Source organism: uncultured Tateyamaria sp., assembly GCF_947496075.1.
Lineage (GTDB): Bacteria > Pseudomonadota > Alphaproteobacteria > Rhodobacterales > Rhodobacteraceae > Tateyamaria.
This window is the reverse complement of sequence record NZ_CANMBJ010000003.1, coordinates 170,770-228,440: the sequence shown is the minus strand read 5'-3', so window position 1 is coordinate 228,440 and position 57,671 is coordinate 170,770. Positions and strand designations below refer to the sequence as shown.

The 57,671-nt window shown below is 57.2% G+C and carries 50 protein-coding genes and 1 pseudogene (2 of these 51 only partly in view); 23 read left to right on the top strand and 28 right to left on the bottom strand.

Annotation, left to right across the window (positions count from 1 at the left end):
* From Q1A51_RS11995 to Q1A51_RS11980, 4 genes are all read right to left on the bottom strand, one after another.
* Positions 1–1,520 carry the 5' portion of a TonB-dependent hemoglobin/transferrin/lactoferrin family receptor gene (locus Q1A51_RS11995; protein WP_299605449.1) on the bottom strand. Its footprint begins 532 nt before the window's first position, so only the first 1,520 of its 2,052 coding nucleotides appear in the window; it begins with the start codon at positions 1,518–1,520; its stop codon lies off the left edge, out of view.
* A gap of 335 nt (positions 1,521–1,855) precedes the next feature.
* Positions 1,856–3,622 (bottom strand): IucA/IucC family protein, encoded by a 1,767-nt coding sequence (locus tag Q1A51_RS11990; protein ID WP_299605451.1) that lies wholly within the window; start codon positions 3,620–3,622, stop codon positions 1,856–1,858.
* Entirely contained in the window at positions 3,619–4,509 is an 891-nt protein-coding gene (locus tag Q1A51_RS11985; RefSeq protein ID WP_299605454.1) for a GNAT family N-acetyltransferase, read from the bottom strand. Before Q1A51_RS11985 ends, Q1A51_RS11990 begins: the two co-directional genes overlap by 4 nt.
* Positions 4,506–6,152: an IucA/IucC family protein gene (locus tag Q1A51_RS11980; RefSeq protein ID WP_299605455.1), complete on the bottom strand. Its 1,647-nt coding sequence runs from the start codon at positions 6,150–6,152 to the stop codon at positions 4,506–4,508. The genes Q1A51_RS11985 and Q1A51_RS11980 overlap by 4 nt, the downstream gene beginning before the upstream one ends.
* 93 nt (positions 6,153–6,245) lie before the next feature.
* Between Q1A51_RS11980 and Q1A51_RS11975 the strand changes: the two genes are divergently transcribed.
* Positions 6,246–7,346, top strand: a complete 1,101-nt coding sequence (locus Q1A51_RS11975; protein WP_299605457.1) for a hypothetical protein — start codon at positions 6,246–6,248, stop codon at positions 7,344–7,346.
* 1 nt (position 7,347) lies between these two features.
* Entirely contained in the window at positions 7,348–8,655 is a 1,308-nt protein-coding gene (locus Q1A51_RS11970) for a SidA/IucD/PvdA family monooxygenase (protein WP_299605459.1), read from the top strand.
* A gap of 51 nt (positions 8,656–8,706) precedes the next feature.
* On the opposite strand, the gene Q1A51_RS11965 is transcribed toward Q1A51_RS11970, so the two are convergent.
* The gene (locus Q1A51_RS11965) at positions 8,707–10,872 is read right to left on the bottom strand and encodes a TonB-dependent receptor (RefSeq protein ID WP_299605461.1); all 2,166 of its coding nucleotides are present in this window, start codon (positions 10,870–10,872) and stop codon (positions 8,707–8,709) included.
* Entirely contained in the window at positions 10,872–12,098 is a 1,227-nt protein-coding gene (locus Q1A51_RS11960; protein WP_299605463.1) for an MFS transporter, read from the bottom strand. The genes Q1A51_RS11965 and Q1A51_RS11960 overlap by 1 nt, the downstream gene beginning before the upstream one ends.
* A 353-nt stretch (positions 12,099–12,451) precedes the next feature.
* Between Q1A51_RS11960 and Q1A51_RS11955 the strand changes: the two genes are divergently transcribed.
* A complete protein-coding gene (locus tag Q1A51_RS11955; protein WP_299605465.1) occupies positions 12,452–14,080 on the top strand; it encodes a glucan biosynthesis protein in 1,629 nt (542 codons plus the stop codon).
* Positions 14,081–14,116: 36 nt separating this feature from the next.
* Here the strand turns inward: Q1A51_RS11955 and Q1A51_RS11950 are convergent, their stop codons facing one another.
* The 5 genes from Q1A51_RS11950 to Q1A51_RS11930 are packed head-to-tail and all read right to left on the bottom strand — an operon-like array spanning position 14,117 to position 19,756.
* Complete coding sequence (locus Q1A51_RS11950; RefSeq protein WP_299671344.1) at positions 14,117–15,694, bottom strand: hypothetical protein; 1,578 nt, start codon at positions 15,692–15,694, stop codon at positions 14,117–14,119.
* Positions 15,695–15,704: 10 nt separating this feature from the next.
* A complete protein-coding gene (locus Q1A51_RS11945; RefSeq protein ID WP_299604902.1) occupies positions 15,705–16,466 on the bottom strand; it encodes an SDR family oxidoreductase in 762 nt (253 codons plus the stop codon).
* Positions 16,463–17,752, bottom strand: coding sequence for an FAD-binding oxidoreductase (locus Q1A51_RS11940; RefSeq protein ID WP_299604904.1), 1,290 nt, complete (start codon positions 17,750–17,752; stop codon positions 16,463–16,465). The genes Q1A51_RS11945 and Q1A51_RS11940 overlap by 4 nt, the downstream gene beginning before the upstream one ends.
* Before the next feature lie 32 nt (positions 17,753–17,784).
* Positions 17,785–18,204, bottom strand: a complete 420-nt coding sequence (locus tag Q1A51_RS11935) for a GtrA family protein (protein WP_299206218.1) — start codon at positions 18,202–18,204, stop codon at positions 17,785–17,787.
* A 10-nt stretch (positions 18,205–18,214) separates the two neighbouring features.
* Positions 18,215–19,756, bottom strand: coding sequence for a UbiA family prenyltransferase (locus tag Q1A51_RS11930; protein WP_299604907.1), 1,542 nt, complete (start codon positions 19,754–19,756; stop codon positions 18,215–18,217).
* A 550-nt stretch (positions 19,757–20,306) separates the two neighbouring features.
* Here Q1A51_RS11930 and Q1A51_RS11925 point away from each other — a divergent pair.
* From Q1A51_RS11925 to Q1A51_RS11900, 6 genes are all read left to right on the top strand, one after another.
* Positions 20,307–22,082, top strand: a complete 1,776-nt coding sequence (locus Q1A51_RS11925) for an AsmA family protein (RefSeq protein ID WP_299604909.1) — start codon at positions 20,307–20,309, stop codon at positions 22,080–22,082.
* A 75-nt stretch (positions 22,083–22,157) separates the two neighbouring features.
* Complete coding sequence (locus tag Q1A51_RS11920) at positions 22,158–23,696, top strand: DUF2723 domain-containing protein (protein WP_299604911.1); 1,539 nt, start codon at positions 22,158–22,160, stop codon at positions 23,694–23,696.
* Positions 23,697–24,010: 314 nt separating this feature from the next.
* Positions 24,011–25,087, top strand: coding sequence for a DUF4185 domain-containing protein (locus Q1A51_RS11915; RefSeq protein WP_299604913.1), 1,077 nt, complete (start codon positions 24,011–24,013; stop codon positions 25,085–25,087).
* 274 nt (positions 25,088–25,361) lie between these two features.
* Positions 25,362–25,616, top strand: a complete 255-nt coding sequence (locus Q1A51_RS11910; RefSeq protein ID WP_299604915.1) for a hypothetical protein — start codon at positions 25,362–25,364, stop codon at positions 25,614–25,616.
* Positions 25,613–27,103 carry a sulfotransferase gene (locus tag Q1A51_RS11905; RefSeq protein WP_299604917.1) on the top strand — a complete coding sequence of 497 codons (1,491 nt, stop codon included), beginning with the start codon at positions 25,613–25,615 and terminating at the stop codon, positions 27,101–27,103. Before Q1A51_RS11910 ends, Q1A51_RS11905 begins: the two co-directional genes overlap by 4 nt.
* Positions 27,100–28,392, top strand: coding sequence for an arylsulfotransferase family protein (locus Q1A51_RS11900; protein ID WP_299604918.1), 1,293 nt, complete (start codon positions 27,100–27,102; stop codon positions 28,390–28,392). The genes Q1A51_RS11905 and Q1A51_RS11900 overlap by 4 nt, the downstream gene beginning before the upstream one ends.
* A gap of 115 nt (positions 28,393–28,507) precedes the next feature.
* Here the strand turns inward: Q1A51_RS11900 and Q1A51_RS11895 are convergent, their stop codons facing one another.
* From Q1A51_RS11895 to Q1A51_RS11870, 6 genes and pseudogenes are all read right to left on the bottom strand, one after another.
* A complete protein-coding gene (locus Q1A51_RS11895; protein ID WP_299604921.1) occupies positions 28,508–29,398 on the bottom strand; it encodes a PfkB family carbohydrate kinase in 891 nt (296 codons plus the stop codon).
* Complete coding sequence (ugpC, locus tag Q1A51_RS11890) at positions 29,395–30,453, bottom strand: sn-glycerol-3-phosphate ABC transporter ATP-binding protein UgpC (protein ID WP_299604923.1); 1,059 nt, start codon at positions 30,451–30,453, stop codon at positions 29,395–29,397. Before ugpC ends, Q1A51_RS11895 begins: the two co-directional genes overlap by 4 nt.
* A gap of 3 nt (positions 30,454–30,456) precedes the next feature.
* Positions 30,457–31,971 (bottom strand): annotated as a pseudogene (gene argH, locus Q1A51_RS11885) (argininosuccinate lyase); the annotation flags it as partial.
* A gap of 4 nt (positions 31,972–31,975) precedes the next feature.
* Complete coding sequence (locus tag Q1A51_RS11880) at positions 31,976–32,848, bottom strand: carbohydrate ABC transporter permease (RefSeq protein WP_299604925.1); 873 nt, start codon at positions 32,846–32,848, stop codon at positions 31,976–31,978.
* A gap of 2 nt (positions 32,849–32,850) precedes the next feature.
* Entirely contained in the window at positions 32,851–33,744 is an 894-nt protein-coding gene (locus Q1A51_RS11875) for a sugar ABC transporter permease (protein WP_299604927.1), read from the bottom strand.
* 72 nt (positions 33,745–33,816) lie between these two features.
* Positions 33,817–35,070, bottom strand: a complete 1,254-nt coding sequence (locus tag Q1A51_RS11870) for an extracellular solute-binding protein (protein WP_299604929.1) — start codon at positions 35,068–35,070, stop codon at positions 33,817–33,819.
* A gap of 121 nt (positions 35,071–35,191) precedes the next feature.
* Between Q1A51_RS11870 and Q1A51_RS11865 the strand changes: the two genes are divergently transcribed.
* From Q1A51_RS11865 to Q1A51_RS11855, 3 genes are read left to right on the top strand one after another with little or no spacing between them, the layout of a single operon-like run.
* Positions 35,192–36,364, top strand: a complete 1,173-nt coding sequence (locus Q1A51_RS11865; protein ID WP_299604931.1) for an ROK family transcriptional regulator — start codon at positions 35,192–35,194, stop codon at positions 36,362–36,364.
* Positions 36,365–36,366: 2 nt separating this feature from the next.
* The gene (locus Q1A51_RS11860) at positions 36,367–38,676 is read left to right on the top strand and encodes a PIG-L family deacetylase (RefSeq protein ID WP_299604933.1); all 2,310 of its coding nucleotides are present in this window, start codon (positions 36,367–36,369) and stop codon (positions 38,674–38,676) included.
* Positions 38,663–39,520: a DMT family transporter gene (locus tag Q1A51_RS11855; protein WP_299604935.1), complete on the top strand. Its 858-nt coding sequence runs from the start codon at positions 38,663–38,665 to the stop codon at positions 39,518–39,520. Before Q1A51_RS11860 ends, Q1A51_RS11855 begins: the two co-directional genes overlap by 14 nt.
* A 19-nt stretch (positions 39,521–39,539) precedes the next feature.
* Here the strand turns inward: Q1A51_RS11855 and Q1A51_RS11850 are convergent, their stop codons facing one another.
* On the bottom strand, positions 39,540–39,959 hold the full coding sequence (locus Q1A51_RS11850) for a hypothetical protein (RefSeq protein ID WP_299604937.1): 420 nt from the start codon (positions 39,957–39,959) through the stop codon (positions 39,540–39,542).
* Between the two features lie 7 nt (positions 39,960–39,966).
* Entirely contained in the window at positions 39,967–40,317 is a 351-nt protein-coding gene (locus Q1A51_RS11845) for a VOC family protein (protein WP_299604939.1), read from the bottom strand.
* A gap of 87 nt (positions 40,318–40,404) precedes the next feature.
* Between Q1A51_RS11845 and Q1A51_RS11840 the strand changes: the two genes are divergently transcribed.
* On the top strand, positions 40,405–40,842 hold the full coding sequence (locus tag Q1A51_RS11840; RefSeq protein WP_299604941.1) for a helix-turn-helix domain-containing protein: 438 nt from the start codon (positions 40,405–40,407) through the stop codon (positions 40,840–40,842).
* Here Q1A51_RS11840 and Q1A51_RS11835 read toward each other — a convergent pair.
* Positions 40,828–41,181, bottom strand: a complete 354-nt coding sequence (locus Q1A51_RS11835; protein WP_299604943.1) for a helix-turn-helix domain-containing protein — start codon at positions 41,179–41,181, stop codon at positions 40,828–40,830. The two genes, Q1A51_RS11840 and Q1A51_RS11835, sit on opposite strands and share 15 nt — an antisense overlap.
* A gap of 116 nt (positions 41,182–41,297) precedes the next feature.
* Between Q1A51_RS11835 and Q1A51_RS11830 the strand changes: the two genes are divergently transcribed.
* Both Q1A51_RS11830 and Q1A51_RS11825 read left to right on the top strand, forming a co-directional pair.
* On the top strand, positions 41,298–41,966 hold the full coding sequence (locus Q1A51_RS11830) for a glutathione S-transferase family protein (protein ID WP_299604945.1): 669 nt from the start codon (positions 41,298–41,300) through the stop codon (positions 41,964–41,966).
* A gap of 17 nt (positions 41,967–41,983) precedes the next feature.
* A complete protein-coding gene (locus Q1A51_RS11825) occupies positions 41,984–42,436 on the top strand; it encodes an SRPBCC domain-containing protein (RefSeq protein ID WP_299604946.1) in 453 nt (150 codons plus the stop codon).
* Between the two features lie 100 nt (positions 42,437–42,536).
* Here Q1A51_RS11825 and nagA read toward each other — a convergent pair whose 3' ends face one another.
* From nagA to Q1A51_RS11805, 4 genes are read right to left on the bottom strand one after another with little or no spacing between them, the layout of a single operon-like run.
* Positions 42,537–43,676: an N-acetylglucosamine-6-phosphate deacetylase gene (gene nagA / locus Q1A51_RS11820; protein ID WP_299604947.1), complete on the bottom strand. Its 1,140-nt coding sequence runs from the start codon at positions 43,674–43,676 to the stop codon at positions 42,537–42,539.
* The gene (locus Q1A51_RS11815) at positions 43,673–44,701 is read right to left on the bottom strand and encodes an SIS domain-containing protein (RefSeq protein ID WP_299604948.1); all 1,029 of its coding nucleotides are present in this window, start codon (positions 44,699–44,701) and stop codon (positions 43,673–43,675) included. Before Q1A51_RS11815 ends, nagA begins: the two co-directional genes overlap by 4 nt.
* Before the next feature lie 20 nt (positions 44,702–44,721).
* Positions 44,722–45,471 carry a GntR family transcriptional regulator gene (locus Q1A51_RS11810; protein ID WP_299604949.1) on the bottom strand — a complete coding sequence of 250 codons (750 nt, stop codon included), beginning with the start codon at positions 45,469–45,471 and terminating at the stop codon, positions 44,722–44,724.
* Positions 45,458–46,345, bottom strand: coding sequence for a BadF/BadG/BcrA/BcrD ATPase family protein (locus Q1A51_RS11805; RefSeq protein WP_299604950.1), 888 nt, complete (start codon positions 46,343–46,345; stop codon positions 45,458–45,460). Before Q1A51_RS11805 ends, Q1A51_RS11810 begins: the two co-directional genes overlap by 14 nt.
* A gap of 156 nt (positions 46,346–46,501) precedes the next feature.
* Between Q1A51_RS11805 and Q1A51_RS11800 the strand changes: the two genes are divergently transcribed.
* The 6 genes from Q1A51_RS11800 to Q1A51_RS11775 all read left to right on the top strand — a co-directional run bounded on the left by Q1A51_RS11800 (position 46,502) and on the right by Q1A51_RS11775 (position 52,518).
* Positions 46,502–47,389 (top strand): N-acetylmuramic acid 6-phosphate etherase, encoded by an 888-nt coding sequence (locus Q1A51_RS11800; protein WP_299604951.1) that lies wholly within the window; start codon positions 46,502–46,504, stop codon positions 47,387–47,389.
* A 26-nt stretch (positions 47,390–47,415) separates the two neighbouring features.
* Positions 47,416–48,669, top strand: coding sequence for an ABC transporter substrate-binding protein (locus Q1A51_RS11795; RefSeq protein ID WP_299604952.1), 1,254 nt, complete (start codon positions 47,416–47,418; stop codon positions 48,667–48,669).
* A gap of 64 nt (positions 48,670–48,733) precedes the next feature.
* Positions 48,734–49,648 (top strand): sugar ABC transporter permease, encoded by a 915-nt coding sequence (locus Q1A51_RS11790; protein ID WP_299604953.1) that lies wholly within the window; start codon positions 48,734–48,736, stop codon positions 49,646–49,648.
* Between the two features lie 10 nt (positions 49,649–49,658).
* Positions 49,659–50,498, top strand: coding sequence for a carbohydrate ABC transporter permease (locus tag Q1A51_RS11785; protein WP_299604954.1), 840 nt, complete (start codon positions 49,659–49,661; stop codon positions 50,496–50,498).
* A complete protein-coding gene (locus tag Q1A51_RS11780; RefSeq protein ID WP_299604955.1) occupies positions 50,495–51,526 on the top strand; it encodes a Gfo/Idh/MocA family oxidoreductase in 1,032 nt (343 codons plus the stop codon). The genes Q1A51_RS11785 and Q1A51_RS11780 overlap by 4 nt, the downstream gene beginning before the upstream one ends.
* Complete coding sequence (locus Q1A51_RS11775) at positions 51,523–52,518, top strand: ABC transporter ATP-binding protein (RefSeq protein ID WP_299604956.1); 996 nt, start codon at positions 51,523–51,525, stop codon at positions 52,516–52,518. Before Q1A51_RS11780 ends, Q1A51_RS11775 begins: the two co-directional genes overlap by 4 nt.
* Positions 52,519–52,540: 22 nt before the next feature.
* Here the strand turns inward: Q1A51_RS11775 and Q1A51_RS11770 are convergent, their stop codons facing one another.
* Positions 52,541–55,333, bottom strand: a complete 2,793-nt coding sequence (locus Q1A51_RS11770) for a bifunctional aconitate hydratase 2/2-methylisocitrate dehydratase (protein ID WP_299604957.1) — start codon at positions 55,331–55,333, stop codon at positions 52,541–52,543.
* A gap of 409 nt (positions 55,334–55,742) precedes the next feature.
* Here Q1A51_RS11770 and Q1A51_RS11765 point away from each other — a divergent pair, with 409 nt between their 5' ends.
* Positions 55,743–55,934 (top strand): hypothetical protein, encoded by a 192-nt coding sequence (locus tag Q1A51_RS11765; RefSeq protein ID WP_299604958.1) that lies wholly within the window; start codon positions 55,743–55,745, stop codon positions 55,932–55,934.
* On the opposite strand, the gene nqrM is transcribed toward Q1A51_RS11765, so the two are convergent.
* The 3 genes from nqrM to Q1A51_RS11750 all read right to left on the bottom strand — a co-directional run bounded on the left by nqrM (position 55,931) and on the right by Q1A51_RS11750 (position 57,366).
* On the bottom strand, positions 55,931–56,173 hold the full coding sequence (gene nqrM / locus Q1A51_RS11760) for a (Na+)-NQR maturation NqrM (protein ID WP_299206298.1): 243 nt from the start codon (positions 56,171–56,173) through the stop codon (positions 55,931–55,933). The genes Q1A51_RS11765 and nqrM overlap by 4 nt on opposite strands.
* Before the next feature lie 24 nt (positions 56,174–56,197).
* Positions 56,198–57,121: an FAD:protein FMN transferase gene (locus Q1A51_RS11755; RefSeq protein WP_299604960.1), complete on the bottom strand. Its 924-nt coding sequence runs from the start codon at positions 57,119–57,121 to the stop codon at positions 56,198–56,200.
* Between the two features lie 101 nt (positions 57,122–57,222).
* Positions 57,223–57,366 (bottom strand): hypothetical protein, encoded by a 144-nt coding sequence (locus tag Q1A51_RS11750; protein WP_299206302.1) that lies wholly within the window; start codon positions 57,364–57,366, stop codon positions 57,223–57,225.
* Positions 57,367–57,384: 18 nt separating this feature from the next.
* On the opposite strand from Q1A51_RS11750, the gene Q1A51_RS11745 reads away from it, so the two are divergent.
* A protein-coding gene (locus Q1A51_RS11745; RefSeq protein ID WP_299604962.1) for a Na(+)-translocating NADH-quinone reductase subunit A crosses the window boundary here: on the top strand, positions 57,385–57,671 show its beginning. Its footprint extends 1,054 nt past the window's final position; 287 of the gene's 1,341 nt are visible here — the first part of the coding sequence; the start codon lies at positions 57,385–57,387; the stop codon falls past the right edge of the window.

The window sequence follows — 57,671 nt, the reverse complement described above, 5'->3', positions numbered from 1 at the left end:
TCAGCATAATACGCATTGGCTGAGAACCGCAGCGAGTCCCCTGGGCGGAACATATTCGTCTTCTCAAACCGCCCCCCCAATTCAATCTGTGTTGACTCTTCAGGGCGTAGATCGGGTGTAGGAACAAAGTTGTTGGTAAATACCGGGCCAAGTGGGAAATGCACCCCGTCATTGTACAGTTCACTTAACGTTGGTGCTCTGAATGCACGCGCGACATTTCCGAAAATTTGCCAATTGTCATTGGGTCGGTAGCTGAACCCGATCCGCGGTGCAAAGAAACTATCATCCGCGTCCTCGAGCGTTGGATCATCCACGTCTCGATCATATTGATCAAATCGCACACCAGCGATGATGTCTAAACGATCGCTAACGCCAAATGTCGCCTCCGCAAAAACACCATATGTCGTCGCTTCGGCATCCGGGAATTGCGTCCGGGGCGCACCATTACGCGTGCCTGTTTGTTCGTCTCTGAACGCTTCGACACCATAGACCAAATCCACCGGAACACCGATGTCGAACCGTGATCGGTTCACAATTTCAAACCCTACAGTGTCGTATTCGGTAAAGTCTGCCCGCCCGTCCCGCACGCGGTCATCCTGGATTTCCAGCGTATTGCCGTAGACCAGCACGGACAGGTCAATCCAATCGGACCCCTCGGGGTTCCAGTCCCATGACAGCCGGTACGTGAAAACTTCTGACGACCGCTCGGAATCGTTGCCCGTGATTGGGTCGAAGGTTGCAATTGAATCCGCGGCTGCGGGCACAAAGCCATCATCCTCATAGTAAGATAGATTCAGTTCAAAACGCTGTTCATCATTTGGTTCAAACCCAAACTTCAAAAGTCCATTGGCAGAGTCGATCTCCGACCGGGCGATAGGGTTTCCATCGCCATCGTCCTGGTTCGCTCCGGCTTCGCGTCCACCAAGAAATGCCAGTACGTCGAACGCGCCGTAATCCCCATAAAGTGTGGTCGACGGGCCATAGATTTCACCATTGTCCGTATAGCCAAACCGCAAGCGTGCGCCTGTTGTTTGGCCGGGGCGCAACAAGTCAGCGGCATCCTTGGTTTCCACCGCGATCACGCCACCAATGGCGCCCGATCCAAACAGGGTCGATCCCCCTCCCCTGACAATTTCGACACGTTGCACAATGTCTGGATCAAAAAAGAAACGACCACTATGACCCCGGTTGAAGTTCAAACGTCCCCCATCCAGCCGCAGGACAACTTGTTCGTCCTGAAATCCACGGATGTTCGGCTCTTGCGCGACACCACGCGGCCCGCCTTCGATCAGAACGCCCGGTACGTCTCCAACCAGTTCGTCGAAAGTGTCAGCCTGTCCGCGGTCAAGCTCTTCACCTTCGATGACAGTGGCTGCGACTGGCGTATCCAGAAGGTTTCGATCGTCCCGCAAAGCGGTGCCGAGAATGAGCGGCGGCAATTCAACCGGTGCTTCCTGTGCTTGAACAGAACTTGCAAAAACGGCTGCAATAGCCGCACCCCCAAATATGCAACGCTGCATAAAACCCCCATAATTGTCCTCTTTGCAGCACGGGACCTGCCGATGGAGGTGGGGCGCGCGATCATTTTAGGTAGTACATATCCTGACAAAAGAAGTAAAGATTATTGGGATACGGTAGCGCTTGTTCATTCGCGGCGGTTCTTGCACGCTTTCGCACGGCCAACTGAAAAGCCAATGTTTCAACATCCAACGCTGGCATCTGGTTCGTGCAGCGCGGACTTGAGTATGAAGCTTCCTTTCACCCATCCCGTGCGAAAGCGTGTCAAACCGCCTTCGTCTCAACGCATTACGCGTTCTTCGATAGTGGAGGACCCTGCCTCAGTTTCCGCGGCGACTTAACGGCTTGCAGACAGCAACTCTCCATCGATGGCACCTTGTAAATGTCCGTTGTTCGCAAGCGGATTCACAAGATCGGTACCGCGCGCTGGCAAAGGACGTTCGCCACTGTCACCGTAGCCAATCGCAAGACGCACTTTGTTGATGCAAACCTTCGGCATCGTTTGCTCAAACAAATCAAACATGTTGTGGCGCTCTGCAAGTTCGAGATGCGAAATTTTATAGTCCAAGAGGACGTCCCGCAAAATATCGTAGAAACGGCTTTCTTCAATTTGCCCAGTGCGCGCCAAGGTCATTGATAAAAAGCGCAGCACGGTCACAAAATGGGCGGTCTGAATATCGTGGATGATGTAAGCAGGTGGCTTACGCGGCAACAGCGCGCGTATCTCTGGGTCCAAACCTTCCATCTCCGGAAAATCTTGGTCGACAAGATCCAGATCGCCCTGAAAATCCTTGAGAGCCATGCCAACCGGAATGTGATTTTCCAGAATGACCGTAATGTTCTGGCCGTGAGCGATGAAGCCTACGCCATAACGGCAAAGCATGTGCCAGAGCGGAACCACGGTGACTTTGAAAAGCGCTTCCAGCCAGACCGCGATGCTGAGCCCAGCCGCATTGGCATAGGCTTGGGCCAATGGTGTGCCGCACGCGCCTTGGTGAAACAGAGCGGCTGCCAATACAGCCTTTTGGTTGGGGCTGGTCTTTGCATCCGCGTTCTCGCGCCAGATGGCACCAAGCATTTCATGATGGCGATAAGGGGCATCGGGGCAATCAGACAGGGTCGGGTGAGCAGCCCAATGGCCCAAGGCTTCGCGCAGAACGATGACACGGCCTGCCAGGAGTGGATCGGCCCGAACGATGTCAGTCAGCCAGTCTGACAGCGCTCCGCCATGTTCGATGTATTTCCCAGGCATGCCTCTCCATGCGGACGTATTGAGAATACCCAGCGACAGCTTGACCTCATATGGGCCTCCGTTGACAGGTGTCAGTGTGCGCAGGCTGGGTGTCGCCACGAATTCCGGACCATGCTGACCCAGCGGTATCAACCTTTGTTGCGCGATCTCGACCACAAAGGACTGTTCAAGGTGATTGTGCCATTGCCACGGATGAACCGGCAGTAAAACATGCGTATCCGTTGCCCCCGCTTGCTGTGCTTCTTGCCTGAGAGGATCTCTCTGATCGGTTCCGAAGATGTCACCAAGCAGATCATTTTCGCTAATGTTTCTGGACTTGCCGCTGCGCAACAGTGTTTGGTCAGCCGCAAGCCAGAAAAGCTGCATTGGCTCCTTGTATTCTGGCGCGTAGGCGGCCAGGTCCGCCGTGTCCCAACCAAGTCGCCCTTTGTTCGCGACTGCCTTCGGATGCCCCTCAAGGGCAGCATGTAAAGTGCGCGGCGGCAAAGCGATCAAGGCTTGTGCATCCAAACCGCCAAAAAGCCGCTTCAACTCGATATCTTGTCGCAGAGTATTCGACAGCTCACGCAAAAACATTGCTTCGGTGTCAGGGGTCATGCCCAACTCTTCACGCGCATCAACGACAAACCGCAGCGGGCAAGGAGTTTCACCAGTATCAACGGACAAACTCTCCGGTTCGATATCCAGATTGTCCCAAATGCGCCGCGTCGCCTGAAAACGATAGACCCGGTTCGACGCCAGTATAAGCTGGAACGCATTGCCTTCTTCCGGGTGCAGAACCTCTTCCCAACTCAACTCACTGATCATCTTGGCCAGCAGCCGTCGGCGCGCTGTATCCAGGCTCTTGGTCATAGCGCCACCCGGCTGAAAAAGTCGTCCCGGGCGCAATGCATCAGGGCAGATCGTTTATGTGGAAAATCAAATTCCTTGATCTTTCGATACGCCAGTGCGTCCGCATAGCGAAGCAGCTTTGCATTATCGACACGTGGTTCGCCCACGACCAGATCTGTCATTGGGCAATCAAGAAAGATGTAATGGGTCAGCGCACGAATCCAGGCAGATGTTTTGGCGCGTCCAAGTGCACTGACTTCACCGATCAGACCGTGCCAGCCGCGATCCCAGAGACCCGCATCGTAGTATGCGCCCAATCTGTCTTCGCGCGCCCAGTAAATCTCGAAATACCCCACGGGCACGCCGTTATATTCCCCGATCACCGAGAAATTGTGCGGGTCAGACAATCGGTCTTCAAGAAAGCCGCGCAATTCTTCACGTGATCGATCTTCTTCCCAGAAATAAGCAACGCGCGGGTCATTCTGCCAACGGTGAAAGGTATCAAGATCGTGGTCGATACCTACCGAGCGAAAAGTGACGGTTATGCCCGCATCAACAAAGAACCGCTCGTAAACGACGCCCTGCGGATTTGCAGGACGTAGGGGGTGATTCCGACCATCGGGGCCTTCAATCAATCCTGCGCTTTGGAAACGTGTCTGTGGATGCTTGAGCCAAGGTTCGGGTGATTGCAGAAAACCGGAACGATGAATGCGCCGTGCTCCGCCCCTAGTGTCAACATATCCGGGCAGTCGGGCGTCAAGGCCAAGGTGTGTTAGCTCGGGTGGCAGGTCGATATGCGCCGCTTTGCCGTCTTGAGCAAAGCGGTCTTCGACCCACCGCGCGAACGGTTCAAGATCGTTGGGGGATGGAAAGGCCGCTTCAGTCAGCGTTGCAGCATCGAGGGTCATGCGTGGACGGGCTCCAATAAAGGGTTGGGAAGGTCAAGGAAACTGGCGACCTGTCCGCGCGCGTCGCCATCGGCTTCGTTCACGCCGCTGAGGCTGGTTGCGAAATTTCCTTTGCAGGTGAGGGTCGGTTGTTCGAGAAGCTTGGTGTAAAGCGTGGGATCTCCGGGGGTTTGTGCCCGGGCGCGTCGCAGGAAATCGCGCAACAGGTCGGTCAGTTGATCCTCGTCTGCCAACCTATCCAGAACGAGGGTGGAAAGCGTGTTCAGAACGCTGTTGATCACGACGTAATACGTGACCAGACCATCGCCGAGCCCGGCATTCACGACATTCTCGGCACCTTCGCCGATACCGGGGCAATGTTGCGTCAACATCTCGTGGAAGCTGTCCAGATGACCGGTACCTTGGCAATCCCGGATCCAAACGGCCTTGGGCCACCCCCCATCGAGGGCCAGCATCAGGTTCTGCTGATGAGCGCCAAACAGAAGCCCGTATTGCGCGCGCAGCTCAAGGAGTGGTATGATGGCGACCTCCAAAAAGCGGGCAAACCACCGGGGTGCAGCATCCGGGCCAAGGCTAAGTATCAGTCTTCCAAGAGGTGACCGCCCATTGGGCGCTGCTTCGCACAAAGCGGCTAGCATCACTGGACCCGGCTGTGAAGCATCGCGAAAAGGGTTGTCACGCAGGACGACGATTGTGTCGTCGCGTACTGCGCCCGCCCCGTCACACAATGCGGCATAGCCCGGTTCCCCGAGAATGTTCAGCGTTGGAAAGTCCCGATTGATCCGTGCGCCAAGATCCGATTTGAGCAGGTCAGAGATGTGAACACCCCGCACCACTTCGCGCAGGGACAAGTGTCGGACCGAGTTGGTTAAACGCAGTGACAAAGACGTTTTTACCATGAAAGGCGCGTGCCAAGCATGCAGGCAGCGCATCGATGACGTTGCGCCCCATGCACCTTTGCCACGACCGAGATCGACGAGCGCCCCGCTGTCGATCAGGTCCTGTATGGCCTTCTGGTTGGCAAGCCGCTCAGCCTGCCAAGGATGCCAAGGGAGAAGAACCTTGCCACGATCTGTCGCGCCAAGATCGGCATCTGCCAACAGCCGTAAGTACTCCGCTGCACCGGTGTTCGATGCGACCAGAGCGGGGTCAGCCGCAAACCAGTGCAATTGAAATGTCTGCTCGTGCTCCGGTGCATAGCGTTTGGCATCATCCGCAGTCATCTCGTCACGGCTGCGCGGATTGGGGTGGAACGGATGACCTGCTTTGAGCGCCTGTTCGGCCGCAAGGAAATTCCAGGCAGCAGCGTCTCCGTTCATCAACGGCGCGCGACGAAGACCTGCCAAGCTATCCATGACGCGGGTTCGGAAAGTGTCGCCTCCTGATTTTGCCAAGGAGGTCAAGAGCTGCGCTACGCTGAGGTCCTCCCAGCCTTGTGTGCGATGACGCCTGATCCCAGGCCCAAAGAGTGTACGTAGGTTTGATTTTTGCCTGACCTCGACTGTGATGCTCCGCCCCACGTGATCCTTAAAACGCAGGCTGGCCTCACCAAGCTGTGCCTCGGCCAATTGACCTTCGCGCAGAGCCGAATTGAGAAAGGCATCAAGCGCCGCAAGATCGCCAGCCATTTGGGAGTGAGTCATAATGTGCGCCCTTTCGCCGAACGGGAATATTCGCGTTTACTGTCTGTCTCGCAGGTATTACCGACTGTTTTTGTCAGGATTCGCAAGGTTGCCATGTCACCTCTCTCGATTTTCTGGCCGGTTCTTGCCGGTCACGCATTCCAGCAGACGGCGTTGATCGGCATGGTGCCGGTTCTCGCGCTGGCCTTGGGCTTGCATGAAAGTGAGATTGGGCTGGCGGTGGCCATGGGTTTGGTCACAGCGGGCGTTGCGTTACCTTTTGTCAGTTTGCTGGGTGGACGGGTAGTCATGCTTGGCGGTCTCGGCGGACTTCTGCTCGCCAATCTTGCGCTGCTCTACATGGTTGGGACCGATATGCATGGCTGGAGCACAACCTTTACCTTTACCCTGTTGGTCCTGATTAGATCAGTACAGGGCGTTTCGGCGGCAGGCTTGATGATGGCCGCGCAAACTCAAGGTGCTGCCCAGAAAGACGGTCGCACTGGATTGGGCATCGTGCAGTCCATGGGCAGTGTCGGGCGCATTTTTTCAGCGGCTCTCATCGGGCCTCTTCTTTTGATCTCACCGTTGGTACCGCTTTTGCCCGCTGCTATTGGAGTGGCAATCAGCCTAGTGATGAGCTGCGGTACAGTCGCACCTCGCCTACGCACCAGTGTTCGCCTGCCAAAGCTGACAGCGTTTCGGGTGACGGTTCTGACGCAATCTGCAGTTGGTGCGGCTCAGATCGGACTGGCCCCTCTTATCCTTGATCAACTGGATGCCAATCCCGTGCGGGCAGCCAGCTATGCCGGGCTTTGCCTAGCCGCAGCAAACCTTGGTCTGTTTCTGTCGCTACGCCTGCTTGCGCGGCACGTAGGCCAGCGCGGTGCCCGCTTTGCGGGTCTGCTTCTGGTGCTGGCTGCAGCGTTTGTGCCGTTAGCAGATCGGCTGACCATTTTCCTTCTACTCAGTTTTGTCATCGGCGGCTCAACCGGGCTGCTCTTTATTCTCAACCTATCTGAAATCATGACCCGCAAGGACTATGCCCAGCTTCAGGTCACCGGTTGGAATGGCGCGATCCAGATCGCGGCACTGGCCGGCGGGGTGGCATTGGGATCAGCGCTGATGGCGCTTTCCCCGGCAGCGCCCTTTGCCATTGTCGCACTCTCCGGTGCCGCACTGGCCTTTGCTCCTCCCTCAACACAAAGGACCTGAAATGACATCTGATACCTTATCCATGGACCTTGCCGGCATCGGTATCGGCCCCTTTAATCTCAGTCTCGCGGCACTTGCACACGACGTGCCCGGTCTAAAGACACGATTTCTGGACCAGAAGCCGACGTTCTCCTGGCATGCGGGCCTCGCCTTTGACGATAGTGCCATGCAGACGTCTTATCTCAAGGATATGGTCACACCGGTTCTGCCGACCAGTGCATTGAGCTTTCTGAACTACCTTGTCCAGCAAGGCCGTTTTTACGACTTCATGGCTGCCCGGTTTGAAACCGTATCGCGGCAGGAGTTTACAGACTATATGGCGTGGGTCGCGCGCAATCTTGAGACCTGCCAGTTTGGCGCAACCGTGCAAGAAGTAGAGCATGACGGTCATCGTTTTGTTCTGCGCACAGCCTCCGGAAACACGTTAAAGGCCCGAGGATTGTCGATCGGCACTGGTCCGGTTCCCCATGTGCCACCGCAGGCACCTCTTGGGCCAAACTGTTTCCATGGGGTCGAATACCTGGAGCGCAGCCTGGACATCTCTGGCAAACGTGTCGCCGTAATTGGCGGAGGTCAGACAGGTGCCGAAATTGTGCTTGATCTGCTTCGCGCCGCCCCCATGCCAGCCGAGTTGACATGGCTGAGTCGGCGCAGCGCGTTCTGGCACCTGCAAGAAGGTGGTCTTGTCGATCAGATCTACACGCCTGCTTACCATGATGTGTTTCTTGGCCTGACAGACGCTGCGAAAGAAGCCGCCGTATCCGCGCAGAAGTACAGCAGCGACGGGCTGACGCCGTCCACGGCGGACGAGATTTATCGCCAACTGTATCGCCACAGATATGTGGATGGTTGCGATGTTGTTTCCCTTCGCCCGGGGCGAACTGTAACGCGGATCAAGCAGCGTTTCGGCGGTTTTTGTTTGAACGCGGAAACGCCATTGAAAGCCGTTGAAGAATTGAACGCAGATATCGTGATACTTGCCACAGGCTTTCGACCTGCCGTACCACACTGTCTTGACCCCATTCGTGACCGGTTGGACACCGAGCTGGGTGGCGCGTTAACACTGGATGGCCGTTACCGTGTGCAATGGGATGGCCCAGAAGAAACTCCAATCTACGGGCTGAACCACGGGCGGCAATCACATGGCATTGTTGATCCGCAACTGAGCCTGACAGCTTGGCGAAGTGCAGCGATCTTGGAAGACTTTACTGGCAGGCCGCTTTTTGATGCGCTGCGGCGTTCACCGGCCGGTTTGGTCGATTGGGCCGGTGGTGAGGTAGCGGAGGATGCGGTGCGCATTCCAGCATGATCCAGTATACCCTACCGCGCTCTACAAGTCAGAGTGCGGTAGGGCAGCGTATTAGAATGACACCGAGTAGCCGACCGATATCCGACGCCCTTCATCCGCGACGCGTACGGCATCGTTGGTCAGTTCGTTGTAGCGCACGCTGCTAGCCGCACTGTTTTCTTGTTGGCGGTCGAACAGATTGGTCACCCCGAATGTCACACGACCGGCGCCAACCGGATAAGAGCCACCGACGTTGACGCTGAACATGTCCTCAAGCTGCGGATGTCCGGGGCGATCGCGCTCGGCAGAAAAGACAACTTCGCCAGACAGGTTCAGCCCGTTCGCAAAGGACCGATCGGTGTATAACGTGGCGGTAAATGGGGAGGGAATGCGGTTGTTCGGTAGCCAGGCATCGACGTCGCCATCATCGTCACTGTCGAACCTTCCTTCGACAAAGGCAAGTTGCGCGCCGACGCTCCAATCGTCGCGCATGTCATAGTCGAGACTAAATTCCGCGCCCCATATCTCCTCTTTCTGCTGGCTGATCTCACTTGTCGAGGCATCGAAGGTCACACCGTCGTCTGAGGTCGAATAGTAAACAGAGCTATCGATAGATAATCGGTCTGTATCGTACCGCACCCCCAACTCCCAAGTGTCCACGATCTGTGCTTCCGGTTGGATATCGGCAAAGGAAACGGTTGATGACCCGCCTGACGTACCGGCCCGTCGTGTAAATGCACCAACATCCGGCAGGGAAAAGCCTTGGCTGAACCCTCCGTAAATCGAGGTTGTTGGTGACAGCTCGTACACTAGCCCAAGATTGCCGACCACGGCGTCATAATCGAAATCGCCGCCGATCACATCGACCGGCGCAAGTACAACCGGGACAAAGGATCCTTCGGCTACTTCGAACAAAAACACACCGGTGGGTCGGTTGAAGTCAGAGATATCGAGCGAGAAACGCTCGGCCCGGAGCCCGGTGCTCAGATTCAGTCGTGGTCCGATCGGAATGTCGGCCTGTGCAAAGATCGCGATACTATCTTGCTTCATTGGTGCAAGCAGGTCCCGACCATCAAGCGTCTTCTGCTCGACTTCATCCCGGCCAAGGTCGATACCCCATGTGAGTGTTGCATCCGGCGCAAGCCACTCCATCGGCGTGCGCAGCGTGGCAGAGATGCCGTAGGTTGTTGTGAAGAGTTCGCCCTGGGATAGCGGGTCCTGCGTCAGATCGGTGGTGCTGACAGAATAATAGAGCTGATTTGCCGGCCCCGGCTCGGATAGCGCTGAGCGGCGTTCGATGTCGGTAGCATATGCGTTGATTTCAAGATCACCCCAGGCTGTGTTGTCATACCGATAGGTGACATTCGCACTTACGCCCCGATCCTCAACCGGTTCCCCAGTGTAACGACGGTCTGAGACGCGCGCGGGGTTGTTGTCGTAGTCGGCGAAGTAATCAATCTCTTGTTCCAGCTGGTAGGTGTCAAGCCGAACGTCCAGCTCGTGCGGTCCCCGTGCCCAGTTTGCAGCCACACCAAAAGAATAGCGCTCGACGTTACTGCCACCGCCCTGCCCGATCAGCGGGTCCGAAGGTATGCGGTTGCCGTCGCCATCGAAAGATGCGCCTGTGTCGCTGCGCGAAAGCTCGAACCTTAGACCTAAGTCACCCGCGCGCGTATCGTGCGACAGGAAAAGTTCGTTGCCCAGGCTGCCGCCTTCGCTCTGCCCGGACAGGCGGGTTTCAACAGTTGTCCGTCGTTCCTCCGCAGGTTTTTTGGTCACGATGTTGATGATACCGCCGGTGGCTCCATTGCCAAAACGCGCGGTTGAACCTTTGATGATTTCTATTCGTTCGATGGAGTTCGGATCCAGAACGGAAAGCTCCCGATCAAAACCGCGCAATTCCGACGTCCGCGCCACGCCGTCGATCAGGATTTGTGTCGTCCTACCCCGCAAGGTTTGGCTCGCCCCGCCAATGGTACCATTGGCAGGTGCGAGACCCGGCACCAGGTCTGATAGGGCACCCGAGAGCGTTTGCCCACGGCGAACCCGCTCAATGATTTGTTCGCCATCGACAACTTGCACAGTGCCGGGAATTGAACTTTCGGTTGCGCCGGTCCGTACTGCCTGAATCACGATTTCGCCCAATTCGACGGGTTCTCCCTGTTCCTGTGCTAACAGGGGAGTACCGATGAAGAGCGCAATGGCGCTGGTACCGGCGAAAAGGCGGGTCAAGATCATCAAGAAGTCTCCGTAGCGGTAGTAAGGGGGATGGTGCGGACGCGGGCAGGCAGCAGAAGCAGCGCAATCCAGCCCGCGATCCCAGACAACAGCGCAGCAGAGAGGAAGACGGGTCCGTATCCCACCGTCTCAGCCAACTGGCCGGCGACGATGCCACCGATCATGTACATCAGCAGGGTCGCACTCGTGAGCAATGTGAAGTCTGTGGCGGCTTGCCTGAGCGAGGCAAAACGCATGAACGCGGTGAACAATCCCACGATCTCAATGTAACGCAAGACAGTATCACAGACCGACAAGAGGATGAGCATCCACTGCGTGATGCCCATTGTGGCCGCAACGTAGAAAGCGCCAAATGCCAAGGTGCGGCCGCAGATCAAGAGGATAAGAAAAGGCAGCAAACCCCCAAGCCGGATCAACCACGCAGCGACAAATGCGCCAAACAGGCCGACGGCGGCGGCCGAGCCACCTGATATCGCGCCAACCTCTGCCAAGGTGAAACCCTGATCGACAAGGAACGGCTGTTCCAATGCTTTCACCAGCCCTTCAGGCAGGCGGATGATCAGCGCAAAGGCAAGCATTGCCCATGCACCTTCAACGCTCAGGAAGCGCAACAGCCCTGGCCGGCCCCGATCAGCGGGAAGGGTCCGTTGGCCTGTCCCTTCGGGCAGCCTCAGGAACGGCAGAACCAAGAAACAGGTCAGCGCGGCCATGACCCACAACGTCTGCGACCAACCCAACAGATCGTACAATATGAGTGTGCCCGATCCTCCGACCACCACACCAAGGGCAACAGCCCCGCCTTGTAGCGCGTTGCCGCCAGGCTGGTCATCCGGCGGAAGGTGCTCCACCGCCCAGCCATCTGACGCGATATCCTGCGTGGCCGACGACAGCGACATTGCCATCAGGATTGGAAAGAAAATCGCCGCATCCTTGACGGGATCAAACATGGACAGCGCCAGGATGCCGCCAAGCGTCACGAGCAGACATCCCACAACGATCGCTTTTCGCCCGACCTTCGGGTCATGGCAGTACCGATCAACCCAAGGGGCCCAGAGCACCTTTAGAACCCACGGAGCCAGCAAAATTCCCAAACCGCCGATCACATCCAACCCCACGCCATTGGCGCGCAGGATTGGCGGCAACGCGGCTGCCACGAGGTAAAGGGGCACAGCCTGCGCCAAATATAGCCCCAGCAGGGCAACGGAAATCTTTGAACTGGGAAACACTGGGCGCGCCGGTCCTGTCTTGCAGAATTTCAGGCTCGCATTGTGCTGGCGGGTCCATACATCATGGTCATTGTCCAAACACAAGTGTTTCTGTCAGGAAATCAACCTGACTGTGCCTTAAGCACAGGGGTGAGCAATAGAGGATACCTCGCAGCCCCCTCTTTGCAGAACAGCCTGATGGGTTCTGCTGCCGTGACGCATGCAGAGGCGGATGAGCGCACATCGCCTTGCAAACTCGGCGAAGTTGCGCCGGTTCCGGCACAGGAAATTGATGGTGGCCCATGCAGGCCTATACATACGGACAACAACTTATCACCCGAACCAAAACACCTTAACGCGGTGAGGCTTTTTGCATGAAATCGATCAATACTTCATCTTCCCAAACGGCGGCATATGGCCAGGGGAGGCTGCACACCCTGTTCCCGCAGCCCTCGCGTCGTGCTGTTCTTGGCGGATCAGCTGCCTTTCTGACGTTAAGCCTTTGGGACGGGATACAATCAGGCGCGGCAGGTTCAACAGAGCCTGTGACATTTGAAAAGCTGATCGACAAAGCTCGCGACGCTGCGACCAAACCGTTTGAGCCAGCCCACATCCCCGCGCCCGAGCTTATAGAGAAGGTAAATTACAGCGCCCATTGGCAGATCCAGTTTCGAGAGGACGCAACGCTTTACGTCGGAAGAAACAAGGCACCTGTTCAGCTCTTCCACCCGGGCCGCTACTTTCCTGAACCGGTTCGGATTTATATACGGGACGAAGCGGGTACAGCACACGAAGTGCCTTTCATCCGCGACTTTTTCTCGATGCCCGAGGACAATCCCGCGCTCGACCTCCCCGAAGGCTTTGGTTTTGCAGGCTTCAGAGTCATGCGGCCCGGTCTTGAACCCGACTGGATATCCTTTCTGGGCGCGTCGTATTTCCGGACAGATGGACCCGAAGCACAATACGGGCTGTCAACGCGCGGCATCGCGATCAACACCGGGTTGAATACGCCGGAGGAGTTCCCTCGGTTCACTGCATTCTGGCTTGGCCCACCTGAACAAGATGACGAAGAGCTGTCCATTTGGGCCGAGCTGGACGGCCCCTCGATCACGGGCGTCTACCGGTTCGGCGTTGTCCGCAACGCGGCCTATGGTGGGCATTTGACACGCATTTCTGCGCATCTTTTCTTGCGCGAGGGGATTGAACGGTTGGGCGTCGCACCACTCACCAGCATGTATTGGTATTCAGAGCGCGACCGCGCCGGGGGCGAGGACTGGCGTCCGGAAATTCATGATAGCGATGGCCTTGCCATGGCAGCCGGAAGCGGCGAACGGCTTTGGCGACCACTGAGCAATCCTTCAAGTGTTACGACATCAAGCTTCATGGATGAAAACCCTGCAGGCTTCGGACTGATCCAACGCGACCGCACGTTTGAAAACTATCAGGACGATGGCGTTTTTTATAATCGACGCCCGTCCGCCTGGGTCAGGCCAATTGGAGATTGGGGACCCGGACAAGTGCAACTTGTGCTGATCCCAACGGAAGACGAAACTTTTGACAACGTCGTCTCTTACTGGGTGCCAGACAGCGCAACCGACAAGGGTGCTGCCTTCCAATTTGACTACGAGATCGAATGGCGCGCACGTGATCCCTTGCCGGAAGCTGTTGCCTGGGTCGTAGCGACGCGGCAGGGTCAGGGTGGTGTACCCGGCGACCCACTGCCAGAGGGCGTTGGCAAGATGGTGATCGATTTCGAAGGGCCGTCTTTGAACGGGCTAAATCGCGATAGTGGTGTTGTACCAGTCATCGATGCTGTGAATGGTCGTATCCTCGAACCAATTGATGCGTACCCCGTCGTGGGAACCGATCATTGGCGGCTGACCTTCGATTTCGAACAAACCGGCCCGGAACCCGTAAGTTTACGTGCTTATCTGCAACTTAGGGACCGCGCGTTGACTGAAACCTGGTTGACGGATGCGTGGGTAGAACTCGGACAGGGGTAAGCCCTGTCATGCGTTCTGGCGATGTGCTCTAGCCGACTAGCTGTTTTGGGGACCGACAGGATTAATGTCTGTCTTGTTCGCCGGTCGACGCTCGTAAAGGAACCAGGCTTCGCTCGTCTTCGTCAGTTCAAAGTGCTTCTCGAGGTATGGACCGTAGATTTGCTGCATCTTCTCGGTCGTTCCTTCTGCGACGGGCTGCTTGGGGATCATGACGACCTCCACACCACCCAGCATCTCTTCAGCAGGAAGATGGACCTCGAGATCGAAGTTGCGGTTGTCATGCATCCAGGCATTGCCCCCTTCTTGCGGCGGCAATCCTGCAAGCGAAGCGAAAGGGCTGACAAAGTCCATGACCAGCACGCGTGATGGCGACCTATCAAGCGAGGCAAGCAACGCGCTGCCGCTTTCCAAGGTCTGTCCGTAGCCGCTGTAAAACTCGAACTGCCCCTTGTTGAGGATGTTGACGATCCGCAAGCCTTGGCCGTTGGGTGTTTCAAGCGCGACGCCCGCCCGTTTAGCGGCAACCGTCGCGTGAACGCCGACAGCGGCTGCGGAGGAGAGCGCTATTGGTAGCAGCAGGATTAAGACCACAAACGGCGCGCCGCGGACAACAGTTTGTAGCGTTGGGGAGGCCGTCTGTTGATGACGTGACAGTATCTCTGCCGCGACGGCGGCACCCGCCAGCATGCTCACAATCCCGATCATCTGAAAGTTTTGGTTGAGCAGCGCGAAACCTGACGCACCGCAAAACCCATAGAACAGAAAATCTGTTACGCGTGGCCGCTGCCAAAGTGCTAAACCCGCAATCAGGGCGAAAACCACGTATTCACCGGAAGTAAGAAGGAAGGATCGCGCATAAATGTAAGGTTCGATGACACCGCTGACTTTCGTGGCTTCGACCAGATCAGAAATATGCATCCATGTGCCACCCCAGAACGCTTCGACCACAAGCCCGATGATCCCGCACAGCGCAATTGCTCCGACCGCCCAACGGCGTTGCCCATATTGCAGCAGCATCAGGATAAGGAACCCAAAGGCAACGACCCCGTAAGTCATCTTGGTGTAGGCCAGTAGCATCGTCAGCGTCGCCGCCGCGGCGGCATCCAACCACCCCTGCCATCGCACGAGGCGTTCAGGCTGCAGATGCATCACCAGCAAAATGCCCAGCAGCGCCCAGCCGATGCGATTGTAGAACATTGCGAACGAAATTTTTGCAGGTATCTCGCCCGTGTTCATCGGTGTGGCGAGCAACAGCATCAGAAAGATGGCGAGCGGCACACCAATCAACGGGCGCATCCGTGTCCCCAAAACATGGACCATGATCGGTGCAGTCACCAGCATCAGCGCCGCCATTCCCAAGGGCATCGCCATACCAAGCTGCCCAGTCAGCCAGTATCCAAAGCCGGGCAGGTAGTAGTTCAGTGGCCCCAGAGCGGTGTGAAAATCCTGATTTGGCACCTGGCCATGAACCACCCGATAGGCACCGTCCAGGAAAATCAGGATGTCATTGAAGTACATGGACGTAGCGGTCACCCCAGGCAGAACCAGAAGGGCCGCACAGATCGCCGTTGTTGCCCATGTCGCCATGGCGATAGGCGAAAAAAGATTGCTCACTCGTGACACCTCAGAGCTTCAGCTTCTTGAATATTGTTTCAGGAATGGACCGGATGATGAACATGATCAGGCGCCAGACACGCAACACATAGATGACGTCGGCCGGCCGCGTCTGAAGCCCAGCGATGCGCTCGGCAACAGCATCCGGTTCGGCAGTCAGCGGGCCGGCAAGGTCCATGCCTGCAGTCATGCTTGTGCGCACGAAGCCTGGTTTGACGGTAACCACCTGCACATCTGTGCCCGCGAGCCGGTTGCGCAACCCTGAGAGATAGGCGGAAAACCCGGCCTTTCCCGCGCCATATACATAGTTCGAGGCCCGACCCCGATCACCGGCAACCGAGCTGACCCCAACGATCAGCCCGCGCCCACGCGCGGCGAAACGCGCGGCCACCATCTCAAGCAGCAGGGCGGGGCCTTCGAAATTGGTGCGCATCACTTGTGTCGCGTATTCCGCATCCTCCTGCGCACGTTGCTGATCGCCCAACATTCCGACAACACACACCACGGTGTCCGGTAATGCATCAAGCCGATCCAGAAATGTTTCAAACCGTGCCGCATCCAGGATATCGAGGGGGCGTACAGCGACTTCGTGTGCCCCCGTCCGTGTCCGGATATCGGCTGCGTTGCGCTCTGCGCTTTCGACGTCACGCGCAGCGAGCGTGATCTTCCAGCCCATCGCGGCATAGGCCGCCGCCACCGCCCGACCGATGTCAGAGGTGCCGCCAACCAAAAGCAGACTTTTCTGCGAGGGCTCTTGATCGGTATCGCTCATATTCCCAGCCTCTCAGACAGTTTCGAGGCCATCTGGCCTGTTGCCCCAATCTCGTTCCGAAGTCGTCGGAACTGATCAAGTTGCGGATAACCTGCAACAAAGGTCTCCGACGACTGGGTCGCATCCTTTGCCAGATACATCCGCCCACCCGCTTCCACGACCAGCGCATCAATCTCGGCCAGCAATGGCATCAGTTTATCGCTCAGCGGTATGTCGAGGGCGAGTGTCAGGCCCTCCATCGGAAAGGACATCAACCCAGAGCCGGACGCTAGACGCTTGAGGACAGCCAGAAACGAACCGGCGCCGTGGCTAGAAATACGTTCGAGTATCTCGGACACCACACTTTCAGCCTTGGCATCTGGGATGACGCATTGATGTTGCACAAAGCCGCGCCGCCCGTAGATACGGTTCCAGTTTGCAACACCGTCGAGTGGAAAGAAGTAGGCGTCCCAAGGCACGAGCACCGTCCGGTCAGCCTTTCGAGCACCGTTCCTGTAGTAAAGCTCGTTGAATGCCTTGACCGTCGTCGCATTCAACATCCAGCTGGGCATGTCGGTCGGAACCCCGATCCGACCATTCCGTGCGTGCGGAAATGGCACATCCCCCCACGGCAGTTGGTCTTTCCTAGCGTGCTCCCCTTCCAGAACCAGTGACCGCCCCAGTGAGGCGCCGCGGGCCAGCACATCAATCCAAGCCACGGTGTAGGTCGCGCTTGCGGTCTGGCGCAGCAAGGCAACTGCCTCGCTCAGATTGCGCGCGACATGCGTGTTTTGGCGGATCCAGCCAGTTTCTACCTGCTTCAAACGAAACCCAGCGGATAGGATTGTTCCAGTCAGTCCCATACCGCCAATAGTGGCGGTGAAAAGCTCCGCGTTTTCGTCCCGACTGCAACGGACAACCCGGTCATCTGGCAGTGCCAGCATCAGCCATTCGACGTGATCGCCAAAGGTGCCATGGTTGTGCTGGTTCTTTCCATGCACATCCGACGCGATCATGCCCCCAACCGTGACAAAGCGGGTGCCGGGGACACAGCATGGAAAATAGCCGCGCGGCAGAAAGGTCGCGATAATGTCCGCCAAAGACACACCCGCCTCGGTTGTCAACAATCCCGTGTCAGGATCGAACCCCTTCATCCGGTTCAGCCCCGTCGCATCAAGAGTGTTGTTGCGCCCGATGGCAGCGTCCCCGTACGACCGTCCAAGACCGCGCGCAATTACGCCCGGCAGGGCTGCAGTCGCCTCGGCAGCCGGGCGGATGTCAAACGCCGCATTAAGCGGTCCCGACACGCGGGGATATCGGCCCCAACCGCTCAAGTCTTTCAAACGGTGCTCTCCCTGAAGACATGGCGCCGATCAAGCCAGAACTTGAGAATGTACCCTATACTGAGGCCAAGAACCGCACCAAGATACTTGGCGAAATCCGTCTGCCAGATGGCATGAAACCCAAGTTCGAATGCCCAGAAGATCAGAGTTGTTAAAACGCTGAACAGACCGGAGAGGGTGATGCGCTGCGCTTCACCAAAGGGCGTCGTGTAACGTTCGCGGAACGTCCAAGTCTTGTCGACAACATACTTTATGAAAAAGCCGACCAGCGTTCCGACAACGATCGACACCATCAGGTGTGCATCCGGCACGCCGCGCACAGTCATCTCTTGGGCAAGGAGGTTCGCTAGCACCGACAGGACTGCGGTTGCCACATAGCGCCCAATTGGGTGACCTTCTGACAGAAATCTTAGCATGACCTGCCCGTCAGATTGCCGATACGAACACCGCGAGCATCGCAAGGCCGCTTAGCCTGCTCATCGGGTCCTTGATGGCGAAGACGACCGGATCATCCTGCATCTGCCGCCGCTGCGCCAGGATGAGTGCCCGGCCGATCCAATAAGTCATAATCGGACACGCTAGCAGGAGGATCTCGGGATTGCTGTAGAGTCTGGTGACAGAACTGCCGGATACATAAAGCGCAAGAACAGTCACGGCATTAAAGCCAGCGGCTGCAGACAGGGCCGCAAGCATTCCGAGGTCCACATTTTCATAGTCCCGGTTGTCTGGCGACGCTCGATCCGCATCTGCACAGGCGGTTAGCTCTACGAACCGCTTCATCAGCGCCAACGACACGAAGATCGAAAGCGCAAACACCATCAGCCAGGAAGACAGCACCACACCTATTGCCACTGCACCCCCCAACAGGCGGATGGTGTAAAGACCTGCCAGCGTCAGCACGTCGACGAGCAGAATCTTCTTGAGGAAAAAGGAGTATGCTGTCGTCATCGCAAAATAGATGGCCAGAACCAACGCAAATGCTGGTGACAGTGAAAGCGCCGTCACCGTTGCGAGGACTAGTAGGATCGGCACAACAAGCATTGCATGGATTAGTGAAATGTCGCCTCGCGCCAGCGGACGATCCTTCTTGGTCCGGTGTGCGCGGTCGTCTTGAAGGTCAACCAAATCATTCAGAATGTAGCAGGCCGACGCCGCAAGGCAGAACGCCACAGCCGCGACCATCGTGATAAACAGGTTTTCAAAACTAAGCGCATGCGCTGCAATCATCGGCATAAAAACAAGGGCGTTCTTGGCATATTGATGGACACGGAATTGCCGTGCCCAATCGCTCAATGTCGACCGATTGTGTTCAACAAACTGCGCATGCGGAGCCATTTCACGCAGACGCGTCGCGACACGTTGGGTTGTCCGAATGGCAATTGGCTGGCGCGCATGTTCCCAGACTGGCAAATCGGCAGCGCCGTTGCCGACGTAGTCGAAACCCTTGCTTCCGAACTCTTTCACAAGGCGTTCCGCCTTGGCCCTGCCAGACAGGTTCACCGACGAAGTTGTTGCAAAATAGCCTGAGAAAATACCCAGATGATCTGCAACTGCCTTTACCATGTCCTCGTGCGAACCCGACGCCAGATAAACGGAACGGCCCGCAAGGTGCGCAAGACGGATCATCGACAGGATCGTCTTGTCATAAGGCAGAGTTTCAGGTGCACAATCAGCGCCCGCGCACAGGAAGTGTTTCAATGCGGCTCTTCCATCACCGAGCGACTGAAGCATACCAACGATCGCACCAGGATTGCGTCCCAACCGGCGAAACGTGGTCTCAACCAGCAAATCTGAGCGTAGCAAGGTGCCATCAAGATCGACCACCAACGGTGTGTCGATGGCTGTTTCCAGATCTGGCAAGCTTACATAGGCCTCGACCCGATCCCGGGCCAACGCATCGCGTTGACCTTCGTGCAGTTGCTGCAAGTCAGAGTTGGACATGCTATCGACGTGGTTCTTGACCGACATGCGTAAATCTCTCTCTGGTTGTTCCCGTTACGAGGCCAGTTCTCAGCGATCGATGTGGTGACGGCACATTCAGGTTCCTTTTCAGCATTGCGCCGTGCGTCTGACCGCCCAACCCTTCAAAAGCCTCATATGAACAGGTCACAGTCGGCAGCTGATTGGCTGGTTGAAGCAGCGTGGGTACAAAAGCAAAAAGGTTGCAAACCTGATGGCAGAGCAACTTTGGCATCGGCAGGGATGCGCCCAATTGAGAGGGGTATCGGCGGCGGAAGGCCGGGAAATGGGCTGCAAATATGATGACCCACGCCGAACAGATTGCCTACATTGTAAACTAAAACGTATCTAAAACACCGTGTCTTAGGAATCATTCTTCGGAATGGTGACAAGCCCTGCGGTATGAAATCTGTCGCTCAGCGGTGCCGGCCTCAAACTGCGGAAAGGGTATTGAGGATGTGATCCGAAGGCACAAACCGCCGTTACATTGTGAACGGTTGGGAGGAGTATGATGAGAACAGGAAACGGACAAAGTTTCGGTCTTGCAGCACGATGGGTTATGGTCGCCCTTGGCCTTCTGTCGATTTGCGCAGGGGCGTTCTTGCTGCTTTCAAAGCTGAACCTGGACAGCGTTGTGCGTGACAGCATCAATCACGAGCTTGGGCGTCTCGCCAGTTCCGATTTGATGTTGCATGAATCCTCCGAAGTCTCGATACGCCCCGGCTTCCGAGTTGTCGTTGCGGACCCGGTCTTCACAGTTGACCAGGCCAGTATGGCCGAAGGATTCCTGACCTCAGGTCGGCTTGATGCAACGCTCAGGGTCGCGCCACTGCTTGCGGGGCGCGGAGAAGTCGCAAGCCTGCACTTGCACCGTCCGCACATCTCGTTGGATCAGGACGGCTTGGCAAACTCTTTGTGGTCAGAATTCGCGTTTGCAGAAAAGGATGCCAGTGAAACGCCTGCCAATATCGTTGTAACTGATGGCGTTCTGGATTTTGCTGGCAACACCAGCATCTCCGGCCTGAACCTTTCGGTCATGCAACGGGGCACATCCGAAGGAATTGCGATCAACGGCGATTTCATTGCCGGGTCCCACCGTACCTTCATGGACTTGCAGGTTGATGATCCGCACGCCTTTTTCTCAGAAGGCGGAAGCGAGGGGGCGCTGTCTTTGAGCTTTGACGCGGTGGCCGCCGATGAGGACAACAACCCATCAGATGACACAACCGACAACAGCCTATTCGCAGATCTGCTGCCTGGTCTAAGTAGTTTGAATATCTTTGGGCCGGGCCCCCTGTTGATCGACGGGCATTTTGCAGTGACGCCCACGACAATCCGCCTCTCCAATGCCACGTTTTCAAAGGCTGGTATTACGCTTGAGGGAGATTTGACTCTGCGCACGACGTCAAACACCTTGATCATCCCAGGACTGCAAACACTGCAGGTTTCGGCAGATGCTGTCATTTCCGACGCGATCAAGAGGGTCGGTGAAGGGAATTGGACTACTGCGCCAATCACAACCCATTGGCTTAGGGGATTCGAAATCGATTTTGATTTGGAAGGTCAGGACATTGCATTCGGCGGCGCTGCATTTGATACCGTGAGCGTGTCGTTCGTCTCACGCAACGAAAACATGTCTTTGGACATGGTAGCGCAAGGTGAGACATTGGGCCGGATTGAAGCGAGTGCTGAAATCGACCGGGCAGCGGACCTGTCAATGTCTGCCAAAATTTCTGATGCGTCCATTTACGAAATCTTGCAACCGATATCTCGCAAGATGCAGAAACGTCTGATTGGCACACCCCAGTTGCCCGAGGGCATACTCAATGCAGATCTGCAACTTGCCGGGCGCGGTCAAACGCTTGGTGAAGTCTTTGAAAGCATGGCTGGTTCTGTCACGGCCTCAATGCAGGATGGCAGCCTCACAGGGGCTGATGTGACCGCAACGCTTGAGACGCTGGCAAACGGCCGCCAGTTCATGACCAAGGAAAAGGGTCCGCTCATCCCAGCTGCTGGTCGTACGCAGTTCGATTTTATCGACAGCCAAGTTGGAATCGAAGCGGGCACAGCGCGTATTTCGCGGCTAAACATTGCAGGTGACCGGCTTGAAATCGACATGCTGGGCGAAGTCGGCCTTAAAAGTGGCGCAGTGTATGTCATGGGCAATGCCCAACTGTCGGCTGCACAAACGACAGAGACCGAGCAGGTCGCAAAGAATGTCGATTTGCCCTTTGGAATCGGAGGGACGCTCTTTTCACCCATGGTCGCCGCGGGCGTACCGCAGCTTGAGATCGCCGCAACACCTGGGCGACCGGGCAACACCATTCAGAGATAGGTTAAAGTATTCCAATGCTCCAAGGCGATTGACCGTCGATACGGCAGCCTAACGCGGCATGCGAAACGAGAGAAGATGCCCACCACCACCCAAACACACGATCGACCCGCCTACCAAAGCCCATGGCTGGCGATCACGATTTTTCTGGTCTGGTTGACCTATTACTCTAGCCTGCTCTTTCCCGGCCTCGGCGGGATGCTGAATGCGGGTGACTCTGCAAAGTTCCAGACCCTCGGTCATACCTCAATTCTTGTCCATGGGCCCGGATATCCGTTTGTTCTGCTGATTGGGACGATCGTGCGTGTGCTCGATCTTCCGTTCGAACCCTGGCGCGTCATGACCATAGCCCTTGCATCTTTGCCCGGCGCGCTTGCAGTCACTATGGCGTTCCTGATCGTGGGAAGGCTGACCCATAGCGTATTTTTCGGTGCGGCAGCCGCATTCCTTCTGGGCAGCGCCGGTCTGATGGCCGTGCAATCGACTGAGGCCGAGGTCTATCCCCTCGCTTTGGCGTTCATTCTTTCCGTCGTGTTTGCGCTGATCCTCTTCGTCGAGACCAAGCAAACATACTATTTCATTCTCGCCTGCGCGATCTATGCGCTGTCTTTCGGCAATCATCTCATGATGGTCATGCTGGCACCGGTCGGCCTGCTGGTGATGGCCACACACCACCGCATTCTTCTGCGCCCGCGTGTTCTGCTTGCTGTTCTTGGGTTACTTGCCGCTGGGGCCAGCCAGTATCTCTATCTCGCATGGGTCACACACGCCCCAACCACAGCGTACTCCGAATACCTGCCTCTGCCGCCGACAACGTCCGAACTGATCGACTACATTGCGGGCACCTATTTCGGCGATCTCTATGGCTCCGGCCTCAAATCGCTGCAAACCGCATCGGTCTTGTTTGGCACGCTCAGCCAATCTCATCCAATGATTTCATTGCCCATTATAGCACTTGGTCTTTTGGCGTTCGGTATCGGCTGGCGCAGGCGCAATGCCGATTGGGCAGGTATCGCGCTCTTGCTTGGTACGGCACTTGCATTTCTGCCCTTCGTGATCTGGTACGGGGCTTACGATATCCAAGCGTTTCACCTTCCCGTATTAGGCCCGCTGCTTGTCGGTGCGGTCGCAGCTATCGGTTGGTGGCTGAAGGGATGGCCAAGACTGCAACCTTGGCTCGGTGTGCTCCTTTTGGCCATGGGCGTTTTACGTATGGCTGAAATGGCCTTGTACCTAGCCGCCCGCGAACCAGATTACGCCGACTTGGTCGATAAGTTGGGCATCGTGATGGCACAGTCCCCCGTGGATAATCCTGTTGTGTCGATGTCCTATGAGCTGAGGATGGCCACGCTCTACCACGAGCTTCTGGGTGAGGTGCCGCAACCGGCGACCTACCGCGTCACGTGGCGGACAGAGGAGGCGATACCTGAACTCGGCCCTGTTGGAGGTGTCGTCATTCCGACCGATGGGGAACAGATGTTACGCTGGATCGAACACCGCAATCCGCACCTGTCGTGTGTTACGCTGCCGATCACTCAACCGGAGCCGGTAACGTGGCCGGCCTATGGTTTTGTTTGCACCCGCTTGGGAACATCACAAGAGCTGCCACAGGAATAGGCATCCTTCGCCGATCAGGGTGGAATGACGCTGTATGACGCAGCGTCAAGATTTCTTACATTACGTCATATGAGCGATAATCCGCTTGATATGTTGACAGGCGCAACGCACGTATGTGCGACGGGTTCCTTACTGATTCTCATGCAGTGCCCGAGACGTTCCGACTACAACCGTGTTCCGGCCATAGAAGGTACTCTTATATGCGCATATCCTCAGCTCTGTTTGGTGTATCGCTTTCAGCTTTCATCTTCTCCTGTTCTGGTCAGTTGCCTATGGCAATTGCTGATGTAGAAAGTACTGACACAGTTGATGTGATGGCGTTGTCGGACTTTGGACAACAGAGCGATATGCTGGAAACATCGACGCCAGGCGCACTGCGCATCGTGGATACTGAAATCGTGAACCAGCTGACGGGGTCCGGATCCCAAAACGCCACGGACACGCGCTGGAACGTGCATGGCACGGATCTGGGCCACATGTTTACCCATAAGGGCGAACTCTACATGGTGTTCGGTGACACATACGGACCAGATGGCGGCGATTGGCGCAGCAATACCATAGCACGCATCGCCGATCCTGACCCGGCCAACGGCTTCTCGATCTCTTCAATGATCGAAAGTGCGACAGGAGCGGCCAAGGAAATTATCCGCTCGGCGAAAATACCCGGCTTGGAATGGACCGTCATTCCGACAAACGGCATCTCGCTTGGAGAACGGATGGTGCTTCACTACATGTCTGTGCGCATGTGGGGCGCTGATGACAAATGGTATGTCCGCCGTTCCGGCCTCGCTTATTCCGATGACGACGGTCAGAACTGGACAAGATCGGAAACCGCGATGTGGCCTGCAGGCACGGGCTTTGAGCAAGTGGCCTATGTTGAACACGACGGGATGATCTACGTTTTTGGTATTCCGCAGGGGCGGTTCGGAGGTGTACGGCTTGGCCGTGTTACCCCACAGGACGTATTTGACCCAAGAGCGTATATGTATTGGGACGGCCAGGGATGGTCCACCAACATTCATAACGCCAAAGCGGTGGTTCCAGCACCTGCAGGCGAATTGTCCGTCGCATGGAGCAACGTGCACCAATCCTGGCTGATGATGTATCTTGAGCCTGTCGAAAAAGCGGTCATTCTGCGCAGCGCACCCACAATGACCGGCCCATGGAGCGCGCCCCAAATCGTCGCGCATGCCGATGAATATCCGGGTCTCTACGCACCCTATTTCGTACCTGGCCTGGAAATCGACGACGCAGTCTATTTCACCATGTCGCGCTGGAAGCCAGTCTACAACGTCTTCCTGATGAAGGGCAAAATCGAGGCTCTGGGTGTGGACATGGCTGCGGTCGAAGCAAGTGAACCGGATATCGAACTGGAAACGGCTCGCGAATAGCCAGCGACCATGGCGACTCCTGTACCCCGACCCCGAGACAGTCAAATCTTCTTGATCCAAGGCGGCGTTTCACACTCGACCGCCTTGGAACGCTCAAACGGGCGAAAATGCTCCGTCTGGATTGAGTGATCTGGCAGGCTTTCGCCGCTTTCCGCCCCATACCTTGCTGCTGCATCGGCAACTCACAACTGTGTTGCGAAAAGAGCAAAAGCGATCATGTCGACCTGTCTGATTGTCCCGGTCGCATTTGGTCGTGTTAAGTGAGGATTTCGTTATGAAGCGCGACACATGGGTTTCGGGTGTGACCCACTCACCCACATTACTGGTCATCGCATTGGTTGTGATGCCCGCCGCTGCACAGGCCTATGTTGGGCCGGGTGCTGGTCTTACCGCCATTGGCACGATGATTGCACTCTTGGCTGCGCTCGTGCTCGCGCTCGTCGGATTCGTCTGGTACCCGGTCAAAAGGATGCTACGCGCCCGAAAAGCCAAGGCAGATATCCAGACCCCCCGTGAGAATGAAAGTTGAGCGTCGCCGCCCTTGTTCTGGGCCTTTTCGCATTTATCGCTGTCCTGCGGATTCTTGATGCCCAACGGGTCGCTGGTGGTATCATAGACACAACCCAGCAGGCGTTGTCGGTCATGATGAACAGCGACATCGCCGATGAGGACAAGGAAGCACAGGTACAGCGCGCATCCATCAAGCTGTTGGGTGGGTTCTTCTGGATCACTGCCATAGGTGCCGCATCACTAGGCGCGTCAGCATTCATCGTATGGGGCGGCGCGGCACTTGGTTTTTACACCGTCGACAAGGCAATTTCGGTCGCGCTTGGCTGGCCTTTTATCCTTGGCTCTACTGCAGCCGCCATCGCGCTCTGGATCGCGCTGGAAAAGCTGCAAAAAACAACCCCTGAAGCCAACGCGCCTGCCGAAGTGCCCTACAGCCCGCTCGACAAGGCGCTGCACGACTTCGCCTTTGCATCGCCCGAGCGGCAAATCCGATTGGGTGCTTTGGAAACCAAGCTTTATGGTCGCCGCATTCGTACGGAAACATCCAAAAAACCTGTCTTCATCACATCTCTGCCGCGTGCCGGTACGACGATTATGCTCGAAGGTCTTGCCAGCCTGCCGCACTTTGCTTCGGCCACCTACCAACACATGCCATTCACTCTGTCACCCCTCCTGTGGGGCGGGTTTTCTCGCAAGTTTCGTAAGGCTGGGGACAAAAGCGAGCGGGCGCACGGGGACGGCATCGAAGTAGGTTTGGACAGCCCCGAAGCGTTTGAGGAAATGCTGTGGATGGCCTTTTGGCCCGAACATTTCGCCAACAATCACATCACACCCTGGACCGCGGAAGATGAAAAGCCAGAGTTTGAAGCCTTCTTTCGCACCCACATGGCCAAGATTGTTGCAACGAAGCCCGGCGCCACGCGCTACATCTCGAAAAACAACGCGAACATCGCGCGTTTGGCCCTTCTCGAACGCCTCTTCCCGGACGCGTCCATCGTGGTCCCAATCCGTAATCCACGTGCACAAGTCAGGTCACTTCTAACGCAGCACCTGCGCTTTGCCGATTTGCACGCCCGCGAACCCTTCGCACGCCGATACATGGAAGGGATTGGGCATTTCGAGTTTGGCGCGGCACTGCGCCCAATAGAGTTCAGCACCCTGCGAACAGGTTTACCAACCCCAGAACAAGTAGACTTCTGGTTGCGGTACTGGATTGACGCATATCAACACGTGCTCTCCACAGCGGGGCCGCGTACAGTTTTTGTCGATCACGATGCACTTTGCACCGAACCCAGCTTGCTTTTGCCCGAACTCGCTGCGGCAATCGAGCTCGACGATCAAGACAGCGTCTCGGCCGTGGCCGACATCTTGCGCGCACCCCGCCCTGCCCCCTCTCTCTCTGGTGCGTCGCCCAGCCTGCTGCAACGCGCCGACATTCTACATGCGGAGCTGTGCAGCCAGGCAATTGGTCGCACGCTTTCGCCGACTGGAAAGGTCATGAAATGAAATTGCCATCATCTGACAGCTTTGCCCGAGGTTTTTTCATCGTCTCGCTTGCCTTGATTGCCATGGTGTATGGCATTGTCTCGTCTTGGTGGGGTTGGTTTCCTGCCCCGCAGATCGGTGAAGCACATCGCACGTATCTGGACGTGTCGCGCAATTGGCGCAACGATATCGGGCTTGAACCAACACGTCACCTGGTCGCCCCAAACGATCAGGGTGCGGCTGCCCTTGATCGCGGCTACGAGCGTCGACCCGGGACCGAGCGCGCGCCGGGTTACGTCCTGATTGCAGGGCTCAGCGATGATCAGGATACATCAGTTTTTGCTGTCCGCATGATGGATGAAAACGGTGATGAGATTCACCGTTGGCCGATAAACTACGAAAACTTTGATCCTGACACGCCGCCCCAAAACGTGATGCTTCACGGGATGGAGGTGTTCGAGGATGGCTCTCTCGTCGTGACCTTCGACGTGGGCAATGCCATCGCGCGTGTCGATCAATGCGGGCAAACCATGTGGAGTGCGCGCGGTGGCTTTCACCATTCCATCACCCGTGACGGTGCAGGGGGCATCTGGACGTGGTACGGTGAAGACATGGTGCGCTTGGATGAGGAAACAGGCGAAAAGACCTTTTCGCTGAATCTGCGCAATGACATCATCGCAGCAAAGGGCGGCGATCAGCGTGGCATCTTTGACATTCGCGTGCGTATGCCGGGTGATGCAGCTGAGCAAATCACCTATCTTGATGACCCGTTTCATCCCAACGATGTCGAGATGTTGCGCCCAGAACTGGCCGATGTATTTCCCATGTTCGAAGCTGGCGATCTGATGTTCAGCCTGCGTGAACCAAACCTTGTTGCAGTGGTCGATCCGCAAACAGGGTTGCTGAAATGGTGGCAGCACGGACCCTGGTTCAAACAACACGACCCGGACTTCGAACCTGATGGCACGATCACTGTTTTCGACAATGCCACAGGCGCGATGCGCTCTCGCATTCTCCGGATAGACCCCCGCGACAACAGCATCTCAGTTGACTTCGAAGGGACGGAAGCCGAGCCATTCTATACATGGCGGCGCGGTAAGCACCAAACGCTTCCGAACGGAAACCTGTTGCTGACCGAAGCTGAACATGGGCGTCTTCTGGAAGTATCATCATCAGGAGATGTCGTCTGGACTCATGACATGGTGTGGGATGCCGAAAGCAACCTCATCGTGACCGAAGCGCGCCATGTCTCTGAATCATTCTTCACCGGCGGCATTCCATCTTGCAACAATGTGGTCGCTTCACGTTAGCGCCTGTGGTCGCGAAGCGGCGGGCTTTGAGTTTGTAAGGCTCGAAAACCGGGCCTGGCTTCTGGTTGCAAAGATCACAAGGTCCGGGCCGTACCGAATGTAAAGGACATACATGTTACTCCGCCGCTTCGATTGGAATGCGGTGGAGATCGCTCAACCCACCGGTGCCACCCACCTGTCCAACTGCCGCAGCACCGCAGCGAACACCGGTAGACAATGCCCGGGGCACCCCAACACCGGACAACCACGCGACCAGAAAACCGCCATTGAAAGCATCACCTGCACCAGTTGTATCAACCACCTTGACCGGCAGGGCCGGGCAATGATGCACATCGCCCTCACTCTCGGCGCGCGCACCCCGCGCCCCATATTTCACGACGGTAAGGGGCGCCGCGTTGGCAGGAAGGCCACTGTCTACGAGGGCAGCGTGTTCAGACGCATTGGGCAAGAACAGGTCAACCTCGGAGATAAGGCGCGCCATATCAGCACCCTGATGGACCAAGGCGTCATCCCAACCACAATCAAGCGATACCGTCATTTGGCGGGCACGCGCACGTGCGACAAGGTCGGGATGCTCGACCAGTGTCCGCAGTTCTCCGATATGCAGATGGCGCCAATCTCGGGGCCACTGGGTATCAGGTAACGCCAGTCCGCTTGCATGCGTCAGGAAGGCGCGGTCGTTGCCGAGCACGGACGCAACCGTAATCTGTGGTGATTGCCCGGCAGCGGCGGCGGCACAAAGGGTGGCATCGATCCCAGCCACCGAAATGTCCCGCAGAACGGTGTCGGTGAAAGGGGCAGCTGGCACAGTAGCACATAGCCCCGCCCGGCCTCCCAACGCCTGAATTGCAGCCGCTGTAATGAAAGCGCCACCGCCCGCGTGCAAACTGAGGCCCGGGGCAAACACTTCTTCGCCAAGATGCGGCAAATGTGGCAGATTGGTAAAGATCAGGTCGCAATAAAGCCGCCCCGCGCAAAGGATGCTGGGAAGTGTCCCGCCCGTCACGTCAGAACCGACCCACTGTCGGCGTCAAAGACATGTACGTTGGCGGGATCCGCCGACAGTGTGACATGGGCACCCACGTCGGGCGGGCTGCGCCCATCGGCTTTGGCAATCACTTCGCCCGCCTCGGTCGTCACATAGATCAACGTTTCAGCACCAAGTGGCTCTCGCACCGCAACATGTCCGGTAACAACTGTCGGTCCGGATCCCTGCAACGTCAGATCATCCGGCCGGACGCCCAAAAGGATGGGGCGGCTTGTTGTGCTGGTATGGATGGTGCCCACGGATTGTCCGGACGCGAGCCGAACGCCCCCACCGTTTAACGTGCCGGGCAGCATGTTCATCGAAGGTGCGCCAATGAACTGCGCAACAAAGGTGTTGGCAGGGGAATGGTATACTTCTGAGGGTGTGCCGACCTGCTGGATGTGACCGTCTTTCATGATCACGATCCGGTCCGCCATGGTCATCGCCTCAACCTGATCATGGGTCACGAAAACGATCGTGTTGCCGACCCGCTGGTGCAGCTTCTTGATCTCCAGCCGCATCTGAGTGCGCAGCTGCGCATCTAGGTTGGACAACGGTTCGTCAAACAGGAACACAGCAGGATCACGCACCATGGCCCTGCCAATAGCGACCCGCTGACGCTGCCCGCCCGAGAGTTGCGCGGGTTTGCGATCTAAAAGGTGGGTCATATCAAGGATACCCGCCACTTCGGCAATCCGCGCCTCCTTGTCCGGTCTGGACATGCGCGAGGACCGCAAGCCAAAGGCGATATTCTTCTTCACCGACATATGCGGGTAGATCGCATAGTTCTGAAAGACCATCGCGATGTCGCGTTCCTTGGGCTCAAGGTGGTTGACGACCCGGTCGCCGATCACGACCTCACCGGACGTAACCTCTTCCAACCCCGCAATCATGCGCAAGGTGGTGGACTTGCCGCAGCCTGACGGACCAACAAAGACAATGAATTCGCCATCCGCCACATCAAGGTTGATGCCGTGCAGAACTTCGGTCTGGGCGTAGGCCTTCGTAAGCGTGCGGAGAGACAGATTGGCCATGGATCAGGTCTCCAGAAGCACAGCGAAGCTGTGGTCGAGCATTGCGCAAGCTGCAACGTGTCGGTCTGCACGAGCTGTCGCGCGTTCGATCAGGCGGCGCAAGTTCGCGTGGTAGACGGAAAACGCAGCGTTTAGCGCCACAGGTGCGGGGCCGCCGGGGCGATCGCGAACAGCAACGAAATGTCGAGCCGAAACAATTGTCGCGAACCGCTCTTCTGAAAGTGCGGAGGCTCGGCCGGTTTCAGCCTCAAAAGCTTCTGCAAAAGAAGAAAAGCCGTGACCAAGAGGCGCGCCAGCCGCAATCACGGCACGCGCCGTCACCGCAGCGATCTCGTGAGCCTGACGAAACGTCAGCCCCTCGTCCCGCACCAACGTGTCCGCCAACTCGGTAATCGTGATGCAGGCTGCATCGGTGTTCCGAGCCACGTTGGTATCACTGATCTCGCAGGCAGGCAGAAACGCCTGCAACAAGCGGAGCATTCGTCCACCGCTTTCAAACGCTGCAAACCCGGCCTGCTGCACCTCGCCTTCGCTGTCGTTCATGTCTGTGAAGGGCGTGTTGTGCATCGTGTTCACAACCATGTCACAGTGCCCGGCTGTGACGCTTGCAAGGTGCCGCATGTGTTCAATGGGGACCGGGTTGCGCTTTTGCGGCATGATGGACGAAATCTGCACAAGGGCATTCGGCACGTATAGCTGCCCAACTTCGAACGACGCCCAGACACCCATATCCTGCACCACGCGCCCCAAATGGACGAAGGGCAGTTTCAGCGCGGAGTACAGGCCGGTCACATAATCGACAGAAGCGATGCAACCATAAGCATTCAGAAGCGGCCCTTCGAACCCCAGAAGTTCCGCCACCCTGCCCCGATCGATAGGAAAACCACTGGTGGTAATCGCGGCGGCTCCCATTGGGCAATGCTCAAGGCCATCAGCTGCCGCATCCAGCCGCTCCATATCGCGCAGCAACACCTCGATCACGGCCGACAGGTAGTGGCCGAATGTCGTCGGTTGCGCGGGTTGGCCATGGGTGTAGGCAACGATTAACGTCTCCTTCTCCAGCTCGGCCTTCTCCAACAATGCTTGTGTGAGGTCTGCGAGCAGCTTCAATATGCCCTGCACGCGCACCCGCAACTCCAGCTTGAACACCGTGTGATCCATGTCGTTGCGGGAGCGCGCGGTGTGCAGTGCGCCGCCCAAATCGCCGAGCTTCGCACGCAAAGCCGCCTCAACAACAAAGAAGTAGTCTTCGTGCTCACCGGTGTAGGTCAGCGCCGCGATATCGGTCTCATCTTTGATGTCTTGCAACGCGTGCGCCAGCGCACGTGTGTCCGCTGATCCAAGGATGCCAGTTTCGGCCAACATCACCAGATGGGCGCGGTTGATCTGCGCCATGCCATGAGCGAAATGCATTTTGACGCCTTCGAACAATGGCGCCAACACCGTGTCGCGGTAGGTTGGGTCGGGAAACGTGGTCTGGTCAGTCATCGCGTCGGACCTCTGGTCGGCGTCTGGCATGTCATCACCCTTTCAGCCCCGCCATCACCACCCCACGGATGATGAAGCGCTGGAAGATAAGGAAGACAACAAGCGTTGGAATGGTCGAGATGGCCGCACCCGTCATGATCAACTCCCACGCCACGTCCGCCTCGTCCCCAAAGCCAGACAGGCCCACGGGGATCGTATACATCTCGACCGAGTTCGTAACGATCAGAGGCCAGAGGAACGCTGTCCAGTTGCCAAGAAATACAAAGATCGCAAGGGCGGCCAATGCCGGTTTGACAAGTGGCAAGGCAACCGTCCACCAAATCTGCAACTCGTTCAGCCCATCGATGCGGGCCGCTTCGATAAAGTCATCCGGTACGCTTTCAAAGAACTGCTTCATCAGGAAAGTGCCGAAGGCTGTCATCAGACCAGGAAACATGATGCCCCAGTAGCTGTCCAGCCAGCCCAGACTCTGGCTCATCAGGTACCACGGGATCACCAGCATTTCGGTTGGGATCATCAAAGTGGACAGGATCGCGATGAACACGATCTGTCGACCGGGGAACCGGAACTTGCAAAGCGTGTAGCCAACCAGACTGTCAAACAGCAGGTTCGAGATGGTTGTGATCGTCGCAATGATGATCGAATTGACAAACCACCAATAGAACCGCCCGTCCTCAAGGACGTAGGTGTAGTTTTCGATCGTCGGCTCTTGGGGGATCAGATTGACGTTATAGACTTCATGCGGCCATTTCAGAGAGGTCGAGATCATGTAGGCGATGGGCATCACCATTAGCACCCCGCCGATAAACAGCAGCAACCAGCGAATGATCTGCCCCATATTGCGCGGCTTGGTGACCGCGGAGCGGTCCAGCGTGGCGGAGGAGGCGCGGATGTCGGTTGCGGTCATGCTCAGTCGCTCCGCAAAAGCCAAAGCTGCGCCAACGACACGAGCAGAAGGATCAGGAACAGCACGACGGTTTGCGCCGCCGCATAACCCATGTTGAAACCGTTGAACGCGGTGTCATAGATCATCAGAACCAGCGGCTTGGTCGAATTCAGCGGCCCGCCCGGGTTGTTCGTGGTCATGTTGAAAACATGATCGAAGATGCGCAGGAACCCGATGGACGAAAAGACGACGATGAACACGATAGTGGGACGCAACAGCGGGATCGTGATCTGCGTCAGGACGGTCCACCAACCAACACCATCTATCTTTGCCGCCTCGTAATAGCTTTGCGGAATCGCACGCAGACCGGCCATGAAGATAATCACCTGGAACCCCAGACCGGCCCAAACTGCCGGCGCCAGAACTGCGGGCAGCGCATTGGTGGTGGAGTTCAGGAAAGCGATCTGCGGGATGCCGACAGAGGCCAGCAGGTTGTTGAACAAACCAATAGGTACGTCCTGATAAAACCAGCGCCAGACCCAGGCCATAGCCACGGCCGATGTCATGAAGGGCAGGAAATACAGCATCCGCAGAAAACCGTGCATGAAGCGCAGTTTGTCGAGGTGGTAGGCAATGACAAAGCTCACCACCAACGACAGCGGCGTGCCGATCAGCAGGTATTCGAAAGTGTTGACAAAGACCTTCCAGAAAACAGGATCATTCAGAAGCTCGACATAATTCACCCACCCGATCCAGGTACGGTCCCCGAGCAGGTTCCACTCCTGAAAGGAAATGACGAAGGCCGTGCCGGTCGGATAAAACCGGATGATCCCATAAAAAAGAACAGGCAGAGCAAGAAATGCCCACGCCCAGACGATCTGTTTCTGCTTGATCGAGAGGTTGGAATACAGCCGCATCGGATGTCCCGAAAATGAGGATGCAGGCCGCCACAGGAGACAGAAACGGGCGACCTGCTGGGGGGAGCGTCGTTACTTGTAGTAGTCGTCAAGTATCTTTTGCTCGGCCTCCGCAGCGATGGCGAGGCTCTCGGCGGCACTCATCCCTTCAAGGGTCATCCGCTCGACCATCTCGACCATCAGCTGACGCTGACCGCTTTCGTTGGCAAACTTGGTGGTGTTGGCATAGGCCAAACCGCGGATGAAGGGGCCGTAGGTCTCGTTGTTCGCATTGGCCTCGGTCAGACCAACCGACGGTTTGGCGGGCAGCTCACCCACCACATCCAACCAGATCTGCATCGCTTCGTCCGAGGTGACGTATTCCATGAATTTCACCGCAGCGTCGTACTTCTCGCCTTCCGCCTTGGTCGTGATCGCGTTCACCCAATACGAAGAATAGTTGGACTGCACGCCGTCCGCTGTAGCGGGAAGCTCTGTCACGCCCCATTTCAAACCGCGTGTCTTGTCCAGCGATCCGATGCGGAACGATCCGTCGATATGGAAACCCGCACGGCCCGCTTTGAAAGCAGCCTGCGGTTCATCCATGAACCCAATAGCAGATACGGCATCATCGCCAGTAAAGAGGCTCGCATAGAATTCCAGTGCCTCTTGCCCAGCTTCGGTGTTGTAGTTGACCGTCTGGTAATCATCCAAATACGGCTCCCCACCGAATTGGCGGATCAGGCCTTCGCGCCACCAATGGTGGTCCTGCGCTGTCATGCCAGCCGTAATACCAACCTGGGTGATATTTCCCGCGCCATCGCGTTTGGTCATCGCCTTGGCTGCCGCCATCAGTTCATCGAAGTTCGTGGGTGGCTCAACACCGGCATCATCCAGCAACCGTTCATTGTAGAACAGAGCCAGCGACCGCACGGCCGTCGGCAAGGCCCAGTATTGGTCACCTTCCTTCATGGCCTGAACCATAGGAAAGAACTGCTCGTCGATCTGCGCCGTGGGGAAGGTGTCAGCTGGCAAGGGCTGGATCAATTCGGCGGCGACATAGTCATTCAGCCAGCCATAGAACAATTGCACCACATCCGGACCTTCGCCTGCAGGGATCGCTGCGGCGACCTTGGTGCGGTAGTCGGCATAGGGAAAGTGGGTCATCGTGACGGTGATGTCTGGATTGGCAGCCTCGAATTTCTCGATCAGCTGTTCCATCGCTGCCACGCGGGCATCAAAGAAATACTGCCAGTACTCAATCTCAACCGCTGACGCAGCGGAGCCAAGCAATGCCATCGCGCTGGTCATCCCGGCCAGAGCCATACCTTTCAGATAACGTGTCATGAACAACCTCTCCTATTGGATGGCGCCGTTTGTCCGTCGCCGATTCCTCTCAGGATTAAGCCAAGCAAGTTTAATATTCAAGTAAGTTGAGTTATTAAACTGGTTGAGTTAAAGCCGTGCCATGACCAGTTCCGATCTCCTGTTCGATTCACGTCCCGGCGCCAATCCCGACCGATCACGGCTGCGGAACAGAAAGGCCGTGCTTGGCCAGATCAACAGTGCGGGCCAAATGGGACGGGCCGCCATTGCGCGATCACTTGGTCTGTCCACCCAAGCCGTCAGCAATATCATCGCTGATCTCGAAGCCGAAGGTTTGCTGATAGAACGCGGCGCACAAAGTGCAGGCCGCGGCCTGCCTGCGGTCCAATACGCCGTGAACCCCGAGGGCGGCTTTGCACTGGGGGTCGAGATACGCCCCGATGTCTTGTTGACCTCCCTTGTCGATCTGGGCGGCCGACCACGGGCGACGAGACGAAAGGTGCTAACCGATCTCGCACCGGACAAGATCGTTAACCAGGTTCTGCAACTCCGCGACCAGATGCTGCGCGAATGCGGCGTCAAGCCCGACCGCTTGCTGGGTGCCGGGATCGTGATGCCCGGCCCCTTCGGCGCAACTGGCCTGTCTGGTCAGGCATCAGACCTTCCGGGATGGCAAACGATTGATGTGCCTGCGCTGTTTAGCGAGGCCCTCGAACGGGCCGTTGTTGTCTCGAACGATGCCAATGCCGCCGCCATGGCCGAGCGGTTTGGCGCGGCGCAGGGCCTGACGGACTATGCCTTTCTCTATTTTGGCGCGGGCCTCGGCCTCGGCCTCGTGCACCACGGGCAGTTGGTTGAAGGCACCTTCGGAAACGCCGGAGAGATCGGCAACTTGCCGGTCATGACCAAGCATGGATTGAAACCACTGGAGCAGATGGTCAGCCGTGTGTCCGCCCAATCAGCCCTGGCCGCGCATGGGCCCCTCGACATCGACGCTCTGGACCGGCTGTGTGATGTGGCAGACCCGGACCTAATGCGCTGGCTTGAAACTGCGTGCGACGCACTGGGACAAGCTTTGGGCGTCATCGAAAACCTGTTCGATCCACAAACTGTAATCCTGGGCGGCGCAATGCCAGCCTTGATCCTCGATCATCTCGCACAGGGAACACCCCTGCCCAAGCTGTCCGTGTCCAACCGCCCGGATGCAACCCTGCCCCGCCTCCAATGCGGCACGTCCGGACGCATGACTGCGACCTTTGGCGCCGCCGCCCTGATCCTCAACCGCGCCTTCACGACGCAAACGACCGCCCTTTAGGAATGACCATCGACGTGCCGTTGTCCGACCAATCCCGCATCCTGCATCACCGCCTTGTACCACGCATCGTGGCACTCCATCGCGCGCTTAGCCGCCTTCAGACCGTCGTGTCCTTCATGAACTCAGGCGCGCATCCGGATGACGAGATTTCGGACATGCTCGCAGCACTTGGTGTGCGGGACGGGATCGACATTAGCTACGCCTGCTCTACGCGTGGCGACGGCGGCCAGAACGATATCGGCACGGAATCCGGCGCGGCCCTTGGCGTCCTCCGCACAGCCGAGATGGAGCGCGCGGCAGATGTGCTGAACCTGCGGCTCTATTGGCTGGGCCAGTCCGCGGACGACCCGATACGGGATTTCGGGTTCTCAAAATCCGGAGAAGAGACGCTGCAGCATTGGGGCGGCGACCGCACCCTGCGGCGGTTCGTCGAAATTGTACGAACGGAACGCCCCGACATCCTCTGCCCCACCTTCCTTGATGTGCCCGGTCAGCATGGTCATCACCGCGCGATGACCGCCGCCGCACACGACGTCGTGGCGCTTGCAGCCGATCCCTCTTTCGAAACGGGACACGCCCCCTGGCGGATTGCAAAGCTCTACCTGCCCGCTTGGTCCGGCGCAGGGCAAGCCTATGATGACGATCTGCCCCCGCCCCCCAAAACACTGACGGTGCTTGGCGGGCGCGACCCGATTACTGGTTTCTCCTATGACCAGATCGGACAACAAAGCCGTGCGTTTCACCTGACCCAAGCCATGGGTCGCTGGGTTCCACCCGGGAAAACGCGGGACTGGCCCCTTCATCTGGCTCAAAGCCATCTAGCAGGACCAGATGAAGACCTGTCGTCAGGCCTGCCCGCAACTCTTGCAGATCTTGGCCTGCGCGACGCTCAGACTCATTTCGACGCTGCGCGCGCGGCATTCCCTGACTTCGCGATCATTCAGGCTGAGACCGCCGCAGGTCTCGCCCTGTTGCAAGCAGCAACTCTTGCGCCAGAACATGACCACAAGGTCAATCGCAAGATCGCGCAAGCCGCCGAAGTGATCCAAATAGCCGCTGGTGTCGGCGCGCATATCGCGTCCAGCGTCGACGTCCTGACGCCCGGCGATACCACAACTCTGTCCATGGCCCTCGACACCAACGGTGCAGAGGTTGAAACACGGGTCACCCTCCCCGACGGATGGCACTTTGACGGCGAAACACTGCACTCGGAACACGCTGCCGCCAGCTCCGCGATGCCCGATACATATCTTCCTGATGCGCCGACAGCACCGTTCGTCACCCTGAGCGTGCGCACGGGTGATGTGGTCAGCCAGACACATCTCCCATTTGAAACCCCACCACTGATCTTGCCCAGCCAGCGTGCCACGCTGGATCCAGTGACCGAGATTGTGAACCTGCGCACCCCACGTCGCAGCCTGTCGCTGACATTGCGCGCGCTCAGCCCCGCGACGGCGGTTGCGGCGCTTACAGTGCCCAATGGCTGGACCGCCAAACGCAACGAAGCCGGGTTCGAGATCACTTTGCCTAACGATGAGGCTGTGGGGCGCTATCAAATCCCCCTGACACTCGACGGTCAACCGGCCCAGACAGCCCAGATCATCCGTCATCCGCACATCCCGCCGCGCGCGTTGACCGAACCGGCTGAGATGTCGGTGCACGTGATTGATTGCGCCATTCCAAGTGCAAAGATCGGGTATATCGGTGGCGGCAACGACCGTGTCGATCACTGGTTGGCCTGCGCCGGGTTCGACATCACGGCGCTGGACGATGAACAGATCACAGCGGCAGGGTTGGAAGAGTTCGATGCTCTGGTGATCGGCATCTTTGCCATCAAGTTCCGTCCTGGCCTCGCGGACGCGATGCCCATTCTGCACGAGTGGACCGCAGCCGGCGGTACACTTCTTACCCTGTACCATCGCCCGTGGGACAACTGGGACCCGGATACGACACCGCCAAAACGGATCGAGATTGGTCAACCATCGCTGCGCTGGCGTGTGACGGATCAGGCAGCGGCCGTAACCCACCTGACCGATCATCTAGTCCTTTCACATCCCAACAATATCACCGAAAGCGACTGGAAGGGCTGGTACAAAGAGCGTGGGCTCTACTTCGCCAAAAGCTGGGACAACGCATATACACCCCTCCTGTCCATGGCGGACCCGGATGAAGCACCGCTGACCGGAGCGCTGCTGACGGCTGAGATCGGGAAAGGGCGCCACACCCACTGCGCCCTCATTCTGCACCACCAACTCGCATATGGAGTGCCGGGCGCCTATCGCCTTATGGCGAACCTACTTGCACCGCGCTGAAGAGACCCCAGCCCGCAACCTCTCAGGTGGTGCACGGTTGATCGCCGATATGGCGCTCAACATCCTTGCGCTGACCATCGTGAAGGCGCTGGGGTTGGGCTACCCTGCCGTGCAGTTGGTATTTCTGCGCGCAGGCACCGGCCTGATTGTCATGATGCCCTTCATATGGCGCGATCGACAGGCATTCAGAATGGTTGACCGATTGCCACTCCATGCATTGCGCGTGGTGTTATCTGCGCTGGCCCTGACAACCAGTTTCTTTGCCATTGCCCGCCTGCCCTTTGCCCTGTTCACGGCCATAAGCTTCACCCGGCCCGTGGTTACAATGGTTCTGGCACTTCTGTTCTTGAAAGAATTTGTGCCCCGCCGCCGCTGGTGGGCGGCGGGCATTGCGTTTGTTGGTGTCTATATCGCCGTCGATCCAGCACTTGTGACACTGAACTGGGGCCTGCCCGCTGCCTTCATGACCGTCCTCTTCGGCACGTCCGCCATCATCCTCACCCGCAAGCTTTCCGATACGCCTGTTCCCGTGATGATGACGTTCTACACCGGTGGACTGACCGTTCTGACCGCCCCATTCACCCTTGCAGTTTGGACACCGATTGCCCCGGATCATCTGCTTCCACTGCTTGCCATCGGCGTCTTTGCGCAAGCCGCACAGTTCTGTTTCCTACAAGCACATTTCCGCGCCGAAGCGGCCTTTCTATCCGTGCTGGGCTACCTCAGTTTGGTCTTTGCGACGGTCGTCGGCTACGTGATCTTCTCCGAGGTTCCTACCGTCGCCTTTCTTATTGGCGCCAGCCTCATCATCGCCGCGGCTGTGTGGACCACTCTGTCACGCTAGCTGTGCATGAGATCACTGACTACACAGCCATATTGACCCGAGTCTCCCCACGAAAGATGAAGCCCAGTGCAAGCGCAAACAACCCAAACTGCACACCTAGATAAAAGGTTTCCATCAAGACAAATGTGCTTGCGTTGGGAACACTCTGCTTTGCGACGAGTGCAAGCACATGGCTGGTCCAAAAGAACAGGCCCAAGAGACCGGCAAATTGAAATGCCCGAGGATAGCCGGTGCGGCGAACCTTGAACATCGGGTAGATGGCGGCCAACACCGCACCCTGGATGACCATCGTGGCCAACCCAACGACAATGTTTGGTTCGCCCTCGAAGTAACCAAAGGCCATGTACTTGTCCTTGAACAAAATCAGGTGCCAGACGATCGCCAGAGGAAAGACGATGATCGGGTAGATGACTGCGGCCAATATCTGTTTCTTTATCATTGTGACCTCACACGTCCTGTCCGCGTTTCCAGAGCGCCATCACGCTGCCTCCGGGATCCCGGATAAAACTTGCGTCACCTGCTGGGCCCTTAACATCCTCAAAGAGGACCGATGCCCCGCTTTCGCGGGCACGCTCCACGGAAGCCTGCAAATCATCGACCTCAACATATGGCACCCAACCCGCAATCTCGGGCATCTCCTCACACGCTGCTGCAAAAGGTTTGGTCTCCCCCTCACTGGTCAAAAAAGTCATCGACCCGATATCCGAAGGCCGCCATCCAAACATGCCTTGCATGAACTGCACCGTGTCCTGGCGTTGCGCTGATATGTTGTCGAACCAGACGAAAGGTAATGGCATCACTCTACTCCACTTGCACTTTGCAAGTAATTGGTAGGTTGTGTGCTTGCATATTGCAAGTGTTTTGTGATCATCTATAACTGCATCATGACATCAGCAGGCAAACCGGATTGGAACGGATGCCCGACGCGCTATGCGGCGGCAATTGTAGGGGACAAATGGTGCTTCCTGCTTTTGCGCGACGTCCTGCTGCACGGCAAACGCACATATCGCGAGTTTCTGGCGTCCCCCGAAGGGATCTCGACCAACATCCTGGCCAATCGCCTGGCCAAGCTTGAAGCCCTTGGCATGTTCACCCGCGAGCCGGACCCACGCAAAGCGAGCAGTGTCTGTTATTTCCCGACACAAAAGGCCAAGGATTTCCTGCCGGCACTTGTGACTATGATGGTTTGGGCAACGCAATATGATGACGTCACAGAAGCACCCGCATCATTCGCCGCAAGCTATGCTGATGACCCAGCCGGCACAATTGCCTGGTATGAGGCCGAGATTGATCGGGTGGACCAGGCGTTAAGGCGCGGCTGACCGATTGGTCCACCAGTCATGCATCGACGTGAACACCGGTTCCAAAGCCAACCCATCCATGCTCGCTGAATACTCCACGCGTGGCGGAACCTCCGCATAGACCTTTCTGATCACAAGCCCATCTGCCTCAAGCGCCCTAAGCTGGTTGGTCAACATCGTTTGGGTGATCCCATCAATGGATTTGCGCAATTCGCCGAACCGCTTGGTACCTTGAAAAATCAGAATCTGTAGAATCAGCAGCTTCCATTTCCCACCGATCATCCCGATCACAATCGGTGCAGGGCACGTCTTGTCACCAGAAACAGGCGTGTCCACCGGTGCCGTTACAGCCTCAGACATCAGTATTTCCCCAATAGTATCATTTTTGATAGTATATCAAAAATTCCTGCCTACTTTTCCAAACATACCAATGAGGCTAGGCCTGTGCAAACACGCAGCCTCAAAGGATATGCACCATGACAGTCGAATTCTGGACAGTGAGCGGGGCGCCAAGCCCCTGGCGCGCAGCGCTTGGCATGGCTTTCAAGGGCCTCGACTATGACGTTCACATGCTTTCTGCCGCACAAAAAGAGCACAAATCAGATACATATCTTGCGCTCAATCCCCGCGGCACAGTGCCAACTCTAACAAGCGGCGATCAAACGCTTGGTCATTCCATCGCCATCCTCGCGTGGCTGGATCGCACGCATCCCGGGTCACCTTTGTTTGGGGAAACGCCACAGGAAGCCGGGCAAATCTGGCAACGCACAATGGATGTCTTTGACTATTTGCCACCGGCGACCAGTGCGGTTCTGTCGCCAATCTTTTTCGATGGCGCTGCAGAAGCCACTGACGATTTATTGGCTGCCGCTGACACTCTGCGATCCGAATTGGGCCACTTGTCCGATATCCTGAACGACGCGCCCTACCTTTCCGGGGCGCGACCGGGAGCAGTGGACGCAGTTGCCTTTCCTCATGTTCGATTGATCCAACGGGCGACCGAGACGAAACCACAGATCATGCAAGACCTCGGGTTGCCCAATCTCCACGCGATCTCACCCAAAGTCGCAGATTGGGTGGCACGTATTGAGCAGCTGCCAAACGTGGCAGCGACCTTCCCACCTCATTGGACCGAAGCGTCGTAAGGAGCGAGACAGTGAACATGCAAAACTACCGGAAATCCATTGTTGTCACAGCGGACGCTACCGCGGCCTTCAACGCTGTCACGCACGGTGTCGAACACTGGTGGACGCGCCCGGATCAACCACTTCGACACCCAGGGGATCGGGCCAAGTTCTCCTTTCCGCCGGGTGTCTCATACTGGACCTTCGAACTGACCCACACGGACGACCCGTCACGGGTGGAATGGACCTGCGTGGACGCCCTGCATGTTCATGACGGGCAACCAAAAGCCATTGAAACCGAATGGCTGGGCACCAAGGTGATCTGGCGCATCAGCGAAGGAGCAGCAGGCACGAAGATCGAGCTTGAACACGACGGGCTCACCCCAAAGCTGCTGTGCTATGACATCTGCGAAGCGGGTTGGGACATGTTCTTTTTGAACAGCCTTCAGACCTATCTCGACACCGGGCAAGGCGCGCCGCATCCGTCCTAAAACACTCTCTGCCCACAGGTCGGATCCCGTGCGAAGAAGTGGGCGATGCGCCAAAGACCAACGCAATACACCATTCCGGCGACACATCCGGCCAATCGGTTCAGATCAAAGCTGAAACGCCGCTCAGATCTGAAGCGATGCGGATCAGGTCCGTCAACTGCGTCCGCCCAGGTTCCAATGCTACACCCGGCAGTCCAATGAGGTCAGCCGGGCCGCTGGTTGCAGACATGAGCGCATCCTCAAGTGGGACACCGACCCTTTCGACAAGCGTTCGAATGGCCGTGGTCAGGTCCAGATCAGCACCAGCAAGGGTTCCATCTGCAAGGGTGAGAATACCGTCCTTGCGCCGGATGGTTCGCCCACCCAATTCAAAAACCTCGCCGTCAGTCCCGGCAACGGCCATGGCATCGCTCACCAGGAACAGACGACCGGGCCTGGTCTTTGCCTGCCAGGCGGTGCGCATGGTTTCCGGATGGACGTGAATGGCATCGGCGATCAGACCGGCGGACGCATGACCGGTGGCAAGCGTGGCCCCTACCAAACCCGGTTGGCGATTGCCCAGTTGGCTCATGGCATTAAAAAGATGCGTGGCGCAGCGGGCACCGTTGGCAAAGTATCGGCAGCAGGTATCAAACTCCGCATCGGTATGCCCCAACGAAACGACAACACCAGCGGCTGCAAGCGTTTGCACTTGCATCTCTGTAACGTTCTCGGGTGCGACAGTGACCATCAAGGCCGGCAACGTGCGCGCCGCAGCCAACAGAACATCCAGATCGTCCTGTTCCATCGGGCGGATGAGTGCAGCGTCATGGGCCCCCTTGCGCGCAACGGACAGGTGAGGTCCTTCAAGATGCAGCCCGACAATACCGGGGACACCGTCGCGTACGGCATCGACCGCTGCGGCGATTGCGGCATGGGTCTTGTCCGCCGTATCGGTGATGAGCGTGGGCAAGAAAGCACGAACCCCAAGCCGCCGATGTGCTGATGCAATTATGCGAAGTGTGCCGACAGACGGGTCATCATTGAACATGATACCACCGCCGCCATTGACCTGGAGGTCGACATAACCCGGGGACAGAATATCCCCACCCAGATCGGTCTTGGAAGCGTCGGCAGGCACGTCAACATCCGATCCAAAGGCCGTCAGGATGCCATCCTGAAACCTGACCGCGCCTGCCTTGTGCAAGGCTTCACCGTCAAAGACCTGAGCATTCCGATAGACTGTTGCGCCTTGGGTCATACCGTCTCGGTCACTTTGTTAAGGTGACGCGGCGCGTCGGGGTTGATGCCACGGCCAACCGCAACCGCCTCGACCATACCGTAGAATGACACGATTGCCGCCACGGGATCGGTCAGACAATGCCCCGTCCGCACATGTGGCAACACTGTTGCACGTTTTGCACCTCGGGCCAGCGTAAAGACCTCCGCGCCCTTTTCAATAAGTGCGTCGGACGTTTGCGCAACACTGTCCTCGGCGGCGTCGCCCGCAGCGAAGGTAATAACCGGAAAACTTTGCCCGATGATCGAAACTGGTCCGTGAAACACTTCGGCAGAAGAATAGCTCTCTGCGTGAATGAGGCAGGTTTCCTTGAATTTGAGGGCGGCTTCGTTGGAGATTGCCCACGAAGGTCCACGTCCCAGCGTAAAGAGCGATGAACCGTCGATTGCGGCGGCGGCCTCTGACCAGTCACATCGTGCTGCGGCAGCAAGGTGATCAGGTAGCGCATGGATCGCCGCGACAAGGTCTTGATCGCCCTTTGTCTCTGCAATCAACCACAGGCCCGCGACAAGGGACGTTACGAAAGTCTTGGTCGCCGCGACGCTGAGTTCCGGACCCGCATGTATGGGAAGTGTAATTTCCGAGGCCATGGCAAGGCGCGACTTGTCGTCGTTGGTGATCGCAACCGTGAACGTACCATTCTTTCGAAGGCTTTCAGTCATGGCCAGGATGTCTGGGCTTTGCCCCGATTGCGAAACAGCGATGCAAAGCGCGTCAGCCGCATCAAGATCCACGCCGTAGATCGAGCTGACGGAGGGGCCAACCGACGCCATGGGCCGTTTGAGGATCAACTCGCTGACATATTTGAGGTAGGTGCACGCATGGTCCGACGATCCACGCGCGACAGATAGTAAGAAGCGCGGGTCGAAAGCGCGCGCTCTTTCAGCGGCTGCGGTGACGGCACTGCCGCCCTCCGCCAAAAGACGTTCGACCGCGTCGGGTATTTCAAGAATTTCCCGGCGCATCTGTGTTGGTTCGGTTGACATGTGGGACGACCTTCCTCTTGTCACAAACGCAGCTCCGCCACGAAATCATAGGCGTCACCGCGATAGAGCGAGCGGGTAAGTTCTGCGACCCGACCACTTTCCAGATATGATGTACGTTCAATTTTCAGTCCGGCAGCCCCATCAGCAACGCCAAGCAAGTCTGCCTCGGGAGCGTCGATGTTGATGGCCGAGATTTTCTGAACCGCGCGAACCGGGCGCTTTCCATGGCGCGCCAAGACCTCGTATAGCGACGTCTTGACCTCCAACGGGTTCGGCAAGATATCGAGCGGCAGCGAAGCGCGTTCCAGTGCCATCGGTCGACCACCCGCTTCCCGCAGGCGATAAATGCGCGCGACCTCGTTCACGTCACCGAGGCCAAGAACACACTGCTCCTCCTCGGTGGGTGCAAAAACACCACGCTCCAACCATTTCGAGGTTGTGTCGAGGCCACGATGGGACATGTCCTCGGTGAACGAGGTCAGATGCGAAAGCGACTGCTCCATCCGCGCAACAGGCTCACGAACGAACGTCCCCGACCCCTGACGTTGCTCTACAAGACCGTCCTGAACCAGCGCCTGGATGGCCTTGCGCACGGTTACGCGCGAAAGATCAGTGATATCCGCCAATTCTCGCTCCGGCGGGAGCGAGGAGTTGGGCGGCAGAACGCCAGTGCCGATCCCCTCTTCCAGCCGCCGCCTTAGCTGCACGTAACGCGGCCCACCATTGGCGGCCAACCAACTATCCGGGCGAAGGAACTCAACGGTGCTCATCGGCGATCTCCCTTGCAAAATCCAGCGCGAGGGACATCGCGCCATCCAGCGGCTCACCCTCAGCTTTCGACAAACAGGTCCGAACGTTTTCCGGAAGGTACGGCCCATAATGCGGACCAATACCGCCGGTCAAACATAGCGGCACGCCCGCTTGCCATCCCAGATGACGGATCGCTCGGGCAACCTCATCACCCCCCCGAGACATGATCTTTAGCGCGAGAGCGTCACCATCCGCCGCGGCATTGGTCACCTGCGGCGCCAGCTTGCCAAACTCTGAAGGAAGCGCCGCGCCTGCAAAACCAACAAGACCCGAAGCGCCATCGAATTCCGTCAGGATACGCTCGCTCAGTGCCGTAGCGTCGGCCCGACCATCAACGGTTTCAAGCGTCAGCTGCAGGGCCATGCGACCAACCCATTGCGCCGATGCCTCATCTCCCAGAACCGGGCCCCAACCACCAGCCAGCTTGATGTCACCACTGAATTGTGCGGCATAAAACGACCCGGTCCCACAATGGGCGATGACACCATCTCGCTGGCCCAGCACTCCGCGCACGGCTGCGGGCCGATCGTCCGCGATTCGAACAAGTCGAAACGGCAATGCCGCGCGTAGTCGGTCAGTGATGTCAGTCCCCGTAACACCCGCCAGACCAACAAAGGTGGGTGCGGCGGACAGCTCCTCAACCGGTCGCGACATACGCTCGGCAAGGTATTGAAGTCCCCGCACAACTTCACGAACCGCCCGGTCAAAATCTGTGGACACATTCGCAGACCCGGTTTCAACCGAAACGACATCCCCACGCTCGAACGCGTTCATACGGCAGCGCGTTCCACCACCGTCGATGGCAATAACAAGGGTATCGTCTGATCTGCTCATACTAATGCCATTACAATACCTATCGCAGAAACTAAAGGCCTAAATAGAACCAATACTCCCACAAAATTGCAAATTTCTCCATATTTCCAGAGGTTAAGAAAATTCTGGACAAAAGGTATTATATAGGTATCTTTTTATCTGTAACGGAGGAATCGTATGCCCAGGCCACGAACTGAAGCGCTGCACGACATGGCAGAGGGGCTCGATATGCGCCCGCTGGCAGATGTGGCAGGCGTGCTGGCCCGCGGGCAGATCGCCGCGGCCGAAGTTGTTCTAGCGGCGGCTCCGACCATAGCAGACGGCGCAGCTGCCATGGCAAACACGATCCGCGCGGGCGGCGTGCTGCACTATGTGGCCGCCGGATCTTCGGGGTTGATGGCAGCCGCAGATGCACAGGAACTTGGCGGTACCTTCTCGATTCAACCTGCGCAACTGCGCATTCATATGGCGGGCGGCTTGCCAACCGGCGTCGAGATGCCTGGGGACACCGAAGACGCCACTGAAAGCCTTCAGGATACACTCACGGACCTGTCCACGCGGGACACGATCATTGCGGTCTCGGCCAGCGGCTCGACACCCTACACACTTGCCGCCGCGCAGACTGCGCGATCAGCAGGCGCAACAATCGTGGCAATCGCCAACAACACAGGGTCCGCGCTTCTGGAACTGGCAGATCATCCAATCTGCCTTGCCACACCGCCCGAAGTGATTTCGGGGTCAACCCGAATGGGTGCAGGTACGGCGCAAAAGATCGCACTCAATATGCTGTCGACTCTGATGGCGGTCGAACTTGGCCACGTCCACGATGGGATGATGGTCAACGTGCGCGCTGACAACATCAAACTGCGCGCTCGGGCGCGGTCTATTGTCCGCCGGATTGCAAATGTCGAACAAACTGCCGCTGAGACGGCGCTCGAGATGGCGCAGGGCGAGGTCAAACCAGCTGCTCTCATCGCCGCCACGGGCGTATCAGCGGACAAGGCATATGAAATTCTTCGAGAAACCGAAGGAAACCTGCGCGCCGCTTTGGCGCGAAAAACCTGACTAAAAAATCCTAGGGGAGGTCAAATATGACACGCAACACATTGAAGCTGGCGCTAGCGACAACAGCGCTGGTCGCAACGGGCGCTTACGCACAGGATGCGACTCTGACAATTGAAAGCTGGCGGAATGATGACCTGAAGCTCTGGCAAAACCAGATCATCCCTGCCTTTGAGGCCGAGCACCCTGGCATCAAGGTGGAATTCAGACCGTCAGCACCGGCCGAGTACAACGCCGTACTCAACTCCAAACTGGATGCGGGATCGGCCGGCGACCTGATCACCTGCCGCCCCTTCGATGCATCCTTGGCTCTTTACGACGCCGGTCACTTGTCCGACCTGAGCGACCTCGAAGCCATGTCGAACTTCTCGGATGTTGCCAAATCCGCGTGGCAGACGGACGATGGATCAGCCAGCTTTTGCGTTCCGATGGCAAGCGTCATCCATGGGTTTATCTACAACAAGGACGCCTTTGAAGAGCTAGGTCTAAGCGTCCCCGAAACAGAGGCCGAATTCTTCGCGGCCCTCGACACAATCAAGGAAGATGGCGGCTACATCCCGATGGCGATGGGCACAAACGACCAATGGGAAGCCGCGACAATGGGCTACAACAACATTGGTCCAAACTACTGGAAGGGTGAAGAAGGCCGTCTGGCATTGATCGCCGGTGAGCAGACCCTGACCGATCCGGAATGGGTCGCGCCCTATGCCACCCTTGCCCGCTGGGGGGACTACCTTGGCGCGGGATATGAGGCGCAAACCTATCCCGACAGCCAGAACATTTTCACATTGGGCCGCGCGGCGATCTATCCGGCAGGCTCTTGGGAAATCTCCGGCTTCAACGCACAAGCTGATTTCGAGATGGGCGCGTTCAAACCACCGGTCCAGGCGGCTGGCGACACGTGCTACATCTCGGATCACACGGATATCGGGATCGGCATGAATGCTGCTACCGACAATCCAGAAGCCGCGCGCACGTTCCTAGCCTGGGTCGCAAACCCTGAATTCGCGGGCATCTTCGGCAACGCGCTTCCGGGTTTCTTCCCCCTGTCGAAAACGCCTGTCGAGCTGGAAGATCCGCTTGCCAAGGAATTCGTAAGCTGGCGCGGCGAGTGTGAATCCACGATCCGGTCCACATACCAGATCCTGTCACGTGGCACGCCGAACCTGGAAAACGAAACATGGGGTGCATCGGTTGCTGCCATCAAAGGCACCGCGACGCCCGAAGACCTTGGCCAGGGCCTGCAGGACGGTCTGGCAAGCTGGTACGAACCGCAGCAGTAACCTCCTGTGCTGCACAACCCCGGGCACGTCAAACGGCCCGGGGCCCTTTCCCGGAGTGAGATAAATGAAACAGGCCCGCATTCGCTGGCATATCCTCGTGTTCCTTGCGCCAGCCGTCTTTGTCTACACCGCCGTGATGATCTTTCCGCTCTTCAACACCTTGTGGCTCGCGCTTTACACCCGGGTCGATCAGGAGCGGGTGTTTGTGGGACTAGAGAATTTCCGAACGCTGTTCTTTGACCCAATCTGGGCTGAACAGTTCTGGAATGCTCTGGGCAATAACTTCTGGTTCTTTCTGGTCCATATGCTGGTGCAAAACCCTATTGGCGTCGCACTCGCCGCTCTGCTCAGTCATCCGCGACTGCGGTTTGCCGCGCTCTACCGTTCAGCGATCTTTATTCCGACAATCCTGTCATTCGTCATCGTCGGTTTCGCATGGAAGCTGATCCTATCCCCGATTTGGGGCATTGCGCCCTCAATGCTGGATGCTGTGGGTCTCGGGTCGCTCTACGCCCCATGGCTCGGGAAAGAAGAATACGCACTCACCACACTGGCGCTTGTTTCGGTCTGGCAGTTCGTCGGCATACCGATGATGCTGATATACGCCGCACTTCTCACCATTCCCGAAGAAATCCTCGAAGCCGGAGAGGTTGACGGCATCACCGGCATGGCAGCCTTCTGGAAAATCAAGCTGCCACTGATCTTGCCATCGATCGGGATCATCTCGATCCTAACATTTGTCGGCAACTTCAACGCCTTTGATTTGATCTATGCAGCACAGGGCGCTCTGGCCGGGCCGGATTTCTCGACCGATATCCTGGGCACATTCATGTATCGCACCTTCTTTGGCTTCCAGCTTCAGTTGGGCGACCCACATATGGGCTCGGCCATCGCTGGCGCGATGTTTGCGATCATCCTCGTCGGTGTCTGTATCTACCTCTTTGGCATCCAGACGCGGATGCGCCGCTATCAGCTGTGAGGACAACCCGATGAACAAGGCACGATCCAATCCGCTGAACACGCTGGCAATGCATGGTGCATTGATCCTCTACACTCTGATCGCGCTGTTTCCGGTTTTCATAATCCTGATCAACAGCTTCAAGGAACGCCGCTCGATCTTTCGTGAACCGTTGGCCCTGCCAGATTCGGAAAGCTTTTCGACCATCGGCTACGAAACCGTCATGCAGCAGGGCGACTTTTTCCTCTACTTTCAGAACTCGATGATCGTCACGGTGGCATCGCTGTTCTTCATACTGCTTTTTGGTTCAATGGCGGCCTACGCCCTCAGCGAATACCGGTTCCGTGGGAACATGCTGATGGGTCTTTACCTTGCCTTGGGCATCATGATCCCAATCCGCATCGGAACCGTTGCGATCCTCGAAATGATGGTCGCGACCGGGCTTGTGAACTCGCTCTGGGCATTGATCCTTGTCTACACCGCGCAGGGTCTGCCGCTGGCGGTCTTCATCCTTAGCGAATTCATGCGGCAGGTCTCTGATGACCTCAAGAACGCCGGGCGGATCGACGGGCTGAGCGAATACACGATCTTCTTCCGCCTTGTACTGCCTCTTGTGCGCCCCGCCATGGCGACGGTTGCCGTGTTCAACATGATCCCGATCTGGAACGACCTCTGGTTTCCGTTGATCCTGGCGCCTGCCGAAGAAACAAAGACTCTGACGCTGGGCTCTCAAGTGTTCATTGGTCAGTTTGTGACAGACTGGAACGCGGTCCTGTCGGCCCTGTCGATGGCAATCCTGCCGGTGCTGATCCTCTATGTGATCTTCTCGCGGCAGCTGATCCGCGGCATCACGTCCGGAGCAGTCAAATGACGCGAGTTCTAATTGTGGGTCTTGGCAATATGGGCCTGAGCCACGCGCTGGCGCACCATCACAACCCAGATGCGCAGATAACGGGGCTGGTCAATCGGTCTGACGTTGCGCTGCCTCAAGAGCTCGCCAACTACCCAAGGTTCGCGACATTCGAGGAAGGCATGGCCACGGCCCCCGATCTGGTCGTGATCGCAACATACTCGGACAGCCACGCGAATCTTGCGTGTCAGGCCATGGATGCGGGCGCGCATGTCTTTGTGGAAAAACCGCTCGCAACCACAGTCGCGGATGCAATGCGTGTGGTCGAAACCGCGAAGCGAACAAACCGCAAGCTCGTTGTTGGCTATATCCTCCGGCATCATCCGTCATGGGTGAGGCTGATCAAGGAAGCGCGCGACCTCGGCGGGCCATATGTGTTCCGATTGAACCTGAACCAGCAGTCGTCCGGCGCAGAATGGGAAACCCACAAGGCGCTGATGCAGACAACCAGCCCGATCGTCGACTGCGGCGTCCACTATGTCGACGTGATGTGCCAGATCACGGATGCACGCCCGATCCGCGTACACGGAATGGGACTCCGTCTGTCCGATGAAATCGCCGAGGATATGTACAACTACGGTCAGTTTCAGGTGATTTTCAGTGACGGCTCTGTCGGCTGGTACGAGGCCGGCTGGGGTCCGATGATGTCTGAGACGGCATTCTTCGTCAAAGATATCGTCAGCCCAAATGGCGCCGTCTCGATCACCGACGGCAACAAAGGCGCGTCTGCAGACATCGACGGGCACACCAAAGTGGGCGGTATTCTGGTTCACACAGCTGACGGAGACCGGGAAATCGACATGCCCGACGAGCCCGGTCACCAGGCGCTGTGTGACGCCGAACAGAACTACACCTTGCGCGCCATCGCCGAGGATATCGACCTGACACGCCACATGAACGATGCGGTGCAATCGCTTGCTATCTGCTTGGCCGCAGATGAAAGCATCCGGTCCGGCCAGCCCATTTCGCTTGAGGAGATCCTGAAATGACCGCCCTGTCGCTGAAAAATGTGAACAAATCCTTCGGCAAGGTCCATGTCCTCAAGGACGTCAATCTGGATGTCGAGGAAGGTGAGTTTGTTGTCTTCGTGGGTCCGTCAGGCTGTGGCAAGTCCACGCTGCTCAGGGTTATCGCGGGTCTGGAAGATGCCACGTCGGGCGAAGTCAGCATCGGCGATGAAGTCGTGAACATGACACCACCGTCCAAGCGCGGCATCGCCATGGTCTTCCAAAGCTACGCGCTTTATCCGCATCTGAATGTGCGCGGAAACATGACGCTGGCGCTCAAGCAGGAGGGCCAGCCCAAGTCAGTAATCGAAGAGCGGGTGCAAACGGCGTCCAGGATGCTCAACCTCGAACCCTATCTCGACCGTTACCCATCAGAGCTTTCGGGGGGACAACGCCAGCGTGTAGCCATCGGTCGGGCCATCGTCCGCAAACCAGAGTTGTTCTTGTTCGACGAACCGCTGTCGAACCTTGATGCAGCATTGCGGATGAACACCCGGATTGAGATTGCGAACCTGCACCGCCAGCTTGGGGCATCCATGATTTATGTTACGCATGACCAGACCGAGGCCATGACGCTTGCCGACAAGATCGTTGTTCTGCGTGACGGGCGGGTCGAACAGATCGGCAGCCCGATGGAGCTTTACAACAATCCTGCAAATCAATTTGTTGCTGGATTTCTTGGCTCACCCTCCATGAATTTCTTCCCAGCCAGGATCATCCAGGACGGCGATGACCGGATCATGGGCGTCCGCCCCGAAGACTTGTTTCTTGCAGATGACGGCATCCTATCTGCCCGCGTCAGCCACGTTGAAAAGCTTGGCGGTGATACCAACGTGATTGCCCATTTGAAGGATCACCAAATCACAGCCCGCCTTTTCGGCCAGCACGCGGTCGAGGAGGGTCAGGACCTGCGTTTCGGCTTCAATCCACAAAGCGCATATCATTTCGATACATACGGCGCGCGTCTCTACTAGGAACGCGCGCCGCCTGAGCGCCTTAGAAGTGAACCGACAGGCTGTCCAACGGCTTTGTGAGCGGTGGGGCAAACTTGGTAAGGTTAATGCCGTCAACCGCGACCTTGTATTCCTCAAGCGTGGGCGTCCGTCCCAAAATGGCGGACAGGACCACCACCGGTGTTGATCCAAGCAGGGACTCGCCCTTCTTGGTATTGCTGTCCGCAACCACACGGCCCTGAAACAGCCGCGTCGAGGTGGCCAGAACGGTATCGCCCTTCGCAGCTTTTTCCTGGTTGCCCATGCACAGGTTACACCCCGGACGCTCGAGATAGAGGATATTCTCGTACTCGGTACGTGCCTGAACCTTTGGCGCGGCATCATCAAATTCGAAGCCACAGTATTTCTGCAAGATGGCCCAGTCGCCCTCTTCCTTCAGCTCATCAATGATGTTGTAGGTCGGTGCTGCCACCACAAGCGGCGCCTTGAACGTGACTTCGCCATATTGCGCCTCGAGGTTGCGCAGCATCTGGGCAACGATCTTAATGTCCCCCTTGTGGACCATGCAAGACCCGACAAAGCCAAGATCGACCTTCTTTTCAGCCTGGTAGTAGGAAATCGGGCGGATCGTATCGTGCGTATAGCGCTTGGAGACATCGACATTGTTGACGTCAGGGTCCGCAATCATAGGCTCGATGATCTGGTCAAGATCGACCACCACTTCGGCCGCGTATTTCGCATTATCGTCCGGCGTCAGCGCGGGTTTCTTGCCCGATTTGATATCGGCGATGCGCCGTTCAGCAATGTCGATCAATTTGGCAAGCATGCCATTTTCATGCTCCATGCCCTTGTCGATCATGATCTGGATACGGCTCTTGGCGATGTTCAGGCTTTCGATCAGCGTCTCGTCGTTCGAGATACAGATTGAGGCCTTGGCCTTCATCTCAGCCGTCCAGTCGGTGAAGGTAAAGGCCTGGTCTGCCAGCAGTGTGCCGATATGCACTTCGATGATGCGCCCCTGGAACACGTTGTCGCCGTGCTGCGCCAGCATCTGCGCTTGGGTCGCGTGGACCACGTCGCGGAAATCCATGTGATCCGCCATCTTGCCCTTGAAGGTCACCTTCACGGACTCCGGGATAGGCATGGATGCTTCTCCGGTGGCCAGCGCCAGTGCAACAGTGCCGGAATCCGCACCAAAGGCCACGCCCTTTGACATCCGCGTGTGGCTGTCACCACCGATGATGATCGCCCAATCATCGACCGTAATGTCGTTAAGCACCTTGTGGATCACGTCTGTCATGGCATGGTACGCGCCCTTGGGGTCGCGCCCGGTCACCAGGCCAAATTTGTTCATGAATGCCATGAGCTTCGGTGTGTTGGCCCGCGCCTTCGCATCCCAGACAGATGCAGTGTGACAGCCCGACTGATAGGCACCGTCCACGGAAGGCGACAAGACGGTCGCCGCCATCGCCTCAAGCTCTTGCGCCGTCATCGGGCCAGTGGTGTCCTGCGACCCCACGATGTTGACTCGCACCCGCACGTCGGAACCTGCATGCAGCACGGTCCCCGGTGTGGCACCAACCGAATTGGCGTTGAAAATCTTTTCGACGGCGGTCATGCCCTGACCTTCGTGGCTGATCTCTTTCGAAGGGGCAAAGACCGCCGGTGCTTCGATCCCCAGCGTTTCGGCCGCAAAAGTCTGCAGCTTCATACCAAAGACAATAGCGTAAGAACCGCCCGCCTTCATAAATTCCATTTTCTGGGGCGTGAACGATCCGGCCATATCGACCAGCTCATCCTTGCCATCCGCGCTGTACAGCTTCTTGGACTTTGTGTTGATGGTCAGCACCGTGCCGGTTTCAACGGAATACCGCTGTTCCAGCACCGGGTTGCCATCGTTGTTGAGGATCGGCTTGCCATCGTCACCCATCTTCTTGACCCAGTTCTTAAGATCGACACCAATCCCACCCGTCACACCAACCGTGGTCAGAAAGATCGGAGAGATCCCGTTCGTTCCAGCCACGACCGGAGCGATGTTGATAAACGGCACATAGGGCGACGCCTTTTTGCCCGTCCACAGTGCCACATTGTTGACCCCCGACATCCGGGAGGAGCCGACACCCATCGTCCCCTTTTCTGCGATCAGCATGACGCGCGCGCCGGGGTGCTTCAGCTTGAGTGCCTCGATCTCTTTCTGCGCCTCCTCGGACATCATGCATTTGCCGTGCAGCTCGCGGTCGGCACGGGAATGGGCCTGATTGCCCGGGCTGAGCAGGTCAGTGGAGATATCGCCTTCAGCGGCGATGTAGGTGACGACCTTTATCTCTTCATCGATGTCGGGAAGTTTGGTGAAAAACTCGGCGTTGGCATAGCTTTGAAGAAGATCGGCAGCAATCGCGTTGCCCGCTTCATAAGCGTCCTTGATCCGGTCAGTGTCGGCCTCGTAGAGGAAGACCTGAGTCTTCAGGACGTCTGCCGCGTCCTTGGCGATGTCCTCATCCGTGCCAAGCGCCAGGTCCAGCAGCACTTCGACCGAAGGCCCGCCTTTCATGTGACCAAGCAATTCAAAGGCGAAGGCCGGCGTGATTTCATCTACCACGACCTCTCCCAGAACGATCTGTTTCAGGAAGCGGGCCTTGACACCCGCAGCACTCGTGGTGCCGGGCAACGTGTTGTAAATAAAGAAGTTGAGGCAATCGTCCCGGTGCGGGCTGTTCGTATCCTTGATGTGTCCGATGACCTCTTCGGTCAAAGCGCCATCATCGATGGGCTTCGGGTTCAACCCTTGTTCTTTTCGTGTTTCGATTTCGGTCAGGTATTCAGTATAAAAGGTCATGGTTCTATCCGCGTCTAGCATTCCGCTTGGCCGGCGACACGATATCCACGCGCCGATCTGCAATTGTATGCTGTAGTATACAATAAAAATCCAAATTCAAGGCGACGGCGTACAGAATTCTGCCGCAAAAAGATAAAATTCCGGCGATCCCTGCGCTGCGCCGACGTAAACGCATCGCATCAAATGCTCAAGGCTGACCCAAATCCCTGCGCTGTATGTCGCACAGCTAAACGGATTCTGTACGCACCCAAGACACATGGCATCCCTGGCGCACGATCATTGACGGATCGCGACACAGCAATCAGGCATTAGGCTGATGAATTCGGGCTTCGGTTCTTTGTGCTGGACGATCAGGTTTGTAAGATAATACTGACGGCTCAACAGGTCGTTGATGCCCCAAGGAACGCCAATGGATTTCAGCAGTCTCACGCTCAGCCCGGCGCTGGCGACCCTGATCTTCTGCCTCACCTGTCTGGCGGGGCATAGTTATCGGCGTGTGTGGAAGGCCGAAGGGCCCATTTATCAATATTGGGTCTTCGGTTTACTTGCGGCGAGCGGCCTTCTGATCCTCGGATTTATTCCGGTCGACCTGCCCGGTTAAGCCGTGTGATCAAGACCGGACCGCTCCAGCATTTTTCGGGCACGTGGGCATTCAAGCCGGTCTTTCAAAGGTGAATCAGGGTCGATTTCCTTGTGGCAAACCAGACATTCATTGCCGTCACCAATGGCGTTAAGACCGCCGCAGCTGCCCTTGATCCGCTTGTTCATAAAGATCACGCCAAGCGACATGCCCAGCGTCACCAAAAGAAGAAACAGAAAAGTCAGCAGGAAAGTGGCCATGTCTGGTGCCTCGTTTGACTTTTGCTAAGCGGTAAGAGCTTCAAACCTGGGACTGAGGTATGTCTTGAAGGCCTGTTGTTCAACGCCGGGGCGACGCTCGATGAACTGAACCGCAATATCCTGCGCTGCCGCAACTTCGAGCCCCTTCTCGCGACCGAGGATAAGCATCGCAGTTGACCACGCATCCGCAAGCATCGCGTTATCTGCAAGCACAGTCGCAGAGGCGGTCTCATGCGTCACGGGGTACCCAGTGGTCGGGTCAATCAAATGCGAAAAGCGCTGACCGTCCACCTCGAAATAGTTGCGGTAGTCGCCGGACGTTGCCAGGCCCATACCAGACAGCCCTACAACACCGGCAAGCGTACGGTCCCCTGGGTTGGGCACTTCGATCCCGATCTGCCAGGCCAACCCATCGGGATTGAGGCCCGCCGCATAAAGATCGCCACCAATTTCGACCATGTAGTCCTTCAGGCCAAAGGCCTCGAGAACCTGACCGATGTGATCGGCGCCATAGCCCTTGCCGATCCCCGCCAGATAGATCTGCGCTTGCGCGTGGCGCTTGGCCATGTGGTCGCCGTTCAGGTTCAATACGTTCTGATGGCCAGCGATCTCCATCGCTTGGGCGACCGCGTCAGAGTTCGGCACAGTTGCCGCACCGGGCGCGCCAAAGCCCCACAATTCGATCAAACCGCCGATGGTTGTGTCAAAGCGTCCTTCACTTGCTTCATGCACCTGTGCGGACGCGTTCATGACGCGCGACAGTTCGGGTGACATCGTCTGTGTCGCGCCACTTGATGCGGCATTGAACCGCGCAATTTCTGACCCATTGTCCCAATTCGAAAGCTTCCGCGTGACATCGGCAAGGGCTGCGTCAATCGCCTCTTTGATCTCGGGCTTGTCCAACGTTCCATCGTGATCTATAGCGACAACATTGTAAGTTGTCCCCATGGAAAAACCTGTAATCTCAATAAGATGAGTGCGGTTTTTACATGCAGCCAAGGCAAGTGTCATGGCGAGAAACGTACGGCGGTGCAATTTGAGTGAGGCGGTCACAGAAAGTCCCCTTCTTGCGCGGTCGCGTTGGCCTTAGACCAATTTGTAAAATCTTCAACCTCAATATGGTCAAAGTCATAAAAAAGCTCTAGCACCGACGCGGCCACACCGTAAGCCAATCGGCCGTAAACGGCTATCATCAACTGAAGGTCTCTAAAGTGAAGCAATTTGTGCTCCGAAAAGGCTTGAACCTGCCGATCTCCGGTGCCCCAAGATCAGACGTAGAGGAGGCCCGCGCCGTCACTTCCGTCGGGCTGCTGGGTGCCGATTACATTGGCCTGAAACCAAGTATTCTTGTTGCAGAGGGCGACGAGGTGGTCGCCGGCACTCCGATCATGATCAACAAGACGATGCCGGAAGCACAGATCGTCGCGCCCGTTTCCGGACAAGTGCGCGCAATCGTCCGTGGCGCGCGCCGCAAGCTGGTCAGTGTGGTGATTGATAC

Bases quoted from the DNA above. Each gene is read 5' to 3' on its own strand.
- Q1A51_RS11990 (WP_299605451.1), bottom strand. From the start codon at position 3,622: ATGACCAAGAGCCTGGATACAGCGCGCCGACGGCTGCTGGCCAAGATG.
- Q1A51_RS11985 (WP_299605454.1), bottom strand. From the start codon at position 4,509: ATGACCCTCGATGCTGCAACGCTGACTGAAGCGGCCTTTCCATCCCCC.
- Q1A51_RS11980 (WP_299605455.1), bottom strand. From the start codon at position 6,152: ATGACTCACTCCCAAATGGCTGGCGATCTTGCGGCGCTTGATGCCTTT.
- Q1A51_RS11975 (WP_299605457.1), top strand. From the start codon at position 6,246: ATGTCACCTCTCTCGATTTTCTGGCCGGTTCTTGCCGGTCACGCATTC.
- Q1A51_RS11970 (WP_299605459.1), top strand. From the start codon at position 7,348: ATGACATCTGATACCTTATCCATGGACCTTGCCGGCATCGGTATCGGC.
- Q1A51_RS11965 (WP_299605461.1), bottom strand. From the start codon at position 10,872: ATGATCTTGACCCGCCTTTTCGCCGGTACCAGCGCCATTGCGCTCTTC.
- Q1A51_RS11955 (WP_299605465.1), top strand. From the start codon at position 12,452: ATGAAATCGATCAATACTTCATCTTCCCAAACGGCGGCATATGGCCAG.
- Q1A51_RS11945 (WP_299604902.1), bottom strand. From the start codon at position 16,466: ATGAGCGATACCGATCAAGAGCCCTCGCAGAAAAGTCTGCTTTTGGTT.
- Q1A51_RS11935 (WP_299206218.1), bottom strand. From the start codon at position 18,204: ATGCTAAGATTTCTGTCAGAAGGTCACCCAATTGGGCGCTATGTGGCA.
- Q1A51_RS11930 (WP_299604907.1), bottom strand. From the start codon at position 19,756: ATGTCGGTCAAGAACCACGTCGATAGCATGTCCAACTCTGACTTGCAG.
- Q1A51_RS11925 (WP_299604909.1), top strand. From the start codon at position 20,307: ATGGTCGCCCTTGGCCTTCTGTCGATTTGCGCAGGGGCGTTCTTGCTG.
- Q1A51_RS11920 (WP_299604911.1), top strand. From the start codon at position 22,158: ATGCCCACCACCACCCAAACACACGATCGACCCGCCTACCAAAGCCCA.
- Q1A51_RS11915 (WP_299604913.1), top strand. From the start codon at position 24,011: ATGGCGTTGTCGGACTTTGGACAACAGAGCGATATGCTGGAAACATCG.
- Q1A51_RS11910 (WP_299604915.1), top strand. From the start codon at position 25,362: ATGAAGCGCGACACATGGGTTTCGGGTGTGACCCACTCACCCACATTA.
- Q1A51_RS11900 (WP_299604918.1), top strand. From the start codon at position 27,100: ATGAAATTGCCATCATCTGACAGCTTTGCCCGAGGTTTTTTCATCGTC.
- ugpC (WP_299604923.1), bottom strand. From the start codon at position 30,453: ATGGCCAATCTGTCTCTCCGCACGCTTACGAAGGCCTACGCCCAGACC.
- Q1A51_RS11880 (WP_299604925.1), bottom strand. From the start codon at position 32,848: ATGACCGCAACCGACATCCGCGCCTCCTCCGCCACGCTGGACCGCTCC.
- Q1A51_RS11875 (WP_299604927.1), bottom strand. From the start codon at position 33,744: ATGCGGCTGTATTCCAACCTCTCGATCAAGCAGAAACAGATCGTCTGG.
- Q1A51_RS11870 (WP_299604929.1), bottom strand. From the start codon at position 35,070: ATGACACGTTATCTGAAAGGTATGGCTCTGGCCGGGATGACCAGCGCG.
- Q1A51_RS11865 (WP_299604931.1), top strand. From the start codon at position 35,192: ATGACCAGTTCCGATCTCCTGTTCGATTCACGTCCCGGCGCCAATCCC.
- Q1A51_RS11860 (WP_299604933.1), top strand. From the start codon at position 36,367: ATGACCATCGACGTGCCGTTGTCCGACCAATCCCGCATCCTGCATCAC.
- Q1A51_RS11850 (WP_299604937.1), bottom strand. From the start codon at position 39,959: ATGATAAAGAAACAGATATTGGCCGCAGTCATCTACCCGATCATCGTC.
- Q1A51_RS11845 (WP_299604939.1), bottom strand. From the start codon at position 40,317: ATGCCATTACCTTTCGTCTGGTTCGACAACATATCAGCGCAACGCCAG.
- Q1A51_RS11840 (WP_299604941.1), top strand. From the start codon at position 40,405: ATGACATCAGCAGGCAAACCGGATTGGAACGGATGCCCGACGCGCTAT.
- Q1A51_RS11835 (WP_299604943.1), bottom strand. From the start codon at position 41,181: ATGTCTGAGGCTGTAACGGCACCGGTGGACACGCCTGTTTCTGGTGAC.
- Q1A51_RS11830 (WP_299604945.1), top strand. From the start codon at position 41,298: ATGACAGTCGAATTCTGGACAGTGAGCGGGGCGCCAAGCCCCTGGCGC.
- Q1A51_RS11825 (WP_299604946.1), top strand. From the start codon at position 41,984: ATGCAAAACTACCGGAAATCCATTGTTGTCACAGCGGACGCTACCGCG.
- nagA (WP_299604947.1), bottom strand. From the start codon at position 43,676: ATGACCCAAGGCGCAACAGTCTATCGGAATGCTCAGGTCTTTGACGGT.
- Q1A51_RS11815 (WP_299604948.1), bottom strand. From the start codon at position 44,701: ATGTCAACCGAACCAACACAGATGCGCCGGGAAATTCTTGAAATACCC.
- Q1A51_RS11810 (WP_299604949.1), bottom strand. From the start codon at position 45,471: ATGAGCACCGTTGAGTTCCTTCGCCCGGATAGTTGGTTGGCCGCCAAT.
- Q1A51_RS11805 (WP_299604950.1), bottom strand. From the start codon at position 46,345: ATGAGCAGATCAGACGATACCCTTGTTATTGCCATCGACGGTGGTGGA.
- Q1A51_RS11800 (WP_299604951.1), top strand. From the start codon at position 46,502: ATGCCCAGGCCACGAACTGAAGCGCTGCACGACATGGCAGAGGGGCTC.
- Q1A51_RS11795 (WP_299604952.1), top strand. From the start codon at position 47,416: ATGACACGCAACACATTGAAGCTGGCGCTAGCGACAACAGCGCTGGTC.
- Q1A51_RS11790 (WP_299604953.1), top strand. From the start codon at position 48,734: ATGAAACAGGCCCGCATTCGCTGGCATATCCTCGTGTTCCTTGCGCCA.
- Q1A51_RS11785 (WP_299604954.1), top strand. From the start codon at position 49,659: ATGAACAAGGCACGATCCAATCCGCTGAACACGCTGGCAATGCATGGT.
- Q1A51_RS11780 (WP_299604955.1), top strand. From the start codon at position 50,495: ATGACGCGAGTTCTAATTGTGGGTCTTGGCAATATGGGCCTGAGCCAC.
- Q1A51_RS11775 (WP_299604956.1), top strand. From the start codon at position 51,523: ATGACCGCCCTGTCGCTGAAAAATGTGAACAAATCCTTCGGCAAGGTC.
- Q1A51_RS11770 (WP_299604957.1), bottom strand. From the start codon at position 55,333: ATGACCTTTTATACTGAATACCTGACCGAAATCGAAACACGAAAAGAA.
- Q1A51_RS11765 (WP_299604958.1), top strand. From the start codon at position 55,743: ATGGATTTCAGCAGTCTCACGCTCAGCCCGGCGCTGGCGACCCTGATC.
- nqrM (WP_299206298.1), bottom strand. From the start codon at position 56,173: ATGGCCACTTTCCTGCTGACTTTTCTGTTTCTTCTTTTGGTGACGCTG.
- Q1A51_RS11755 (WP_299604960.1), bottom strand. From the start codon at position 57,121: ATGGGGACAACTTACAATGTTGTCGCTATAGATCACGATGGAACGTTG.
- Q1A51_RS11750 (WP_299206302.1), bottom strand. From the start codon at position 57,366: ATGATAGCCGTTTACGGCCGATTGGCTTACGGTGTGGCCGCGTCGGTG.